The sequence below is a fragment of the Paenibacillus sp. FSL H7-0716 genome (assembly GCF_038002705.1).
Classification (GTDB): Bacteria; Bacillota; Bacilli; order Paenibacillales; family Paenibacillaceae; genus Paenibacillus_AQ; species Paenibacillus_AQ odorifer.
This window is the reverse complement of sequence record NZ_JBBODA010000002.1, coordinates 173015-230685: the sequence shown is the minus strand read 5'-3', so window position 1 is coordinate 230685 and position 57671 is coordinate 173015. Positions and strand designations below refer to the sequence as shown.

53 protein-coding genes (2 of these 53 running past the window's edge) are annotated in these 57671 nt (G+C 44.4%); 42 read left to right on the top strand and 11 right to left on the bottom strand.

Features of this window, described 5'->3' with window-relative positions:
• The 6 genes from MHH60_RS03915 to MHH60_RS03890 all read left to right on the top strand — a co-directional run.
• Nucleotides 1-429 carry the 3' portion of an ABC transporter ATP-binding protein gene (locus MHH60_RS03915; protein ID WP_076134489.1) on the top strand. 348 nt of this gene lie to the left of the window's left edge, so the window shows 429 of its 777 coding nt (coding positions 349-777); its start codon lies off the left edge, out of view; its stop codon occupies nt 427-429.
• A 43-nt stretch (nt 430-472) separates the two neighbouring features.
• Complete coding sequence (locus MHH60_RS03910) at nt 473-1483, top strand: aliphatic sulfonate ABC transporter substrate-binding protein (RefSeq protein ID WP_076134488.1); 1011 nt, start codon at nt 473-475, stop codon at nt 1481-1483.
• A 37-nt stretch (nt 1484-1520) separates the two neighbouring features.
• On the top strand, nt 1521-2372 hold the full coding sequence (locus MHH60_RS03905) for an ABC transporter permease (RefSeq protein ID WP_038572516.1): 852 nt from the start codon (nt 1521-1523) through the stop codon (nt 2370-2372).
• Nucleotides 2369-3181, top strand: a complete 813-nt coding sequence (locus tag MHH60_RS03900; protein ID WP_076129474.1) for an ABC transporter permease — start codon at nt 2369-2371, stop codon at nt 3179-3181. The genes MHH60_RS03905 and MHH60_RS03900 overlap by 4 nt, the downstream gene beginning before the upstream one ends.
• A gap of 31 nt (nt 3182-3212) precedes the next feature.
• Entirely contained in the window at nt 3213-4571 is a 1359-nt protein-coding gene (locus tag MHH60_RS03895) for an LLM class flavin-dependent oxidoreductase (RefSeq protein ID WP_076134487.1), read from the top strand.
• Nucleotides 4572-4828: 257 nt separating this feature from the next.
• Nucleotides 4829-5119 (top strand): MazG nucleotide pyrophosphohydrolase domain-containing protein, encoded by a 291-nt coding sequence (locus MHH60_RS03890; protein ID WP_076134486.1) that lies wholly within the window; start codon nt 4829-4831, stop codon nt 5117-5119.
• Between the two features lie 76 nt (nt 5120-5195).
• Here the strand turns inward: MHH60_RS03890 and MHH60_RS03885 are convergent, their stop codons facing one another.
• Nucleotides 5196-5945, bottom strand: coding sequence for an SDR family NAD(P)-dependent oxidoreductase (locus MHH60_RS03885; RefSeq protein ID WP_076129478.1), 750 nt, complete (start codon nt 5943-5945; stop codon nt 5196-5198).
• A 164-nt stretch (nt 5946-6109) separates the two neighbouring features.
• Between MHH60_RS03885 and MHH60_RS03880 the strand changes: the two genes are divergently transcribed.
• From MHH60_RS03880 to MHH60_RS03865, 4 genes are all read left to right on the top strand, one after another.
• Nucleotides 6110-7027, top strand: a complete 918-nt coding sequence (locus MHH60_RS03880) for a LysR family transcriptional regulator (RefSeq protein ID WP_076134485.1) — start codon at nt 6110-6112, stop codon at nt 7025-7027.
• A gap of 117 nt (nt 7028-7144) precedes the next feature.
• Nucleotides 7145-13582, top strand: a complete 6438-nt coding sequence (locus MHH60_RS03875) for a phosphodiester glycosidase family protein (protein WP_076134484.1) — start codon at nt 7145-7147, stop codon at nt 13580-13582.
• Nucleotides 13583-14530: 948 nt separating this feature from the next.
• Nucleotides 14531-15190, top strand: coding sequence for a helix-turn-helix domain-containing protein (locus MHH60_RS03870; protein WP_036676012.1), 660 nt, complete (start codon nt 14531-14533; stop codon nt 15188-15190).
• 122 nt (nt 15191-15312) lie between these two features.
• Nucleotides 15313-15621, top strand: coding sequence for a hypothetical protein (locus MHH60_RS03865; RefSeq protein ID WP_036676014.1), 309 nt, complete (start codon nt 15313-15315; stop codon nt 15619-15621).
• A 181-nt stretch (nt 15622-15802) separates the two neighbouring features.
• Here the strand turns inward: MHH60_RS03865 and sda are convergent, their stop codons facing one another.
• The 4 genes from sda to MHH60_RS03850 form a co-directional block, all read right to left on the bottom strand.
• Nucleotides 15803-15976 carry a sporulation histidine kinase inhibitor Sda gene (gene sda, locus MHH60_RS33210; RefSeq protein ID WP_080742544.1) on the bottom strand — a complete coding sequence of 58 codons (174 nt, stop codon included), beginning with the start codon at nt 15974-15976 and terminating at the stop codon, nt 15803-15805.
• A gap of 219 nt (nt 15977-16195) precedes the next feature.
• Nucleotides 16196-16531, bottom strand: coding sequence for a LytTR family DNA-binding domain-containing protein (locus tag MHH60_RS03860; protein ID WP_076134482.1), 336 nt, complete (start codon nt 16529-16531; stop codon nt 16196-16198).
• A gap of 137 nt (nt 16532-16668) precedes the next feature.
• Entirely contained in the window at nt 16669-17196 is a 528-nt protein-coding gene (locus tag MHH60_RS03855) for an accessory gene regulator ArgB-like protein (RefSeq protein WP_076134481.1), read from the bottom strand.
• Nucleotides 17177-17842: a hypothetical protein gene (locus MHH60_RS03850; protein WP_162636777.1), complete on the bottom strand. Its 666-nt coding sequence runs from the start codon at nt 17840-17842 to the stop codon at nt 17177-17179. The genes MHH60_RS03855 and MHH60_RS03850 overlap by 20 nt, the downstream gene beginning before the upstream one ends.
• 137 nt (nt 17843-17979) lie before the next feature.
• Between MHH60_RS03850 and MHH60_RS03845 the strand changes: the two genes are divergently transcribed.
• Nucleotides 17980-18498: a DinB family protein gene (locus MHH60_RS03845; RefSeq protein ID WP_076134479.1), complete on the top strand. Its 519-nt coding sequence runs from the start codon at nt 17980-17982 to the stop codon at nt 18496-18498.
• A 64-nt stretch (nt 18499-18562) separates the two neighbouring features.
• Here MHH60_RS03845 and MHH60_RS03840 read toward each other — a convergent pair whose 3' ends face one another.
• On the bottom strand, nt 18563-19132 hold the full coding sequence (locus MHH60_RS03840) for a thymidine kinase (RefSeq protein WP_042129772.1): 570 nt from the start codon (nt 19130-19132) through the stop codon (nt 18563-18565).
• A 135-nt stretch (nt 19133-19267) separates the two neighbouring features.
• Between MHH60_RS03840 and MHH60_RS03835 the strand changes: the two genes are divergently transcribed.
• Genes MHH60_RS03835 through MHH60_RS03825 form a run of 3 tightly spaced genes read left to right on the top strand, consistent with a single transcriptional unit; the run spans nt 19268 to nt 23089 of the window.
• Entirely contained in the window at nt 19268-19498 is a 231-nt protein-coding gene (locus MHH60_RS03835; protein ID WP_076134478.1) for a hypothetical protein, read from the top strand.
• A gap of 17 nt (nt 19499-19515) precedes the next feature.
• Nucleotides 19516-21249, top strand: coding sequence for an ABC transporter ATP-binding protein (locus tag MHH60_RS03830; protein WP_076134477.1), 1734 nt, complete (start codon nt 19516-19518; stop codon nt 21247-21249).
• The gene (locus MHH60_RS03825; RefSeq protein ID WP_076134476.1) at nt 21230-23089 is read left to right on the top strand and encodes an ABC transporter ATP-binding protein; all 1860 of its coding nucleotides are present in this window, start codon (nt 21230-21232) and stop codon (nt 23087-23089) included. Before MHH60_RS03830 ends, MHH60_RS03825 begins: the two co-directional genes overlap by 20 nt.
• A 241-nt stretch (nt 23090-23330) precedes the next feature.
• On the opposite strand, the gene MHH60_RS03820 is transcribed toward MHH60_RS03825, so the two are convergent.
• A complete protein-coding gene (locus MHH60_RS03820; protein ID WP_038572486.1) occupies nt 23331-23636 on the bottom strand; it encodes a DUF2627 domain-containing protein in 306 nt (101 codons plus the stop codon).
• A 167-nt stretch (nt 23637-23803) separates the two neighbouring features.
• On the opposite strand from MHH60_RS03820, the gene lpdA reads away from it, so the two are divergent.
• The 5 genes from lpdA to lipB all read left to right on the top strand — a co-directional run bounded on the left by lpdA (nt 23804) and on the right by lipB (nt 29679).
• Nucleotides 23804-25225 (top strand): dihydrolipoyl dehydrogenase, encoded by a 1422-nt coding sequence (gene lpdA / locus MHH60_RS03815; protein ID WP_076104400.1) that lies wholly within the window; start codon nt 23804-23806, stop codon nt 25223-25225.
• A gap of 141 nt (nt 25226-25366) precedes the next feature.
• Complete coding sequence (locus MHH60_RS03810; RefSeq protein WP_036676031.1) at nt 25367-26398, top strand: thiamine pyrophosphate-dependent dehydrogenase E1 component subunit alpha; 1032 nt, start codon at nt 25367-25369, stop codon at nt 26396-26398.
• 3 nt (nt 26399-26401) lie between these two features.
• Nucleotides 26402-27388 (top strand): alpha-ketoacid dehydrogenase subunit beta, encoded by a 987-nt coding sequence (locus MHH60_RS03805; protein ID WP_036676034.1) that lies wholly within the window; start codon nt 26402-26404, stop codon nt 27386-27388.
• 145 nt (nt 27389-27533) lie between these two features.
• Complete coding sequence (locus tag MHH60_RS03800) at nt 27534-28904, top strand: dihydrolipoamide acetyltransferase family protein (RefSeq protein WP_076134475.1); 1371 nt, start codon at nt 27534-27536, stop codon at nt 28902-28904.
• Nucleotides 28905-28959: 55 nt separating this feature from the next.
• Nucleotides 28960-29679: a lipoyl(octanoyl) transferase LipB gene (lipB, locus tag MHH60_RS03795; RefSeq protein ID WP_076134474.1), complete on the top strand. Its 720-nt coding sequence runs from the start codon at nt 28960-28962 to the stop codon at nt 29677-29679.
• 70 nt (nt 29680-29749) lie between these two features.
• On the opposite strand, the gene prli42 is transcribed toward lipB, so the two are convergent.
• Nucleotides 29750-29851 carry a stressosome-associated protein Prli42 gene (gene prli42 / locus MHH60_RS03790; protein ID WP_094872112.1) on the bottom strand — a complete coding sequence of 34 codons (102 nt, stop codon included), beginning with the start codon at nt 29849-29851 and terminating at the stop codon, nt 29750-29752.
• Nucleotides 29852-29945: 94 nt separating this feature from the next.
• Between prli42 and MHH60_RS03785 the strand changes: the two genes are divergently transcribed.
• On the top strand, nt 29946-31073 hold the full coding sequence (locus tag MHH60_RS03785) for a tripeptidase T (protein ID WP_076134473.1): 1128 nt from the start codon (nt 29946-29948) through the stop codon (nt 31071-31073).
• A gap of 860 nt (nt 31074-31933) precedes the next feature.
• Here MHH60_RS03785 and MHH60_RS03780 read toward each other — a convergent pair.
• Nucleotides 31934-32107, bottom strand: coding sequence for a hypothetical protein (locus tag MHH60_RS03780; RefSeq protein ID WP_162636775.1), 174 nt, complete (start codon nt 32105-32107; stop codon nt 31934-31936).
• A gap of 77 nt (nt 32108-32184) precedes the next feature.
• On the opposite strand from MHH60_RS03780, the gene MHH60_RS03775 reads away from it, so the two are divergent.
• The 9 genes from MHH60_RS03775 to MHH60_RS03735 all read left to right on the top strand — a co-directional run bounded on the left by MHH60_RS03775 (nt 32185) and on the right by MHH60_RS03735 (nt 40466).
• The gene (locus MHH60_RS03775) at nt 32185-32757 is read left to right on the top strand and encodes an NUDIX hydrolase (RefSeq protein ID WP_036676048.1); all 573 of its coding nucleotides are present in this window, start codon (nt 32185-32187) and stop codon (nt 32755-32757) included.
• Nucleotides 32748-33947 (top strand): endonuclease Q family protein, encoded by a 1200-nt coding sequence (locus MHH60_RS03770; protein ID WP_076134752.1) that lies wholly within the window; start codon nt 32748-32750, stop codon nt 33945-33947. Before MHH60_RS03775 ends, MHH60_RS03770 begins: the two co-directional genes overlap by 10 nt.
• Nucleotides 33948-34029: 82 nt before the next feature.
• Complete coding sequence (spoIIM, locus tag MHH60_RS03765; protein WP_036676050.1) at nt 34030-34680, top strand: stage II sporulation protein M; 651 nt, start codon at nt 34030-34032, stop codon at nt 34678-34680.
• A 90-nt stretch (nt 34681-34770) separates the two neighbouring features.
• The gene (fur, locus tag MHH60_RS03760; protein ID WP_036676051.1) at nt 34771-35235 is read left to right on the top strand and encodes a ferric iron uptake transcriptional regulator; all 465 of its coding nucleotides are present in this window, start codon (nt 34771-34773) and stop codon (nt 35233-35235) included.
• A 162-nt stretch (nt 35236-35397) separates the two neighbouring features.
• Nucleotides 35398-35631, top strand: coding sequence for a DUF4227 family protein (locus tag MHH60_RS03755; protein WP_036676052.1), 234 nt, complete (start codon nt 35398-35400; stop codon nt 35629-35631).
• A gap of 159 nt (nt 35632-35790) precedes the next feature.
• A complete protein-coding gene (xerD, locus tag MHH60_RS03750; protein ID WP_076134751.1) occupies nt 35791-36684 on the top strand; it encodes a site-specific tyrosine recombinase XerD in 894 nt (297 codons plus the stop codon).
• Between the two features lie 242 nt (nt 36685-36926).
• Entirely contained in the window at nt 36927-38105 is a 1179-nt protein-coding gene (gene deoB / locus MHH60_RS03745; RefSeq protein WP_076134750.1) for a phosphopentomutase, read from the top strand.
• Between the two features lie 49 nt (nt 38106-38154).
• Nucleotides 38155-38973 (top strand): purine-nucleoside phosphorylase, encoded by an 819-nt coding sequence (locus MHH60_RS03740; RefSeq protein WP_076134749.1) that lies wholly within the window; start codon nt 38155-38157, stop codon nt 38971-38973.
• Nucleotides 38974-39134: 161 nt separating this feature from the next.
• On the top strand, nt 39135-40466 hold the full coding sequence (locus tag MHH60_RS03735) for a pyrimidine-nucleoside phosphorylase (protein WP_036676056.1): 1332 nt from the start codon (nt 39135-39137) through the stop codon (nt 40464-40466).
• 117 nt (nt 40467-40583) lie between these two features.
• Here MHH60_RS03735 and MHH60_RS03730 read toward each other — a convergent pair whose 3' ends face one another.
• Nucleotides 40584-41591 carry a serine hydrolase domain-containing protein gene (locus MHH60_RS03730; RefSeq protein ID WP_076134748.1) on the bottom strand — a complete coding sequence of 336 codons (1008 nt, stop codon included), beginning with the start codon at nt 41589-41591 and terminating at the stop codon, nt 40584-40586.
• 313 nt (nt 41592-41904) lie between these two features.
• Between MHH60_RS03730 and MHH60_RS03725 the strand changes: the two genes are divergently transcribed.
• The 13 genes from MHH60_RS03725 (at nt 41905) to MHH60_RS03665 (ending at nt 57447) form a co-directional block, all read left to right on the top strand.
• Entirely contained in the window at nt 41905-43101 is a 1197-nt protein-coding gene (locus tag MHH60_RS03725; RefSeq protein ID WP_370511489.1) for a D-alanyl-D-alanine carboxypeptidase family protein, read from the top strand.
• 175 nt (nt 43102-43276) lie between these two features.
• Complete coding sequence (gene spoIIAA / locus MHH60_RS03720; protein WP_036676057.1) at nt 43277-43630, top strand: anti-sigma F factor antagonist; 354 nt, start codon at nt 43277-43279, stop codon at nt 43628-43630.
• Nucleotides 43627-44082, top strand: coding sequence for an anti-sigma F factor (gene spoIIAB, locus MHH60_RS03715; protein WP_036676058.1), 456 nt, complete (start codon nt 43627-43629; stop codon nt 44080-44082). The genes spoIIAA and spoIIAB overlap by 4 nt, the downstream gene beginning before the upstream one ends.
• Before the next feature lie 11 nt (nt 44083-44093).
• Nucleotides 44094-44849, top strand: coding sequence for an RNA polymerase sporulation sigma factor SigF (gene sigF, locus MHH60_RS03710; protein WP_036676059.1), 756 nt, complete (start codon nt 44094-44096; stop codon nt 44847-44849).
• A 96-nt stretch (nt 44850-44945) separates the two neighbouring features.
• A complete protein-coding gene (locus MHH60_RS03705) occupies nt 44946-47876 on the top strand; it encodes a sensor histidine kinase (protein WP_076134747.1) in 2931 nt (976 codons plus the stop codon).
• Nucleotides 47877-47913: 37 nt separating this feature from the next.
• A complete protein-coding gene (locus MHH60_RS03700; RefSeq protein ID WP_076134746.1) occupies nt 47914-48576 on the top strand; it encodes a response regulator transcription factor in 663 nt (220 codons plus the stop codon).
• Nucleotides 48577-48784: 208 nt separating this feature from the next.
• Nucleotides 48785-50383 carry a methyl-accepting chemotaxis protein gene (locus MHH60_RS03695; RefSeq protein WP_076134745.1) on the top strand — a complete coding sequence of 533 codons (1599 nt, stop codon included), beginning with the start codon at nt 48785-48787 and terminating at the stop codon, nt 50381-50383.
• Between the two features lie 41 nt (nt 50384-50424).
• Complete coding sequence (gene cheB, locus MHH60_RS03690; RefSeq protein ID WP_076134744.1) at nt 50425-51528, top strand: chemotaxis-specific protein-glutamate methyltransferase CheB; 1104 nt, start codon at nt 50425-50427, stop codon at nt 51526-51528.
• A gap of 165 nt (nt 51529-51693) precedes the next feature.
• Entirely contained in the window at nt 51694-52710 is a 1017-nt protein-coding gene (locus MHH60_RS03685; protein ID WP_076134743.1) for a helix-turn-helix transcriptional regulator, read from the top strand.
• A gap of 187 nt (nt 52711-52897) precedes the next feature.
• On the top strand, nt 52898-54310 hold the full coding sequence (locus MHH60_RS03680) for an MFS transporter (RefSeq protein ID WP_076134742.1): 1413 nt from the start codon (nt 52898-52900) through the stop codon (nt 54308-54310).
• Between the two features lie 134 nt (nt 54311-54444).
• Nucleotides 54445-55212 carry an ABC transporter ATP-binding protein gene (locus tag MHH60_RS03675; protein WP_076134741.1) on the top strand — a complete coding sequence of 256 codons (768 nt, stop codon included), beginning with the start codon at nt 54445-54447 and terminating at the stop codon, nt 55210-55212.
• Nucleotides 55213-55216: 4 nt separating this feature from the next.
• The gene (locus MHH60_RS03670; RefSeq protein ID WP_179088890.1) at nt 55217-57166 is read left to right on the top strand and encodes an FtsX-like permease family protein; all 1950 of its coding nucleotides are present in this window, start codon (nt 55217-55219) and stop codon (nt 57164-57166) included.
• A 59-nt stretch (nt 57167-57225) separates the two neighbouring features.
• On the top strand, nt 57226-57447 hold the full coding sequence (locus MHH60_RS03665) for a hypothetical protein (RefSeq protein WP_042190339.1): 222 nt from the start codon (nt 57226-57228) through the stop codon (nt 57445-57447).
• Nucleotides 57448-57535: 88 nt separating this feature from the next.
• Here the strand turns inward: MHH60_RS03665 and MHH60_RS03660 are convergent, their stop codons facing one another.
• Nucleotides 57536-57671 carry the 3' portion of an ABC transporter substrate-binding protein gene (locus tag MHH60_RS03660; RefSeq protein ID WP_076134739.1) on the bottom strand. The gene runs 881 nt beyond the window's last position, so the window shows 136 of its 1017 coding nt (coding positions 882-1017); its start codon lies off the right edge, out of view; its stop codon occupies nt 57536-57538.

Genomic DNA, 57671 nt, shown 5'->3' with positions numbered 1-57671 from the left:
TTGATTGAACTTGTACGATTAAAGGGTTTTGAGAAATCCTATCCACGTGAGCTGTCAGGCGGGATGGCCCAACGAGTATCTATTGCTAGGGCGTTGCTCCGTAATCCGGATGTATTATTGCTCGATGAACCTTTTGGCGCACTAGACGCTTTTACTAGATCACATCTGCAAGAGGTACTTCTTGATATTTGGCAGAGCAATAAGACGACTATGTTATTTGTGACTCATGATCTGGATGAAGCTGTATTCCTGGGTGAGCGGGTAGTCATTATGAATCCCCGACCTGGGCATATTCGCAATATTCTTCCCATCGATTTACCGTTTCCGCGAAAAAGATCCAGTACTTCATTCCAAGAGCTACGTCGACTGGTTCTGAGTGAGTTTGAGAAGGTTGAAGAACCGGCAATCGATGTTGGAGCTGGTATCTAGATAAAGAGAGTCCATTTTTTTATAAAAAGGGGAGAAATGATCCATGAAATTATTTCGTAATTCACTACTTCTTATGCTTGTTTTGACTGTATTTGCAACGGGCTGCGCTTCGAATGAAAAGAGTGCGGGAAAGAACGGCGCCAACAAATATGAAGGTGTGACCATTAAGATTGGCGTGCAGGGCAGCGGGGGGATGTTTGGTAAAGCCCGTGAGGAAAAATGGTATGAGCAAGAATTTGATAAGCTGGGCGTAAAAGTAGAATGGACGGAATTTCAAAGTGGACCCCCAATGACAGAGGCGATCGCTTCTAATAAGTTGGACATAGCGACTCTTGGTAACATGCCGGTGATTGCAGCCCAAGCTGCGGGTATTCCTATTAAGATTATCTCACAAGTATTAGAAGGTACGAATAACGTTGCTCTTCTTGTACCTGGTAGTAGTACTGCTCAGAAACTGGAGGATCTGAAAGGCAAGAAGATAGCTGTTACAAAAGGCAGCAATGCTTACAACTTCCTTTATCGCGGTATTGAGGAATCAGGTCTTAAAGAAGCAGATTTTGAGATTATCCAGCTACAGCCCGATGAAGCACAACCTGCATTTGAATCCGGTGGCGTTGATGCATGGGCTACATGGGATCCGTATATTACTCTAAACGCATTGACCGGTAAAGGGAAGGTTTTGACGGATGGTGAGCAATTGGGTGTCTTATCTCCTTCTTTTGTGATCTCCCGTTCAGCGTTCGCAGAGAAATATCCAGAACTAGTTACGCTTTATTTAAAAGTGACCAACAAAGCTATAGCTTGGGAGACAGATAATCGCGCTGAAGCGACTGAAAGATATGCAGCTGAGCGGAACATTCCGGCAGCGGTAATCGAGGGTACGTTTGAACGTTCCCAGATGATCAACATTCCAATTAGTGATGCTGTTGTTGAAGAATTGCAGAAGACAGCCGATTTTCAATTTAATATTAAGAACATCCGTAAAGAGATTGAAGTTTCTAAAATAACAGACAATCAATATATTGAAGCAGCACTGAAGGAACCTTTGAAGTAACGGATGAAACCACAGATGTAGAAAAGAGGTTGTTTACATGCAATTCAGTGCTGAAAAAGCTGTGATCTCGCCACTAATCCATAAAAAGAATCCAGTAAAGAAACGTGGACTTTCCATCCAAACGACGAATATATTGCTTGGACTTATCTTACCAATTGCTTTACTCCTGATTTGGGAGATAGCCGGAGCGATGGGAAAGTTAAATCCTATATTGCTGCCAAGGCCAAGTGAAATATGGCGGGAACTGGTTAGCTTGACCGCGTCCGGTGAGCTGGCGAAACATTTAGGCATATCTGCTTGGCGGGCACTGCTTGGTTTCTTAATTGGGGGAGGGCTTGGCTTAGCGGCGGGTTTGTGGGTAGGCTTCTCATACAAAACAGAACGTTTGCTGGATCCGTCGCTGCAAATGCTGCGCACGCTGCCTCATTTAGCAATCGCTCCACTATTTATTTTGTGGTTCGGATTCGGTGAAACCTCAAAAATATTGTTGATTGCCAAAGGTTCATTTTTCCCGTTATACGTGAACACATTTCTAGGAATCCGTTCGGTGGACAACAAGTTGTTTGATGTTGGGAGAGTACTGCAATTCAGTAAATGGCAGATGGTGAGTAAGTTAATTATTCCAGCCTCACTGCCCAACATCTTTTTAGGTATCCGCTTGTCTGTGGGCATAGCTTGGCTTGGACTTGTCGTAGCGGAGATGATGGGTTCTAGCTCAGGTGTTGGCTATCTAATCAATGACGCGCGATCGTTTTCTTTGACCACAGTGGTATTTGTTGGGATCATCGTGTTTGCCGTAGTAGGAAAGCTGTCAGACTCATTAGTAAAGTTGTTGGAATCGAGATTGCTAAGATGGCAAGACAGTTATAGAGGAGATAAAGGATCATGAGCAATCACCTATCCAGTAATAAAATAGAGCGTCACGACGATGGTTTAAGCTGGATTCCAAAAAAACTGCATGGCTGGATTGTACCTCTAGCTCTAGTGGTGATTTGGGAAGTGGCAGCTGCGCTCCATTTAGTCTCTGCGACGACATTGCCTGCTCCATCTACCATTATTGCGCAGTTCTTTTCTTTAATAGCTAGCGGTGAGCTGTTTCGACATCTGGGGATTAGCGCCTATCGGGCAGGGCTTGGCTTTTTATTGGGATCTGCTACTGGACTGCTGCTTGGCTTATCTACAGGACTTGGGAAATTAGTAGAGCGTACACTGGATCCATCTTTACAGATGCTTCGAACGATTCCATTACTTGCCCTTATTCCGTTATTCATTTTGTGGTTTGGCGTGGGTGAATTTTCTAAAATACTAATGATTTCATTAGGTGCTTTTTTTCCAGTTTATCTGAACACTTTTCTAGGAATTCGTAATGTTGATATCAAGCTTGTTGAAGTATCCCGTATTTTCCAATACACAAGATGGCAGCTGCTTAGCAAAATGATTATTCCGGCTGCTATGCCTAATATTCTACTTGGTATTCGCTTATCACTTGGTGCATCGTGGCTTGTACTCGTCGTAGCGGAGATGATGGGAACAAGTGCGGGGATAGGCTATATGATTCAGGATGCCAGAGCTTATTCGCAAACAGATATAGTATTCGTTGGAATTTCAATCTTTGCAGTGATAGGAAAACTTTCGGATTCCGCAATTCGATTGCTGGAGAGAAGATGGCTGCATTGGCGTGATACATTCAAAGGTTAACGAACTCTAGAATTCGAAAGGCAGGGTCATTATGGGAACCAGAAAAGATCAGCTACATTTAGGTGCATTTATTTATTATTCAGGACATCATCATTATGGCTGGCGGCATCCGGAATCAGGAGCGGATAAGATCTTCAATTATAAATTTTATCGCGAATTGGCAAAAACCGCCGAGCGTGGGAAGTTCGATATGATGTTTTTGGCGGATTTGTTGTACGTGATGGGTGCGGATCAAGCTGCTTCGGGTATGTTGGACCCATTGACGTTGTTGTCAGCCCTTTCGACAGAAACAGAAAAACTCGGATTAACGGCTACCGTATCGACCACGTATAACGAACCTTATAATGTGGCTCGCAAATTTGCTTCTTTAGATCATATTAGTGAAGGCCGAGCGGGTTGGAATATTGTCACCTCCCAGCTCGATGTGGAAGCTTATAACTATGGGAAGCCGGAGCATCCGGAGCACGGACTTCGGTATAAAATGGCACGTGAATTTGTTGAGGTGGCAACGCTTCTCTGGGACAGCTGGGAGGATGACTCTTTAATCGTCAACCGCGAAGAGGGACAATTTGCTGACGCGAAGAAGATCAAAGAAGTGGAATACAAAGGGGAGTGGTATTCTACAAAAGGAACCCTCAATGTTCCTCGCTCACCTCAAGGATATCCTGTACTTATTCAAGCCGGATCTTCTGGTCCAGGACAAGATTTTGCAGCTAGTTTTGGAGAGGTGATCTTTACGGCACAGCAGTCGCTTGAAGCGGCTAAGGCCTTCTATGAAAGCGTCAATTCCAAATTAGCAGATTATGGCCGTGAACGTGGCAGCTTAAAAATTATGCCGGGCTTGTCTCCGATCATTGGAGCAACCGAAGAGGAAGCCCAAAGTAAATATAAAGAACTGCAGGAGTTGATTCCTCCTGCCGCTGTTGTTGGTATGTTGTCTGGCATGTTGAGGTTTGACCTGTCCGAATACCCAGTAGATGGACAGCTGCCTGAGATTCCTGATCCAGTAGAAGCATCAAATGGAATGAAAAGCAGGGTTCAGCTGATTATGGATATGGCTCGTAAGGACAAATTATCGATATTAGAATTAGGCCGCCGTTTGCTTGGTGCACGAGGACATATGCAGTTTGTTGGAACCTATGAACAATTGGCAGATTTAATGCAATTGTGGTTCGAAGAGTACGGCTGCGACGGATTTAATATTATGCCACCAGTACTGCCGGGCAACCTGGATGAATTCGTGGATCATGTTGTGCCCATCTTGCAAGCACGCGGCTTGTTCCGTACTGAGTATACGGGGAGTACCCTTCGTGAACATTTAGGATTGGAGCGTCCAGGTATCCGTCATTTTCAGAATCGTAGAGTGGCTGAAGTAGGGGCTGGTAAATAAGGTGATCATCGGAGTGAATTTATTCAGATTGTACCGAGTTGGCTATTGAGGTATCACTATAGTGAGCAAAATGCAAAGAAGCGATTCTTCGATAAATGAGGAATCGCTTCTTTTTTATCGCATTGTCAGAGCGTTCTTGTCTAATAAACGCAAAGTCTTGGAGCGTTTGTATTCTTAGATCAAAAGGATGATAATTGGTAAATACGCAGGAATAATTACTTTACATAACTTTATACCAAAAAGCGAGGCGTAAGGAAATGAATGCAGCAGAGTTTCAACGGTATGTTAAGGAGTTCAGTGAAATCAAAGGGTTTGATACCAGTACTATTGAGCAGAGAATGCTGTATTTAATGACTGAGGTTGGGGAGTTGTCCAAAGAGGTTTTGTCGGTATCGTTTCATCCAGATGCGGAGCGGAAAGAAAACTTGGGATACGAGATGTACGATGTGGTGTGGAATATTTTTGATCTGGCCAATAAACTTGGCATTGATCTGGAGCAGGCTTTTAAACGTAAGCTGGAGATTAATGAACAGAGGACTTGGGAGTAAGGTGTATCTATTGAATACTTTAAAAAAATCCAAGGACCTCCCCCGAGGGAAGCCTTGGATTTTTTTACCCTAAATTTTATTTAAATGAAGCATAACCTTCATCAGCCATTACAACACTACCGTTAATTGCACTAGCTTCTGGTAAGGAGAGCAAGTATACAGTGTCTGCAACTTGTTCAGGCAATGTTAATTTGTTACCCATTACTTTACTCTTCATTTGGTCGACCATTCCTTGATCTTTATATCCTTGGATAATTGGCGTATCTACAGCGCCGGGAGCAACGGCAAGCACGCGGATGCCATGAACCGAAAGTTCAAGTGCTGCGGATTTAGTCATCATAATGACCGCACCTTTGGAAGCATGATATGCGAATGTACCTGGGGAAGCTAGGAATCCAAATACAGAAGCTGTATTGATAATCACACCTTTGATGCCGAGCTCACGCATTTTTTTACCAGCAGCGATAATCCCATGGGCTACACCATGCTGATTGACATTAATGACACTGTGATAATCCTTAAGGTCTTGGTCTAGTACAGGAGTGACGCGGCCGATTCCGGCATTGTTGAACATAACGTCAATTCTTCCATAAGTATCTACAGTTTTCTGAACCAGTGCTTCGACATCTTCATATTTGGAAACATCTGTTTTGACGAAAATAGCTTCGCCACCCTCTTTAATAATTTGTGCTACCGTTTCTTCACCTAATTGTTGATTGAAATCGGCAACGACAACTTGATCACCTTTACTTGCGAATTTAATGGCGGTTTGTTTCCCGATTCCACTGGCTCCACCTGTTATTACGGCTACTCTTTTGTCTGTCATTTGAGTTTCCTCCTCAAGAAATATAGTTATACTAGAAATGAAAGTTGATATAGTAAAATTGGTTACTTACTAACTTATTTACATTGTAACACTTGTCTAAATTAATTAAAATTTAAGTAAATTTAATAGTTATTAAGTAAAGATTAACTTAAGGGGTGATTCAAATGAATTTGGAGCAATGCGAGAATATCGTAGAAGTCGCAAAGATTGGTTCTTTAACCAAAGCAGCTCAGAATCGTCATATCACTCTATCCGCAATGAGTCAGTCTATTACCATGCTGGAGGCTGAGCTGGGAGTTACTTTGTTCATCCGTTCGCGGGGGCAAAAGGCGGTTCCCACAGCAGAAGGAAATGCCATTATTAGCAAAGCAAATGAAGTCCTGATGAAAGTAAATGAATTAAAAGAAGAAGCACAGATTTACAGCGATACGTTAAGTGGTCATTTGAAAATTGCTACGATACCTGGACCCATGCATCTGATGGTGAAGGTAATCTCTAGTTTTAAGGCAGATTTTCCAAATGTGAAAATAGAGATTTTTGAAAAGGGGCCTAAAGAAATTCTGGATAATGTACTTCAGGATGAAATGGACATTGGACTTATGGTCTCACCGGAGGGAATGCCTGACACATATAAGGGGGTTAAGTTTGAACGGTTAATGGAGGGAAAGATTGTAGTTGGTGTACACCCACACTCACCGCTAGCCCTGAATTCAATCCTTACACCGGATCAGTTAGTGGGGCAGACGTTAGTTTTATACGATGATCCTTACATTAAGGACTATGTAGAGCGATATTTATCTGGCTATGGGCCGATCAATTTGCTTTTTGTAAGTAACAACACACGGGCGATTGAGAATGCAGTTGCAGAAGGATTGGCCATCACAATTGGTCTGGATTATTCGTTTCTAAAAATATCAGAGATGACTTCTGCCTTCATGAAAACTATCGAGTTACGATCACCAGATACCCGTGCGAAATATTCAGGAGCTATTGTCTCTGCTTCAAAACAGACCTCCCAAACCGCCCGAAGATTTATCAACAGGCTAAAGCATGAATTTGATGAAATGATTAGACGAAGTTAACAGTATGCCTTGGTAAATTTTATCTAACCTTTACGCTTCCTAGTTAATATTAACCCTATGATGTTGTCCAAGCTCAGATCGATATTAGGACAGCCAAGTGGGGAGGATGTCAACACAGTGAGAAGGTATCTAAGGCAAATTAATGTTGTTATTATCTTTGTTTTGTTGATTTCGTTGTTACAACCGGGGGCAAATGTTCGCGCTTCCATTTCTGATTTACCAGCAACAGACTACGGAACCGTTATTGATGTTCGCCAAACAGAGCTTGCAACTGGGGCGATGTATACCTGGATGGATCTCCAGAATGAACGTGGTTTACAAAAGATACATGCAGTGGAGTTCAACCCGCAACAAGGAAATTTGGAGCTGCGGGCAGGCACGAAGGATGGAAAGGTATACGGTATGAAGGGCGTTACAGAAATGGCCACGTATGCGGATTCACCTGGAAACCGAGTGATCGCAGGAATAAATGGTGATTTCTATGAAATCTCCGGTTTTGCTACGGGTGTCCCTAATGGACTTTTTATGGATGAGGGTGTGATCCTGAACAGCTCGATCTCAGCTTTTACATTCGGTTTAAAAGAAGACGGCAGCTCCATTTATGGTGTGCCGAAGCTGACCAAAAACGTGACGATTAATGGAAAAACAACCAATCTGACCAGCATCAACCGATACCGAAATATGAATGAGCTGGTTCTTTATACGGAAGATTATAATACAACTACAAAGTCGACCAATGAGGGTGACGAGGTTGTTCTAGATATAGTCGAGGGAGAAGTGAAAAGCGGCCAGGCCTTGAAGCTGAAGGTATCTGAGATTCGCAACAATCAAGGCAATACGCCGCTTACCAAAGGAAAAGTAGTTTTGTCTGCTAACGGAACGTCTCGTGCTGTTCTGCAGGGGCTATCGGTTGGCGATAACGTTACTGCGACCTTTGCGCTTAGCGGAGAATGGAATGATGTGAAGGTAGCTATTGGCGGCGAGGGGCCGCTGGTAAAAGACGGAGTAGTTCAACAAGGTATTGGGCCTTTAGGAATTCATCCACGTACAGCCATTGGGACAAAAGCGGACGGAAGTCTCGTTTTATTCGAAGTGGATGGAAGATCTCCAGGTTTTAGTGAAGGTGTAGATACGGATGAGCTTGGCTACATTCTGAAGGATATGGGCGTAGTGAACGCCATGAATCTGGATGGTGGCGGTTCTTCTACTTTTGTGGCCAGAATGCCGGGTGCATCTGGTGTCAAAATGATGAATCAGGGCTCTGATGGCTATGAACGTAAAACCGGCAACGGTTTGCTGGTCGTCAACACAGCCCCAGAGCAATCTACAGCTTCTAAGCTGGTTGTGCAGCCGAATACGGAACGTATTTTGCAAGGCTCCAGCTTTATGTTCAAAGCGGCAGGAGTGGACGAGAACGGCCATCCGGCGCCTTATTCGGGTACTTTGAATTGGCAGGTGGACGCTAACCTTGGTACTGTCGATGCGAACGGAGTCTTCACCGCAGGAACCACTGCCGGCACGGGGACGGTAAATGTAGAGGCTGAGGCAGTCAAAGGCAGTGCTGAAATTGAGGTTGTAGATAAGCTTACAGAGCTTAGGTTTCCTGATGAGATTAAAACTTATTCTTCAGGTGCTGCTGCACAATTAACTGTGAAGGCGCTGCGTAATGGACAGGTAATTCAAGCCGACAACCATTCCTTCGAATGGCGGGTTGAGGGCGAGATCGGAACCGTGGACGAAAAGGGTCTGTTTCAGGCGACGAGTGAGAACGGGAAAAACGGAAAGATTTATGCTAAGTACGGGGACGTTGAGACTTCTTTTGAAGTAAATGTGGGGTTGCCGCCTGTAGTGCTGGAGGATTTTGAGAATGGCATTGATAAATATATAGCCTCTAGTGCAGCAGCTAACAGTGTGGCGATTCGGGAAGTGACGGATCAGGATTTTGTCCGCAACGGGGATAAAGCCTTGAAGCTGGAATATGATTTTGTTAACAAAACAGGCACATCCGGTGCTTATTTAGCCGCAAGCTCAACCGCCAATCGGATTCAGATTCCGGGGTATCCTGAAAAGATCAGTATGTGGATCTACGGAGATGGCAAAAAGCACTGGCTGCGGGGACAGATTCGGGATGGCAATAATGCGGCAGTGCCCGTGGATTTTACCGATCAGGTAAATGGTGTGAACTGGACGGGGTGGAAATACGTCGAAGTATCCGTTCCTAAGGGAAAAACCACGCCCTTAACGATGGATATGCCTGTCCGCTATATGGAGACAAGCAATCTTAACAAGAGTGCGGGAGCTATTTACGTTGATGATATTCGTGCCATTTATGGCCCGCTAGAGGAGGACAGAACACCTCCTATTCTTAAAGATGCATATCCCGGCGTGAACGAAATTGTCAAAACAGCTACACCGACCCTTTCCGTCAATGGTGAGGATGATGGTTATGATCCAGTGGTGCATCCGGGAACGACCTTAATCGATCCTGACAAAACACGAGTATATGTGGACGATCAATTAGTGGAGCATGGCTTTTATCCTCCAAAGGGTCAGATTACTTATAAACCAAAGGTTCCACTTACAGAAGGCCGTCATAAAGTGAAAGTTGCCATCCGCGATTTAAGCGGTAACCAGACGATAAAAGAATGGTATTTTACAGTAAATTTGGGCTCTCCGTTCTATGTGTACAAAACACCAGAAGTAGTATATGCCGGCAACACTTACACTTTGGACGTAACGGCAGAGAAAGCGAGCAAGCTGAAGGAAGGAAATCTTACGTTTGCTTTTAATCCAGCTGCAGTTAAAGATTTGCAGGTAATTCGGGGGAATAAGTTATCAGAAACACAAGTGGAGTCCATCATTGATCCGGTATTGGGCACTGTGCGTCTTAACTTAACGAATATCAATTCCTCCAATCTGGGAGATACGGATCTCATCGGGCAAATTCAATATACAGTTCGTAATGATTTTGTGGGTCCCCACACTCAGGAGCAGTTGGCTGGAGATATTAGCAAAGCTTTTGTAATCGAAAATACATCCGGATCGGTAACTTCTACAGAGGGTACTGGGGTTCCTATTTCTTTTATTGGAGCAGCTGTTGAATCTGTTGTGAAGACACAGTTGATGCTCACTTGGAACCATTATGATCTTGCGAAGGGCTTTGATGCATCTTTTGCGGTAAAAGATCTGAATGGAAGTGTCGTTGAAGGAGCAAAGCTGCTGTTCGATGGAGTGGAGGTACAAGGTGTTGCTTCAGGGGCAAGTGGAACACTTACTACTGACTCTGTCACTTCAGCAGAAGGAACTTTTAAATTGCAGGCGGTAAAAGGAAATACCTATAGTCCTGTGATGACGTTCAAGGTTGCTCAGTATGACGCTACTGCAGCTCCGCGTAATGTTAATGTTACGATGGGCCAAGATGCAGCAACTTCTCGCCAGTTCACTTGGCAGACAGAACCGTTGACCATGGATACTGTAGTAGAACTTGTGAAAAAAGCGGAGTTTACAAGCTTTCAAGCTGCGAATGTAATAAAAATTACCGGCAGCAGTTCAATTTACAACACCAACAATGACGGAACGATGCGAGTTCATAAAGCGGAGGCCACTGCGCTTACCCCCGGAACGGAATATGTATATCGTGTGGGTGATGGCGAGTCAAATGTAAGTCTGCAAGGAGCTTTTGTTACAAGTGGTGTTGAGGACACTTCTACAAAATTCCTGTTTATCGGAGATTCCCAAGCAGATTCTAAGGCTGGTTTTGGTCTTTGGGGAAATACGATTGAAGCGGCTTGCGCGTATATGCCAGATGCGGAAATGCTGGTTCACACTGGAGATATGGTGGATAAAGGCTTTGAACAAGAGCAGTGGAACTGGTGGTTTGATGCAGCCCAAAAGCAGCTGATGAATACCACACTTGTTCCGATTATCGGGAACCATGAAGTGATGGGAACCAATGGAGATGGGGATTATCTGGCGCAATTCAATAACCCGCAAAACGGTGCGGCGAGCGTAAAAGGTACGAATTATTCTTTTGATATTAAGGATACGCACTTTGTGGTTATGAATACAGAGCATTCAGGTAGTCCGTTCACTGAACAGGCGGAGTGGTTGGATCAGGATCTTTCGGCTACAGATAAAAAGTGGAAGGTGATTTTTTTCCATCAAGGACCGTACGGCAGCATCTATTCGAATGAGCAGGTGCAAGCGAAGTGGGTTCCGGTATTTGATAAGCACAACGTTGATTTGGTGATGAACGGTCATGACCATATCTATTTGCGAACTTTTCCGATGAAGGATGGTAAACAGGTTGCAGAAGGCGAAGGCACTCGTTATGTTATCGGCGGTTCCTCAGGTCCTAAGTTTTATGCGCTGACACCACGTTTTTGGCAGGAGAAAATATATGACGAAGATGAGCAAATCTATACGGCTGTTGAGATTGAGAAGAACGAGATTACGGTTACCGCAAGAACAGTAGACGGGGTTGAGATTGACCGTTTAGTGATCGGCAAATTCGTTCCGGAATCCATTACTCTGGATCAAACTGCTGTAGAGCTTGAGCCTGGGGCTAGCCTGCAATTGCAAGCTAAGGTGGGGCCGGATGAGGCTAATCATCTGACAAAGCTTTGGTCCATCGTTCCTGATCCGGCAGAATCAGTAGTTACTGTAAATGAAAATGGCTTGGTTACTGCATTGAAGCCAGGGACAGCTAAGATAAGAGTCACAGTGGCAGGTTACCCGAATATTTTTGCCGAAAGTACGATAACTGTAGATGCGCTGCAGGCAATTAAGCTTCAGGGAAAGAGACAGCTTAAACCGGAAGAAGTTGACCAATCTGTAACAGAAGCTGTCTATGCATCTGGTAAACGTATCGCTATATTAGATGGACTTCATTATTCCAGCTTGAATGAGAATGTTGCTACGATCAATGAACAGGGTTTGGTTCAGGCTCATGAGGAAGGCTCCACTGTGATTTCAGTAACCTATAGGGAGTTCGCCTCGGAGTATAACCTTGTCGTAACAAATGATGAGGCACCTATTCTTACAGAAATAACGATGGATGGGCCGGATTCGCTGGAACAAGGAAGTAAAGGCTCCGTTGTTGTTCAGGCGGTATACAGTGACGGCAGCAAGCAAGAATTGTTCGAGGGAGTAATCTTTGATACATCCGATCATTCCATTGCAATGATTAGTGAAGCTGGAGAACTTCATGCTCTGAGTGCTGGTACAACAAAAGTCAGCGCTGTTTATAACGGTTTGAGCACTGAATATATTCTGACAGTGACTGAGGGCTCGCCGGGTACGACACCAAGCCCAGAGCCAACGCCGACGCCGACACCAAGTCCAGAGCCAACATCAACGCCGGGTGCTTGGGAGCCGGGACCTGCGGTGACACCAACGCCAACCACTACACCAACTCCGTCGGCATCAGCAAAAACGGGCGTAGTCACCATCACTGCTACTCAACTTTCAGAGAGCAAGAATGCTCAAGGTGAAGTTGTGGTTTCTGTTGATGGAGCGGTTACGGAATTACTTTTGCCAGGCAACGCAGCAGAGCTGCTTGGACGCGCACCGCTTAGAGTGGTTATGCAGGATTTATCCGTTACGCTTCCTGCTACAGTACTGGCAGAACTAAGTAAGCTAATCTCAGCTGAGGCTCTTGCCAAGAGTACGATTTCGCTACGACTGAAACCTGTAGCTAATAATACAGCAGTGGATCTGTTGGCTCGTGCAAGTACACTTGCGGGTGCACACTTGCGGGCGAAAAGTGATCTACGGGAATGGTCGCTTAGCATATTCAAACAAAATGACCAGTCCTTCTCGTTAAGACAGTTTGCAGAGCCGATTATGATTTCATATAAGGTTGGTGCGGATGTAGATCGAAGCTTGTTAGGTATTTATTTTATCGAAGATGTGGGTAAATTAGAGTATATGAGCAGTACATGGACGAATGGTTATCTATCTGCTGCCGTCAGCCATTTTAGTAAATACGTTGTTTTAGAAGTTGATAAAACATTCAAAGATTTGAAGTCCGATCACTGGGCTTACCTTACTGTGAAGCAGCTTGCTGCAAAACAACTTGTACTAGGTGTTGCTGCGGACCGATTTGATCCGAACCGTGCGGTTACACGGGCGGAGTTCACAGCGATGTTAGTTCGTGCGCTTGGTTTGAACGGTCAAGCAGAAGCTGGTTTCGCTGATGTACCTACAGATCAATGGTATGCAGAAGCAGTAGGGTTAGCCCAACAAGCAGGAGTGATTAACGGCCAGACTGCTTCACAGTTTGAACCGGAGGCAAAGATCTCCCGCCAGGAGATGGCTGCAATGCTGGCTCGTGCATATGCTTACGCCAAGAGTAATGTATCTGTAGCTAGCCGTAACATTTCGGCATTCAACGATATTGGTTATGCTCCACAGTGGGCTCAAGAGGCAATCAGCGAAGTGTACAGACTTGGTTTGATGCAAGGACGGGCTGAAGGACAATTTTCACCGAACCAAAACGGAACACGTGCTGAAAGTGCACAGATGATCCTCAACCTGCTGAGGGTTATGGAGTAATGATTGTGGCCAGTCTCAGGTTGATGGGGACTGGCTGTTCTTTTGATAATTGGATTAGTTGGATATGTGCAGGGTACGCACGCATGAACACACAAGAGGGGAAAAGCGGAGTAAAAGTAAAAACAGGTGGTGAGACACAAAAGGTTGGAGAACGGAAAGTTAAGGCAGGCTCGCTGAGGTGTGCTAATGCTAAGACACGCACGCTGAGGTACGCACGCTGAGGTACGGCTAAAGCTAAGACACACTCGCTGAGGTGTGCTAATGCTAAAGTACGCCAACAGCGATGCACACTTGGTAAGTTCGGCTCGGACGAGGTCCGTTTATCAAGTAAAGTTTGTTTTTAACAGATAGCCTCGATGGTTTGGGATCGTAACGGACTGTATTGCCGCTATTTTAACTTTTTGGTCCATTTTTCCAACTTTTCGGACTCCATAGCTCTTATTGTCATACTTTTGCCCGGAATCGTAATATATTTTAATGAATAGGTGCATCTGAGTCCGATAGATGAGCAGAATGGCTGAAATCAGCTTAATAAGGTCTCCTCGGTCCGATGAGGTAGAATTGAGTGAGTCAGGTGAGCCAAGTGGAGCTAGGTAAGCCAGGTAAGCCAGGTGAGCCAGGTGAGCTAGGTGAGTCAGGTGAGTATAGTGAGTGAGGCGTGCAAGTTGAGTTAGGTAAGTAAAGTGAGTAAAGTGAGCAGAAAGCGGAAGGTAAGACCAAGAAGATGAATGGGGCTTAAGCAGAACGTAAAACTGAGGTGAGTAACGAGTATATTCCAAATCCTTACAGACGGGCGCTGAGTATTTTTCCTGTATTTTGTGAAGATAGGGTTATATTGGGCGTGGAATACTGGGAATTACTCTTCAGAGGCAAGTAAAAACAAGGAATAATTGTTATTAGCCAACACAAATTGTTATGTTGTGTTATGATAGTAGGGAGGTGACTCCCATGAATGATTTTGAGAACTATCCCGATGAGCTGGGTAATTTCATTCGGCACATCAGAAAGACGAGAGGGTTAACCTTAAGAGGACTGGAAGAAAAGAGCGGTATAAGTTACTCACAGCTTAGCAAAATCGAACGTGGAGAGAGCATTCCGCTTAAAGACAATCTGGACAAGATCATTGAAGCGCTTGGAACGGATCTGAAGAATCGGATGTACCATTTGGCAGATTATATGCCAGATATTGAATATATCAAGACCTTGAAGCAAGGATATGAGCTGCCACAGCTCAAACAGTCTCAAGATTACATCTACGAGACAGCCTTTAACAAGCTTAAGGAATTCAGAGCGAAGGAAGGGAAAGAAACATCGTACGTTTCCTTTGATTCGAATGAAGTTATAGTTTACGAAACGGAATATGGGGCAGGAATGGTAATAGAGAAGATTGAGAAATACAATCTGACCGATGTCCTGAACGATAAGTTTGAGGGTAACCTCGACTCCTTAAGAAAGAGCCCCCGTAAAGGGCGTCAAGCCTTTCTATTTGGCGAGTGGCTACGGGAGTGCGTTTATGAACTGAAGGAAGAGGAACAGGATCAGGTCATACAAGCACTTAAAGAATTTACTCAGTTTAAAGTACAACAAATAAAGGGTGCTTATAAATAATGTATGCCTTTTGCTAATGATCTCAAAAATGAATGAATGTTGCCCTTTCTTGCAGCCATCTATTCATCTTGATCCATAAACTAACAACTAAAAATGGTTTGACAGAAAAGGGGATATTAATAATGAAAATTAACATGAAGTTTACCAGCAAGGGCAAAGTCGCTATAGAGAATTTTAATAACGAGGAATTGCTGGAGATCTTCGCACGTTACATCAAGACATTATCCAAAAAGTATGACATCGAAGTTGATGTTCCTCTTGAAGCGAATCAAAACATTGTTGGTGATGGTGCGGTAATCGCAACTGCAAAAAATGTGAAATGTGATGTTGAAACTTTCTTTAAAGAATTGGGCAGAGATATTAAAGTTCCCTTGAAGAAAAGACTCGGCGGCAAATTGGAGAATGTGTTCAAAACAGAAATTACAGAATAGAGCATTATTTTTATCTGAGATTACCCATCATATGTGCATATAAAAAAGGTAGGGCCGCGGAGGCTCTACCTTTTTTATGTTTATGTACTTGACTTAAGGCGACCTAAGGAGCTTATTGGTGGTTGAAGCTGGAGAAAAATGTGTACCATGCGTCAGTGTGAATTTAATGGGGAAGGGGATATTATATATTTTCAGAATCTATGAGGTTTCTACTTCTCATGATATCTTTAATAATTTCAATGAAATCCGGTAACGCATGGGCATCAACCGCTAGCTCATAGATTCTTAGTAAATCCTCGTCAGATATAGATTCCAGAGATGAGGGCCGTGGAGAGGGATGAAAATAGTAATTCATTATGATCCTCCATCATTAATTGTTTTTATTATAGGTTTATCTATATGGTATCATTTGGAATAGGATCCGTCTCCTGTCATTCATCCTACGAATTTATCTTTACATTTGAGGATTATTATGGCATAATATGAGATTTTGAGGAAAATACTAAAAAGTTTCAATTTTTAATAAAATAATCCCGGCATGTGTGAACATGCCGGGATTATTAAAAACTGAATTTTATTCTGACGGTTTTTTCTTTTGTGAAGTAAGATACTTCTTAAGGCGAGGTTCATTGGATTCCGAAACAGTAGTGAACTGCGTACCTTGATTAAAGCATACAATCTTCCGCCCGGGATCATAGCCTTCTATGTTGTTGATATTGACGACATTGCTGCGGTCAAGGCGTTCGAATCCCTTACCCTCATACGCTACGGAAAGATCGGAAAGCGTGGTGGGGAGAATAAATTCGCCTTCTTTCGTATGGACGAATATTGTATTCTTATAATTGGAGAAATACAATATATCTTCCTCTAGAATATCACTAGAGGAACCGTCTTTCTGTAAGACACGCATCTTTTCCCCATCCTTGTTTGATTACTTGCGCAGTTCTTTTGGAATCTCAGGGCTGTTAGCAAGTGGTTTCAGAATTGTTGCAAAAACTATAGCAGAAGTACCTAAGATGTTAGAAGCATAACGAGCTAAATTTTTCTTCATTTGATTGACCTCCTTTGTAATGGAATTATAACTGTAAAGGATTGAACTAAAAATGCCAATCCAATGACAAACGAATGGATCCAAAAATTCAAAGAAACCAGAATTATGGAAATGATCTTTAAACCCAAATACCATTCTTTGGGGATTTGCGCATTAGCATCAGGATTTGGAGCACATAAGATCATTACAAGCAAAGAAAAAAGATTAATCCAAATCAAATGGTTATGTATTAAATAAGTGATATGAGGGATCAGTGAACAGATAAAGATAGATACAATATTGCAGGACCTTGCGGATTTTAAATGCACTCCACCAGAAGACATTCTTAGGAGCATGAAGCTAAATAAGGCTAAGAATGTTTCCTTTAGCTGTCCAGTGAGCCCGCCGATGCATAACGAAGCTATAATAATGAATAAAGTATTTAAAATAATGCTAAGGGCATAATGCATGATTTCAATGGAATGCGTTTGCTCTGGATTACTTTTCTTAATGACCTCAACAATTTTAAAAGTTAAATGACTCATAGTTATTTCTATCCTTTTTGTGTGAGAAATATAGATATCCCCATAATAGTACTCCATAAAAAATTGGGATGAAGAAAAAGAAAAAAGATTCAAAAAAGTAGGTGAGTAAAGTAACGACAATTACTGTAGGAAGATTAAGAGCAAATAATAATTTTTCGCTAGTCGTTGGTTTAATTCTTACATCGGGTTTGTCAGGTACAAAGTCAAATCCAATACGTTTATGACCCACATACATACCAATGAGAACCGCGGCTAATGCTGATAATATCTGCATTATCATTATGTTTTTTGTAATCGGTTCCGAAGTATTTAGAGGCATGTTGATTACAGAGTCTAATAGATACATAATTATGGTTTGAATCACCGAGTAAGCTTGATAAGCCATTCCGGTTAATATGGAAGCGTAGAAGGGATGAATCCGGAATAACATCCACATAAAACAAAACATTAGTGCATATTGTGAGAAAGTATCTAATGAAGCTATCCCATAGTTGATTCTAAGGGTATAAGAAAAAAAGCCCATAATAAAACTAGCAAACAACATCTCTTTATGATATAAGTCAATTTTGAAAATTTTGAAAGCCAGAAAGAACATTGCATAGGTCTCTAGTATTGAAAATATCATAAAAAGCATAAAATCTATCATGCCGACACTCCCGATGTCTTCTAGTATAACTAACCCTATTATTGCAAGTATCGTATAAAATGGACTAAAATACAACAACTACAGTATAATTTTCCTCCTATTTTTTCGAAAAAATTCAAAATGAGAGGGGTTTAGACATGGGGCGACGTCCAGAAAGCAGTGAGTATCTCGAAGAATTATCAAAATATGTCGATTTAGTGCCAGCTGAAGGAGACATCATTACTATTTTTAGAGAGCAGACGGATGAGATTTGCACTTTTATTTCGAATCTTACGGAAGAACAAGGGGGCTATCGTTACGCTCCGGAGAAATGGAGTATCAAGGAAATGGTCGGACATCTGGCTGATACCGGAAGAATCATGTCCTACCGTTTATTGTGCATCGCCAGAGGGGATACGACTCCACTGCCGGGTTTTGAAGAGAAAGACTACGTACTTACCGCCAATTTCGAAGCGCACACTTTAAAAGCATTGCTGGCCCATTACAAGCTTGTTCGAGAATCGACATTACTCCTAATGGAAACTCTGCCGGAGGAAGCATGGATCCGGAAGGGAATAGTTAACGAGGCTACTCTTTCTGCGAGAGCTCAGGCCTGCATTATGATTGGACATGACCATCATCATTTGAATATTCTTAAAGAAAGATATTTAGGGTAATATCTTCTTAATCAAAAAAGCATTCCAATAGCCCTTATGGCTTTGGGATGCTTTTTATACACGGCTATAGCGGTGGATTCTTGTGGCATTTGCGGCATACCGGATAGTAAGCTTCATTACCACCAATCTGGATTTGCTTGCCGCTGTATACAGGCTTACCATTTTCTACTCTTAGAGCCATCGTTGCTTTGCGCTCGCAGAACCAGCAAATGGTCTTCATTTCCTCGATTTTATCAGCGTAAATCAGCATGTATTTGCTGCCTTCAAATAGCTGGTTCTGGAAATCATTTTTAAGTCCAAATGCCATAACGGGAATGCCTAGTTCATCCACAATCCGTACTAGCTGAAGAATGCAGTCCTTGCTTAGAAATTGACATTCATCAATTAGTACACAGTGGGGTTTGGGCTGGTTACTGCTGACGATATTATAAATATCGGTATTCTCGTCGACGGGTATGGCCTGTTTCCGCAGCCCAATACGGGAGGAGATAAAACCAACTTCGTCCCGATCGTCTATGGATGGAGTGAAAATGAGCACCGATTTCCCTTGCTCTTCATAATTATGCGCAACCTTGAGTATCTCAATAGATTTCCCACTGTTCATTGCTCCGTATTTGAAAAACAATTGTGCCACTTCCATCTATCCTTTCGTAAAAACAATGATTATATCTAAAAAATGCGACCTTATTAGAGTATCATATTCGGATCGGATGTATCCAGTGAAAACATTGCAATTGATTGATTGTGGTATGATAAGAGGTAATAAGAGATGGGAAAGGAAGTAATAAGTGTGACTGAAAGATTAGATGAATATAAGGAACGGTTAGCTCTTTTGCAGCAGAATGGAGATTTATCCAGTGACACAGGAAGCTTGCTGGAAGAAATGATGGCGGATTTGGTGGAATTGAACCGGAGTAATAAAGCACTGCGTCGAGCAATACTGAAAACTGGACAGGCTTCCACGATGTCAACTCGGTTAAGGGATGCACTGTACGAATAGAAAAAGAGGGTATGCGAATGGCTTTGATTTTCTCTTTTCTCAAAAAATATAAGGTAGCTGCAATAGCTGCCCTTGTAATGATGCTCATTGAATTGACGGTAGAATTATCACAGCCTTTGATCATTTCCAAAATCATTGACTTAGGGATCCGAGAAAAAGATACCTCTGTAGTATGGCTGTGGGGCAGTATATTGATCGGCAGCGCGGTAGTTGCGTTTACAGCCGGGGTACTCAGTTCTTTTTTTGCTGCCCATGCAAGTCAGAGCTTTGCGTTCGATCTTAGGGACAAATTGTACGAAAAGGTACAGTCTTTTACGTATGAAGTATTCAATCGTTTTGCTACCTCGTCACTGATTACCCGTCTGACTGGTGATGTATCACAGCTGCAGGATACTATTTTTATGAGCTTGCGCTTTATGACACGGGTGCCACTTGTTGTGGTAGGCAGTGTGATTATGGCGTTAGTTGTTCATGTGAAGCTGGGATTACTGCTGACGGTGGCGTTACCTTTGTTGATTTTTTTCCTCTACTGGATTATGAGAAAAGCTTCCTTGTTATTTCGTACGGTCCAGCAGCGTTTAGACGGAGTTAATGGCGTGATTCAGGAGAATCTTACGGGTATTCGCTTGATCCGCGTATTTGTGCGTATGGGGTATGAGATTGAACGTTTCACGGTATTTAGCGGGAATTTGATGAGATCAACGGTGTCTGCCTTGCGTTTGACTGAGACGACGATGCCTTTTGTTATGCTTATTGTGAATGCGGCGATTTTGGCGATTTTATGGTTTGGACGGATAGCCATTTCCAATGGGGATGCTACTTTGGGTCAGACTGTTGCTGTTATTAATTACTCCTTGCGAACGATTGGAGCACTATCAGCGATATCTGGTCTTGTTGTAACGTTTTCCCGCGCTCGGGCCTCCTCTCAGCGTGTTTCAGAAGTTATGGAAGCGGGAGCTGGAGTTCATGAAGGCGGGACTTTGCAAGGCGAGCCGATTCAGGGCCACGTTAAATTTGAAGGCGTTTGCTTTAAGTATCCTAATAGTGATATCTCTGTCCTGGAGGACATTCATTTTGAAGTAGCTGCTGGTGAGCGAGTAGCGATTATGGGGGCGACCGGATCAGGAAAATCCTCACTCGTAAGTCTGATTCCGCGCTTGTATGAAGAGACAGACGGGATCATTTGGATTGACGGTGATAAAAGTGCCGATATCGATATTTCCAGACTGCGGAGATCGATAGGTTATGTGCCTCAGGAATTGCAGCTTTTCAGCGGATCAATTCGCGATAATATTGCTTGGGGAAATGAACACGCCACACTAGAACAAATCCAACAAGCAGCGGCGGCTGCACAAATTCACGAGACGGTAAAAGGGTTGCCCGATGGCTATGACACGATGCTTGGTCAACGTGGGGTTAATCTCTCCGGCGGACAAAGGCAGCGGTTAACGATTGCCCGTGCACTTGTTAGGAAACCGGCTATGTTGATCCTTGATGACAGCACCAGTGCCCTTGATGCGGTTACGGAAGGGCTTTTGCTGGAGGCGCTAAAGGATATCTCCTGTACAACCTTTTTGATTACTCAGAAAATCAGTTCAACGGCATCAGCCGATTTGATCCTGTTGCTGGATGAGGGACGATTAATTGGCAAAGGCTCGCATAAGGAGCTTATGGCAAGCTCCGAGCTGTACCGCAAGATTTATGAATCACAGGTAGAGGAGGCGAAGCAGCATGTTCAAAGCATTAATTGAACCTTTTCGTCATCCTAAACCGAACTTTGAACTTGGCGTGGGACGAAGTCTAGGGACAGCATCTGGCGGCAAACCTAAAGCAAAGGCGAAGGATTGGTCAGGGACGCTGATCCGGATCTGGAGTTATCTAGCTGAGCGTAAAGCCAAGCTTATTCTTGTACTGATCATGGTTGTCTTCAGCTCAGCGCTAGCGCTGCTGGGGCCATACATGATTGGCAGAGCGGTGGATAATTATCTGGAAGGTACCGGCGGGCGCTCATGGGTTGTTTTTCTGACAAGCCTTGCATGTGTGTACATTTTTTATTCTCTGACTTCTTGGCTGCAAAACATATGGATGATCGAAATTGCTCAAGAAACTGTCTTACGGATGCGTACGGAGCTATTCTCCCATTTACACCGTCTGCCCATTTCCTTTTTTAATCGGAGACAGCAGGGAGAAATTATGAGCCGTCTTACCAATGATATCGAGAACGTCAGCTCTACGTTAAATAGCTCGGCTATTCAGATATTTTCAAGTGTTTTAACCTTGTTAGGAACCGTAGGGGTTATGCTGTGGCTTAGTCCCTTGCTGACGCTGCTCACATTCCTTGTCGTGCCTTTGATGTTGTTAGGCATGCGCTGGATTACACGCCGTACAGGCCCATTATTTAAAGAACGTCAGCGCAATGTAGGGGAGCTTAACGGTTATATTGAGGAGACCTTATCCGGACAACGGATTATCAAGGCTTTTTCACAAGAGGAACGGGTCATCTCTGGTTTTCATGAACGCAACAAGCGAATTATGCTGTCAGGCTACTGGGCGCAGTCCATTTCTGGTTTCATCCCCAAGCTTATGAATGGTCTTAATAATCTTAGCTTCGCCATTGTTGCAGGAATTGGTGGTCTGCTTGCGATCCGTGGGTCGATTACAGTGGGTGTGATCATTGTATTCGTTGAATATACCCGCCAGTTTACTCGTCCGCTTAATGATTTAGCAAATCAGTGGAATACCTTGCTCTCAGCGGTGGCAGGGGCTGAGCGGGTGTTTGAAGTGCTGGACGAAGAGACCGAGGCTAAAGATGAAGGTGCAGCCATATCACTTGAAACTGTACAGGGTGCGGTGAAGTTTGAAAATGTAGCTTTTTCTTATGATGGAGGTTCTAACACGCTGCAGGATATCAGCTTTGAAGCGAAGCCTGGCGAGATGATCGCTTTAGTTGGACCAACCGGTGCAGGTAAAACAACGCTAATAGGGCTGTTATCCCGTTTCTATGATCCTAATCAGGGGGAAATCACGCTGGATGGCTTAGATATCACTTCGATTCGGCGGGAAAGCTTGAGAAGTCATATGGCCTTTGTATTGCAGGATTCCTTTTTGTTCAAAGGGAGTATCCGCGATAACATCCGATACGGGAGGCTGGATGCGTCCGATGAAGAGGTTGAAGAGGCGGCTAAGCTGGCCAATGCCCATTCTTTTATTATGCGAATGCCTGAAGGTTATGAACGGATGCTCTCGGCGGATGGCAGCGGTATAAGCCAAGGGCAGAAGCAGCTGCTCTCCATTGCGAGAGCGATTCTTGCTAACCCCTCTATGCTTGTGCTTGATGAAGCAACCAGCAGTATTGATACAGTGACCGAGATCAAGATTCAGGAAGGGCTGCAGGCGCTGATGAAAGGGCGAACGAGCTTCGTCATCGCTCATAGACTTGGCACGATTCGTGCGGCTGATCGAATTCTTGTGCTTCAGGGCGGCAGATTATTGCAGCAAGGCTCTCATGAAGAGCTGCTGAAGCAAGGCGGACTGTACAGTGAGTTGGTACAGGGGCGGCGGAAAGAGGCGCTTGATAAGGCGGGGATTTAAGAAAAAGGCGAGAATTTTCAGGGAGCGCAGATTGCGTCCATGAAGTTCTCGCCTTTATGTTATTTGCGATAGATAACGAGCACCAGTTCGGGTGAGCTGGGAGGTTTTGATTGTGGGGAAATCTATTGTACAAATTACAATCAGCAGGGAATAAGGCTTGATTGTGTGCGATTCGAGATTCATATGATCAGATGAACAAATGATGAGATGAAAATGCTGATTCTAAGTTTAGTATAGCATCTTAAGAGATCGTTTCCTGCGTTCCGGCTTGTTTCGCCTTTTGCTTCTCCTTGAACCTTGGACCTACGTAATTCTTCTTACGGTCCCTAGCCAGAATCCAGCCACCAAGGAAAGTCATGCCAGCTGCGAAGAGCAGCAATCCACCACCGAAATGCAGCCAAGCAAAGTGGGGCACAACGGTATCATCACCATGCATGGATATGTAATCAAAAATATCATCCTTCATCATGAGGAAGCCCTTCATTGCTATTAAGCCCGGAAACACAAGAATAAGGATGGCAATGAAGCGTGAAATTAACAGTTTCATAAGTGTCTCCTACCCCTCTTAGCCCTTTAGATTCACCCATATGATAACGTTTTAGCAAGAAAAAGTCCATTTGCATATGACGTTTATAAGTTTTGTAATAGAGCAAAAAGAGAGTACAATATACTAAGTAAAATGAACTTACGTGTAATGACTGGAGGATACATATCATGACAATTTCATGTGACGTGGCCATACTTGGCGGAGGTACTGGAGGGTATGTGGCGGCTATTCGCGCTGCACAGCTTGGAAAGTCCGTTGTCGTCATCGAAATGGACAAACTGGGAGGAACCTGTCTGCATCGGGGCTGCATTCCTAGTAAATCACTGCTCCGTAGTGCAGAGGTATATGCTGAAATCAATGAGAGTGAGAGCTATGGCATTGAGACAAGCGGTGTACAGCTGGTATTCCCAAAGGTACAGAAACGCAAAGAAGCTGTAGTTGAGCAACTTCATCAAGGCGTACAATATTTGATGCGCAAAAATAAAATACAAGTTGTCAAAGGTAAAGGGCGCGTAACGGGTCCTTCTATTTTTTCTCCGCGCAGCGGTGCTGTAGCTGTGGAACTGGAAGATGGGGAGATGGAAACAGTAGTTTCCAGCCATCTTATTATCGCTACGGGCTCACGCCCACGAGTATTGCCTGGTCTCGAACCGGACGGGAAAGTGATTCTTAGCAGTGATGAAGCGCTCACGCTCGAAGAGCTGCCATCTTCTATCATTATTGTGGGCGGCGGTGTAATTGGTGTCGAATGGGCTTCAATGCTGGCTGATTTTGGAGTGCAGGTGACTGTGGTTGAAGCGGCAGGTCAGTTACTGCCTCAAGAGGATGAAGAGATAGCTAGGGAACTACAACGGTTGTTGAAAAAGCGTGGTGTTAAGGTACTGACTGAAACTACAGTGGATGCTGCAACCTGCCAGGTAACGGAGGATGGAATTTCGATCGAAGCCCGTAAGGGAGAGCAAAGTCAAAGCCTATCCGCAGAAAAATTGCTTGTATCCGTAGGCAGAGTGGCCAACATCGAGAATATTGGTCTTGAAAACACAGATATTCGCTTTGACAAAGGGATTATTGCTGTAAACGCTAGTATGCAGACGGCAGAGCCGCATATTTATGCGATTGGTGACTGCATCGGCGGGCTTCAATTGGCTCATGCAGCCAGTCATGAAGGGATTATGGCGGTTAACCATCTATCTGGTGAGAAGCTACATCCTTACCATACACATTTAGTACCACGTTGTGTCTATACTCGGCCTGAGGTAGCAAGTGTGGGCTACACCGAGAAGGAAGCTAAAGAGCTTGGACATGATGTAGTGATTGGCAAGTTCCCATTTTCGGCCATTGGCAAGGCAATTGTATATGGCCAGAAGGACGGATTTGTCAAAGTTGTTGCCGATCGTAGCAGTGGAGATATTCTTGGTGTGCAGATGATTGGTCCTCATGTGACGGATCTAATTGGAGAAGCGGCCTTGGCACAGCTTCTGGATGCAACACCTTGGGAGATTGGTGAAGCTATACATGCTCACCCTACCCTTTCGGAGATTATCGGAGAAGCAATGTTAGCTGTGGATGGAAGATCTATTGGATTTTAGTTTTTCTTAGCTTTTCTTTTTGGGTAGAAAGGGATTATAATATACTCAAGTCAAGTCTTAGTACCAGGTTTTAAGATCAGGGCACAATTGGTCTTAATTCCTGTAAGACTTCAGGCTTTATGAATAAGGAGGTATCTCTTTATGGAATCCCAAGGTACTGTAGAAACGATTAACAGACATAAGCAGCTTGGACTTAGTGACGGCCAGGTCATCGATATGTACAGATATATGTCGCTCGCTCGTAAATACGATGAGCGCAGTCTGCTGCTTCAGCGCGCTGGCAAGATCAACTTTCATGTCTCCGGCATAGGCCAGGAGGCGGGTCAGGTGGCGGCGGCGTTCGCGCTGGACCGGCAAAATGATTATTTTTTACCTTATTACCGCGATTATGCTTTCGTGCTCTCAGTGGGTATGACTACACGCGAACTTATGTTGTCCGTATTCGCTAAGGCAGAAGATCCAAACAGTGGTGGGCGGCAAATGCCGGGTCACTTTGGCAGCAAACGTCTGCGTATTGTGACAGGGTCAAGCCCTGTAACCACGCAGGTCCCTCATGCGGTTGGCTTTGCTCTGGCGGCCAAAATGCAGAAGAAGAAATTCGTCTCCTTTGTAACCTTCGGTGAAGGTTCCAGCAATCAGGGGGATTTTCATGAAGCTTGTAACTTTGCCGGAGTGAATAAGCTGCCGGTTATTATCATGTGCCAGAACAATCAGTACGCAATCTCTGTTCCTGTTCATAAACAGTTAGGCGGCAAGGTTAGCGACCGTGCGCTGGGTTATGGATTTCCTGGTGTGCGTGTAGACGGAAACGATCCGCTTGAGGTTTATCGTGTCGTTAAGGAAGCGCGGGAAAGAGCCCTCGCGGGTGAAGGTCCTACGCTGATTGAAGCGATGATGTACCGTTTGTCTCCACACTCCACCTCAGATAATGATCTGGCTTACCGGACCAAAGAAGAGGTTGATGAGAACTGGAAGAAGGACGGCGTAGCAGGATTCCGTAATTATTTGATCGGTCTGGGATTGTGGAGTGACGAGCAAGAACAAGATCTTGCTGCTGAATGCAATCTTGAGCTTAAAGCGGCTATCGAGTATGCCGATAATGCTCCGTTCCCGAAACCGGAAGACACACTGCTGCATGTATACAGTGATTCCGACCTCAAAGGAGGGGCATAAACCATGGCTATAATGGAATATATCGATGCCATCAGGCTCGCGATGAAGGAAGAAATGGAGCGCGATGATTCCGTGTTCGTGCTTGGTGAGGACGTTGGTCTCAAAGGCGGCGTATTTACCACAACCAAAGGTCTACAGGAACAGTTTGGCGAAGAGCGGGTTATGGATACACCCCTCGCTGAATCAGCGATTGCTGGTGTAGCCATCGGAGCAGCTATGTACGGAATGAAACCAATTGCTGAAATGCAATACTCCGACTTTATGCTTCCGGCGACGAATCAAATTATCAGTGAAGCGGCTAAAATCCGCTATCGTTCAAATAACGATTGGAGTTGCCCGGTTGTCATTCGTGCCCCTATTGGCGGCGGGGTGTTCGGTGGATTGTATCATTCACAGTGTCCGGAATCGATTTTCTTTGGTACACCTGGATTGAAGATTGTAGCGCCTTACTCCGCTTATGATGCTAAAGGGTTGCTGAAGGCAGCCGTACGTGATCCTGATCCGGTGCTTTTCTTTGAGAACAAAAAGTGTTACAAGCTGATCAAGGAAGAAGTGCCAGAAGGGGATTACACCGTTCCAATTGGCGAAGCTAATCTGCTGCGTGAGGGAACGGATATTACGGTGATTGGCTATAGTCTTCCGCTGCATTTTGCTATGCAGGCTGCGGAAGAATTGGAACGCGAGGAAGGAATTACAGCACATATTCTTGATCTGCGTACCTTGCAACCGCTGGATCGTGATGCGATTATTGCTGCTGCCCGTCAAACCGGTAAGGTATTGATTGTGCATGAAGATAATAAAACAGGCGGAATTGGCGGCGAAGTGGCAGCCATTATCGCAGAGCATTGTCTGTTCGAGCTCGATGCACCAATCTTCCGTCTTTGTGGTCCCGATGTTCCGGCGATGCCAATCAGCCCACCAATGGAGAAGTTCTTCATGCTTAGCAAAGAAAAAGTGAAGGCGGAAATGCTTCGACTGGCGCAATATTAAATAGCTGAGTGAATGCGAAGCTTCGTAAAACTCAGGTGATGCTTACGAAGCTTCGTAAAACTTTAAGAATATGCTTACGAAGCAAGTTTTACTATGTAGTCTTTCTAAGAGTCAATGCTTCGTAAAACTTTTAAGGAGTGAAAAGATGTCTGACAACCAAAAGTTGACTGACGTGATCATGCCGCAGCTGGCGGAATCGCTAGTATCGGCGACGATCGGCAAATGGCTGAAGAAACCGGGCGATCCGGTAGAGCAATACGAACCAATATGTGAGCTTATTACAGATAAAGTAAATGCTGAATTACCTTCAACGATCGATGGAGTTATGGGTGAACTATTGGCGGAAGAAGGCCAGGTTGTCAATGTCGGCGAAGTCATTTGTCGTATAGCCGTGCCTGTGACTGCATCTGCTGCTGCAAACGTGACTAACACTAACACAGTTGCAGCTAATTCCTCTAATAATGTTGCAGGACAAAGTGCGACTTCAACTGCTGGCGATACGATGCGTGCACGCTATTCTCCTGCGGTACAGACTTTGGCTGCTGAACATAACATCGATCTGACTTTAGTTGCTGGTACTGGTATGGGTGGTCGGATTACCCGTAAGGATGTGCTGACCTTCCTCGAAAGCGGCGGAGCTAGATCTGCAGCTTCGATTTCTGCTAGCCAGCCTGCCCCAATGGCGTCACAACCGCCTGCTCCACAGTTCGTTCAAGCCCAAGAGAAGAAGGCAGAAGAGCCACTTCGCCATTCGGGTCTACACTTGAGCGAATCTCCTCGTATTCCAACAATTGAAGTTGAGGGTGGCAGAGGCAGCAGTTCTGAATACCTGATTGATGTAACGCCAATCCGGAATACAATTGCTACAAGAATGCGTCAAAGTGTCTCTGAGATTCCGCATGCTTGGACAATGATTGAGGTAGACGTGACTAATCTGGTCGCACTGCGCAATAAACATAAGGATGAGTTCAAGCGTAAAGAAGGTATCAATCTAACCTATCTGGCTTTCATGATGAAGGCTGTTGTGAGTGCGATTAAGGATTACCCGATTATGAACTCTGTCTGGGCTGTAGACAAAATTATTGTCAAACGTGATATCAATATCTCGTTAGCGGTAGGTACAGAAGATTCGGTTATCACTCCTGTGATTAAGAAGGCTGATCAGAAAAATGTCGCTGGGTTGGCTCGTGAGATTGATGAATTGGCTCAAAAAACACGCGAAGGCAAACTGAGCCTGGAAGATTTGCAGGGAGGGACTTTCACTGTAAATAATACAGGCTCGTTTGGCTCCATTCTTTCTTATCCAATCATTAACTATCCACAGGCAGCGATTTTAACATTTGAATCGATTGTAAAAAGACCTGTGGTTATTAACGATATGATAGGTGTGCGATCAATGGCTAATATTTGTCTGTCGCTCGATCATCGGATTCTGGACGGAGTCATTTGCGGTCGTTTCTTGCAACGCGTCAAGGATAATATTGAAGGATATACCCCGGATACGAAACTTTACTAAAATAATAACGAGCCAAACTGTGCAGGCATGAGACTGAAAAAGGGGACCTGACGGTATGAATAATTCAGATATTCGTAAGCTGCAGATTTCATATGACCCTATTATGGAGTATGGGACGGCCTGGGAGCTGCAAAAAGAAAGTGTGCATGCCATTGATTCTGGCGAGCAGCCGGAGAGACTTATTCTTTTACAGCATCCGCCTACCTATACTATCGGTTCACAAAATCATCCTGAACATCTTCTCTTGGATCATGAGCAGCTCGAAGAAAAAGGAATCGCGCTGTTTGAAATCGATCGCGGAGGAGATATTACATATCACGGACCCGGTCAGCTTGTAGGTTATCCGATTCTTAAGCTCGGAGAAGATGGCAAAGTGGATTTGCATGGGTACTTGCGCAGTCTGGAGGCTGTTATTATTGATTATTTGGCATCCTACGGAATTGTCGGAGATCGTAAACCGGAGTACACCGGAGTATGGGTTGGCGATGAGAAGATCTGTGCTATTGGTGTGAAGTTTAATAAGAGTAAATTCCGAAGAGGTTTTATTACCAGTCATGGTTTTGCTTTTAACATTTCTGAGGGGATTGCGGCGCGCGGGTTTCAAGGGATTATTCCATGCGGGATCACCGATTTTGGAATAACTTCTCTAGAGGAATGTGCAGGTCGTCGATTTGAGCTTCATGAGGTGGCTGAAGAGCTGGTCCCATATTTCTTGAAACATTTTCCATATGAAGAGCTGATGGACACTTTCTGTGATATGGCAAAGGCTGATTAGGAACAGACGTGCAGGCCAAATAGCGGCAAGGAGTTCCTAGCCGCTATTATTAATGCTTCCTGAGCAATGTTTAACCTGCAAGGAAAGGCTCGATAACCATAAAGAGCGTAGAGGCAATCATGGCAAACAACATGACGTAGATGAAGATCTTGAACCATTTATTACGTTGCATGGGTAACTCCTTTAGATTTAGTTTAAGTTATTAACATGAAGATGGTAATGTCGTACAACCATTGTACCGTATTCACGAAAGAGAGGGAAGTCCAGTGATTTCACAAGACCGATTGATTCAGGAGTTTATGGAACTTGTCCAAGTTGATAGCGAAACAAGAAATGAACGGCAGATTGCCGATGTCCTTAAGAGTAAGTTTAACGAACTGGGTTTAGAAGTGCTCGAAGACGATTCACAGGAAAGAACCGGACATGGAGCAGGTAATCTATTCATTACCTGGCCAGCTGAGAATGGAGGAGCTGCTCCAAAGCTTCTGTTCACTTGCCATATGGATACGGTTGTTCCAGGACAAAATATCAAGCCTACACTTGGTTCAGATGGATGGATTACAAGTGATGGTACTACGATTCTTGGAGCTGATGATAAAGCAGGACTTGCTGCATTGTTCGAAGCCATTCGCGTGATCCAAGAGCAAAAGCTTCCGCATGGTCAGATTCAATTCGTGATTACAGCGGGTGAAGAATCTGGATTGCTGGGCGCACGTTCGATGGATCCAAGTAACTTGGATGCAGACTTCGGCTTTGCACTAGATTCCAATGGTGAAGTTGGAGCGATTGCGGTCGCAGCACCGACACAGGCAAAAATCACGATGCAAATCTTTGGGAAATCAGCTCATGCTGGCGTGAACCCAGAGGACGGCATCAGCGCAATTCAAGTTGCTAGCAAAGCGATTGCAGCCATGAAGCTGGGTCGTATTGATAACGAAACCACAGCGAATATTGGGAAGTTCGCTGGCGGCGGCCCAACGAATGTAGTGTGCGATCACGTCCAGCTGGATGCAGAAGCACGTAGTATTGTGCAGGAGAAGGTTGGCGTTCAAATCGCTTCGATGCGCGAAGCACTCGAGACAACTGTTCGGGAATACGGCGCAGAATGCGAATTCCGCAGTGAAATTATCTACCCTGCTTTTAGCTTTAATGAGCATGATCCGGTAGTGCAGCTTGCACAGCGGGCCATTACTTCTATGGGGCTTACTCCACGCCTGTTCCACTCTGGCGGAGGTAGTGATGCTAATGTATTCAACGGTCTAGATGTTCCGACTGTTAACCTTGCAGTGGGTTATGAACATATCCATACTACCAAGGAACGGATTAAAGCCGAAGATATCGTAAAAGTGGCTGAACTCGTTGTGAATATTGTAAAAGAGAGCGTAAAGGGCTAACAGCCTTATAAAACAGCAGAGCAGTGATTCTTTCGTAACGGAGGATCGCTGCTCTGCTGTTTTTTTATGGTGAGTTTAGTGTAGCAATATTTAGAGCATTCCAAAAAATCCATGCGGCCTCTAATGCCGCTTTTGGCGAGTCTCCAAGTAGGGATTTTCGGAATCCCCGGATGTACCCCTCTCTTGAGGCTAAAGGACCCAGATGACGCTAAAAGCAAAATTATCGCCATTTTGGGCAAAGTTTCGGACACGAGCGCAGCTATTCCTTATGAAGAGGAGTATATAGTGTGTTTTTTGTGCTGATAGCTGCAATGGGGACCGATAGCCTAGCAAAAGTGGGGAAAAGGTGTGTTTAAGGGCAGCTGTGTCCGATAGCGTCAAGTCCACCCCTCTCTTGGGGCTAAAGGACTCAGATGACGCTAAAAGCAAATTTATCACCATTTGAGCAGAGTTTCGGACACCAGCGCAGCTATTCCTTAGGAAGAGGAGCATATAGTGTGTTTTTTGTGCTGATAGCTGCAATGGGGACCGATAGCCTAGCAAAAGTGGGGAAAAGGTGTGTTTAAGGGCAGCTGAGTCCAACAGCGTACAAAGGTAGGCGCAATAGCGACCTAATCAAACAACTTGTGCTAGATATCAGCATCGTGAGCGATCAACAAGTTATGTCTGATATGAGCATCGTAAGCGCATAGTCGCTTAATCAAACAACCTGTGCCCATTATCAGCATCGTAAGCACAATACCCCATAATTGGGGGCGACGCAAAAAGACTGGGGTGCCCCAGCAGCCATTTCATGGCTTTTGAGACACCCCTATAGTTGTGTGAACATGTATGGCTAAGTCCCAAAGGATAGGATGAGTTCATCCTGCCTTGGACGGAAGGATTGCGGATTGATCATGCAGGGAAAGAATGTATGCCAAGGGCATATCGCGCCCATACTGCTGGATCCATCCAGCCAAGATGGCCTTTATTTCCTCCGGCTTACCTACCATCATAACTGCGGATGAGCTTGTACGGCTGAAGATTTCGTTCATCTGAAATTCCTTCTTTCCCTTTAAGTTTGCTATAATACACCGTATGCACAATAGAGAAAAAGGAGACCAGAAACTTTATGGGAGAACAACATTTGCACAGCAAACCCGAGCTTGATGAAGTGACATTGTCTACACAGCCTGTTTTTGATGGGAAGATTATATCTTTGCAGGTGGATACAGTGAGACTGCCTGATGGAAATACTGCGACACGTGAAGTTGTGAAGCATCCCGGTGCTGTAGCGGTGCTTGCTTTAAACAACAACAAAATGCTTGTTGTAGAGCAATACCGTCAGCCCATGCAACGCACTGAGGTGGAAATTCCTGCTGGGAAGCTGGATAAAGGTGAAGATCCATTAGTTGCGGCTGGTCGTGAACTTCAGGAAGAGACTGGATTTCACAGTGGAGATCTGAAATTGCTTAAATCCTTCTATACTTCTCCCGGCTTCGCCGATGAGATTATTCATTTGTATGTGACTACTAACGCTCAACCAGGGGACATGTCACTGGACGAGGATGAATTTCTAGAGGTTTCGGAGCTTACCTTGGAGGAAGCGTATCAATATATGGCTGACGGGCGCATCGCGGATGCAAAAACGATGATGGCAGTGTACGCTTGGCATTTATACACGCTGACAGGCCAATGGAATTAACAAATGAACTGAAGAGTTTCTATTGCGATTTGCATGTTCATATTGGGCGAACGTCGGAAGGTCAGGCTGTCAAAATTAGCGGCAGCCGCGAGCTTACCTTTGCGGGCATTGCCAAAGAAGCTGCAGAGCGCAAGGGACTAGAAATGATCGGTATTATAGATAGTCATTCACCTGGCGTCCTGCGGGATATTCAGCGCTCTTTGGAATCTGGAGAGATGACATTAGCTGAAGGTGGAGGCATTGCTTACCGAGGGACTACAATCATTCTGGGAACAGAAATTGAAATCCGCGAGCCTGGGCGAAAAGAGTGCCATGTGCTCGCCTACATGCCGGACGTGGAACGCATGACCGACTTTAGTGCGTGGATGAGCCGCTATATGCGGAACGTGAATCTAAGTTCCCAGCGCCTGTATGCTCCGGCTAGGGAGCTTCAGGATGAGATTTACGGGCGGGGAGGCATTCTTATCCCTGCACATATTTTCACGCCTCACAAGGGCTTGTATGGCTGTGCTGCCGAGCGTATGGCGGACATCTTTGATCTGGAACGCATAGCTGCGGTTGAACTTGGGCTGAGTGCAGATTCCGAAATGGCTGGATATCTCTCTGAACTGGATGATTTCACGTTTCTAACCAACTCAGATGCGCATTCACTGGGTAAGTTAGGGCGTGAGTATAACGTGATGGAGCTGGCACAGCCTTCGTTTGCTGAACTGCGGCTTGCACTGGAACGTAAAAATGGGCGGAAGGTAAGTGCTAATTTCGGACTTAATCCGCGGCTTGGCAAATACCACCGGAGCTATTGCGGGGGCTGCGGCAGTATTATTGATGAGGCTTATGTCAACTCGGATCGTTGCCAATATTGCGGCAGTCTTAAGCTGGTTAGAGGTGTCTTCGACCGGATCCTAGATATTGCGGACCGCAAGACGCCGTTAGTGCCTGCTGACCGTCCACCCTATCATTATCAGGTTCCGCTTGAATTTATCCCGGGGTTAGGGAAGGCGAAGATGAACGCGTTACTGCAAGCGTTTGGAACTGAGATGAACATTTTACATGGTTGTGGTGAAGCGGAAATTGCCAGCGTTGTAGGTGCGGATCTGGCGTCGATGATCGTCCAGGCCCGCTCTGGAATTTTGGAGCTATCAGCAGGCGGTGGAGGGACGTACGGTAAAGTGGTTCAGCCCAGAAAGTAGAGTCATTACCTGAAGGACAAGTCATATCGCGGGACGTTTTCTCATATGGTGTAACATGTAACCGGAAAGGGGAACGTCCCAAATGCGTAATTTACGGCTGATGATGAAGGAACAGACGCCTCTGTATATTTTTGTCGGCGTATTATTTCTGGTAGGTGTTGTATTTGGAGCTCTTATCGTTAGTGCGCTTACGATGGATCAGCAGCAGGAGCTGGGGGATTATCTGGGGAATTTCTTTGTTACGGTTGATCAGCAAGGTCTGCCAGCCGCACCTGATTCGTACTGGAGTATAGCAGCCTTGAATCTGAAATGGATCGGACTGATCTGGATTCTTGGGTTGTCGGTCATTGGGCTGCCGGGAATTTTGATTCTTGATTTTTTAAAAGGGGTACTGATCGGTTTTACGGTTGGCTGTCTGGTCAGTCAATATTCTTGGCATGGGATGTTGTTCGCATTAGTCTCTGTGGCTCCACATAATCTGGTGCTGATCCCTGTGCTGCTGGTTAGCAGTGCAGCTGCGATAGCTTTTTCCTTGCAGATGATCCGCAGCCGGGTGATGGGACAACGACGGACGCCAGTGACTCGTCCTTTTACCATGTACACTATATTGTCATTTGTGATGGCGCTTTTGATCCTGGGTATTTCATGTTTTGAGACCTGGGTTACACCAACCATGATGCGTTGGGTCACGCCTTCACTTGTACAAGCGGTGACGACCTTGACTGTGCAGTAAAAGCGTTTGACTTCTGAAAGCGACACCCCCTATAATGGAAGAAGTGGTTTGAAGACCGGTGCGGTTATTATCCAAGGGGGAGGGAGACAGGTGGAAGCACGGATAGACAAGATTAAGCAACAGTTACAATCCCAAGGATACAAGCTTACACCCCAACGGGAAGCGACCTTAAGAGTGCTGCTGGAGAATGAGGAAGATCATCTTAGCGCGGAAGACGTATTTATGCTCGTGAAGGAGAAAGCTCCCGAGATCGGTCTTGCGACTGTGTATCGTACCCTCGAACTTCTCAGTGAGCTACATGTCGTAGAAAAGATCAATTTCGGCGACGGTGTAGCCCGGTATGATTTGCGAACAGATACTGCGAAGCATCATCATCATCACTTAATTTGTGTGCAATGCGGCAGTATGGATGAGATTCGCGAGGATTGGCTCGGTCCGCTGGAAGAGCGACTGGAGAAAGAGTTTAATTTCACAGTGCTTGATCATAGACTTGATTTCCATGGGATTTGCTACCGCTGTACTGATAAGAACAATACAGACGGAAATCCATCCTAAAGTTATCTTATATTAAGAATTAACTTCACAAGTCCTCCCCGGTTTTATACCGGAGGGGGCTTTTTAAATGATTAGTCTATTAGAGCCATACATATCAGCCTTTTTTGGAGCATAAAATGAAGGACGAGCAGAATTCATTTATATGTAATAGGAGGCGTCCTTATGATTGTTTCTGTGCCCAAAACAGTGCGTAAGCTGTATTTTATGATCATGTTTGTGGCTCTAAGCTATTTACTCTACTATGCTATGAGCTGGCTAGGGGAATGGCTCAGTCCGATAGAGAACTATGGAATTCCTGAAGGCACCGCTGTTCGGGCATTTGATCACGCCGAGGTTGGTGATGATGGTCTGGATGCACGGCAGCGCTTGCGTTTCTATTATTGGTTCGGAGAATGAAAGCTCCACTGGAAGCAGGAACAAGCGAGAAGAATGTCGAAGAAAGCTAGGGTGGATTTATGCAGAGTAAGAGTTGTGTACACATCTGCTGAAGCCTCATGCTGAATGTGCTGCAGGAAGACACTAAGAGTAGCTGCGCCAGGACAGGAGCGTGAAATAATGAAGTCACACTTGCAGCCTTTTTTACATTATTTGTCCGGAGATAAAGGCTTGTCCCCGAATACACTGGAATCTTACGGTAGGGATGTATCGCAGTTTCTAGAGTTTGCTGAAGAGCGGGGGGTTGAACAGCCTGAAGAATTCCGAAGATCTCATGTGATGTTATATCTTAGCTCCTTACGCGGAGCGGGAAGAGCCACTGCAACGCTCAACAGAAACGCGGTGTCCCTGCGGGCCTTTTTTCATTATTTGCTGAAGGAACGTTTAATTGAGCAGGATCCAACACTGGACATGGAAACCATGAAGCCCGATAAGAAGCCACCTATGGTGCTTGCGGTTTCGGAGGTTGAGCGGCTGTTGGCTGCTCCAGATGTGAGTACAGCACAAGGGATGCGCGATAAGGCTATGCTGGAATTGCTCTACGCAACGGGAATAAAGGTTTCTGAATTAATTTCTCTTAACGTAGACGATGTGCATACGGACATGAAGTTTGCGCGCTGTACAGGGACTTCAGGCAAGGAACGAGTGGTACCCATTGGAACCATTGCTGCGGAGAGTGTAGCAGCTTACACTTCTATTATGCGGGACAAGCTGCTTCGTGATCATCAGGAGGAGCCGGCCATGTTCCTGAATAGCCTGGGTGGGCGATTAACCCGCCAGGGGTTCTGGAAAATCATAAAAAAATACGCACGGGAAGCAAACATTGAGCAGGATATTACACCGCATACGCTAAGGCATTCCTTCGCCGCCCATTTACTGGAAGGTGGAGCGGATTTGCGTTCCGTACAACAAATGCTGGGTCATGCTGATATTTCAACGACTCAGATTTATAACGGTATCGCCCGTAAGAATATGAAGGAAGTATATGAGAGCCATCATCCCAGAGCTCGCTGATCATGCTTCAAAGATGCTTTTTGTGAGTAAGATAGTTATGATGGAATCATACTTATAGGATAGACTGGGGAATGGGTAATTTTCCACAGGTTATCCTTTGGCAGAAACGGATACCTGACAGGCGATACATTGTATCGCTAGCTACGGAAGCGTCTGACTTCCGGGAGAAGGTACAGCCGTTTCTTCTTGTTGGTGCAAACGAATGAACGAACGATCTATATTAAAAAAGGAGTGAAGACAATATGTCCTCATTTAAACGAATTGGTTTTATTGTTTTGGATAGTGTAGGTATCGGAGAAGCTCCAGATGCTGCGAATTTTGGTGATGCAGGGTCACATACGCTTGGCCATATTTTGAACCGTGTTCCCGGATTAAAACTGCCTAACCTTCAGCAGTTAGGATTAGCTAATATTGCTCCGCTGCCGCCGCTTGAACCTGTAGCTTCACCAACTGGATATTATGGCAAGATGCAGGAAGTATCTGTAGGTAAGGATACGATGACCGGGCACTGGGAGCTGATGGGGCTGAAAATAGAGGTTCCATTTAATACGTATCCGGACGGATTTCCGGCAGAATTGATTGAAAAATTCGAAGCAGCAACTGGCCGGAAAGTGATCGGTAATAAACCGGCTTCCGGTACGGAAATTCTAGTTGAATATGGCGAAGAGCAGATGAAGACCGGAGCTTGGATTGTGTACACCTCTGCGGACAGTGTATTCCAGCTTGCGGCACATGAAGATATCATTCCACTGGAAGAGCTATACAGCGCGTGTAAAATCGCCCGTGAGCTAACTATGGCTCCTGAATTCTCCGTAGGGCGCGTTATTGCTCGTCCTTATGTTGGCGAACCAGGAAAGTTCGTACGGACCTCAAATCGCCATGATTATGCCGTGAAACCACCGGAACCAACGGTAATGAATTCGCTGGCTGATATCGGAAAAGATGTTATCGCGGTAGGAAAGATCAACGATATTTTCACAGGTGAAGGGGTTACAGCTTCTTATCCTACGAAGAGCAATGAACATGGTATCGAAGTTACCATACAGCAGCTTCGCCAACCGTTCAATGGCTTGCTGTTCACGAATCTGGTGGATTTTGACTCTTTATATGGCCACCGTCGCGATCCGGAAGGATACGGCCATGCACTGGAAGTATTCGATCAGGCGCTGCCTGAAATTCTATCCACGCTTGGTGAAGATGACCTGTTGATTATTTCTGCAGATCATGGGAATGATCCAATCCATAGTGGAACAGATCATACTCGTGAATATGTGCCGCTGCTTATTTACAGCCCACGCCTTAAGCATCCAGATAGCTTAGGTATTCGTGAGACCTTCTCGGATGTTGCCGCAACCATTGCTGATAACTTCGGTGCGAAGGCGCCGCAGTATGGGACAAGCTTTTTAGCGAAACTGCAATAAAAGGATGTGGGTTGCGCCACAACATTCATTAAGGAGGATCATCCATAGCATGTTAACTCAAAAAGAAATTCAAGAAGCAGCTATTTATATAAAAGACCAATGTCCGGTGGCTCCGGAAATTGGATTGATCCTTGGTTCAGGACTCGGTGTGCTGGCAGACCTGATCACCGATGGAATCAGCATTCCATATGATGAAATTCCTCACTTCCCTGTGTCCACTGTAGAGGGGCATGAGGGAGAACTGCTGATCGGTATGATTGAAGGACGCCGTGTCGTGATGATGAAGGGCCGCTTTCATATGTATGAAGGTTATGGACCGGAGGTTACGGCATTCCCTGTACGGGTTATGAAAGAACTTGGTATAGCCAGCCTACTTGTAACTAATGCTGCTGGTGGAGTGAACACAGATTTCACGCCGGGCGATCTTATGCTCCTTACGGATCATCTGAACATGACGGGACGGAACCCGTTAATAGGACCTAATGATCCTGCACTGGGCGTGCGCTTCCCGGATATGTCAACCGCTTATAGTCGCCGCTTGATAAAGGTAGCGAAGGAAACGGCAGCGCAGCAGAATTTCGAATTCAAAGAAGGCGTATATGCAGGTCTGCTGGGACCTTGCTATGAAACACCTGCTGAAATCGTAATGCTTCGTCATCTAGGGGCTGACGCTGTGGGCATGTCTACTGTGTCGGAAACCATTGTTGCCCGGCATGCAGGTATCGAGGTATTAGGTATCTCCTGTATTACTAACATGGCTGCGGGAATCCTGGATCAACCTCTCAACCATGAAGAGGTTATGGAAACTGCAGATCGTGTGCGTGAGCGTTTCCTGAAGCTGGTGTTGGGCTTTATTCCGAAAATGTAATTTCGGGTACTGCATTTTGAATTTTTGGGAGGTCCAATCTATGACACAAGTGAATGAGCTTGAGCCATTGACGTTTGAACAGATAATGAAGGTAACTAATTTGACTAGACCAAAATTTATCGGACTTGCTCGCGCAATTGTCCGTGAAGTGCAGGTGTAATATGAGAGCTGTCGATATTATTCAGAAAAAAAGAGATGGTGGAGAGCTGAGTCGTGAGGAAATTTCTTTTTTAATTCAAGGCTACAGTAAAGGTGAAGTGCCTGATTATCAGCTCTCTGCATGGGCAATGGCTGTTTATTTTCAAGGCATGAACGCGCGGGAGACCGGCGATTTAACGATGGAAATGGCGATGTCCGGCGATCAAGTAGATCTTAGCCCAATCGCAGGTATTAAGGTCGATAAACACTCCACAGGCGGAGTGGGTGATAAAACAACTGTAGTACTGGCACCCTTGGTAGCTTCTGCTGGAGTACCGGTAGCGAAGATGTCCGGCCGCGGACTTGGGCACACTGGAGGCACGCTCGATAAGCTGGAGTCCATCAGTGGTTTCTCTATCGAGATGGCTCGAGAGCGTTTCTTTGACCAAGTAGGGGAGATCGGGGCTGCCGTGATCGGCCAGTCGGGCAACATTACACCCGCAGACAAAAAGCTGTATGCCCTTCGGGATGTAACAGCAACAGTTGAATCCATCCCCCTTATTGCAAGCTCTGTGATGAGCAAGAAGATTGCAGCAGGTGCGGATGCGATCGTGCTGGATGTCAAAACAGGCAGCGGTGCTTTTATGAAGACGCTGGATGATTCTATAGCACTCGCTCAGGCGATGGTTGACATTGGAACGCATCTGGGTCGGAATACCGTTGCGATTATCAGTGATATGGACCAACCGCTTGGTTACGGGATCGGAAATGCGTTGGAAATTAAGGAAGGAATCGAGACCTTGAAGGGTCACGGTCCGAAGGATCTGCAGGAGGTCTGTCTTATTCTGGGCAGCCAGATGCTTGTTCTTGGCGGCAAAGCCAAGGATGAAGCGGAGGCACGTTCGATTCTTATGACGCATATTGAAGATGGCAGTGCGCTAGAGAAGTTCAAACAAATCGTGAAGGCACAAGGTGGAGATGTATCGCAAATTGATTCTCCGGAGAAGCTCCCTACTGCTAAGCGATTCATTGAAGTGAAAGCAAAAACCAAAGGATTCATAGAAGGGATTCAGGCCGAGGAAATTGGCGTTGCGGCTATGCTGCTTGGAGCTGGACGTGAAACTAAGGAATCCGTAATCGATCTGGCCGTGGGGATTCAACTTTCCAAAAAGGTTGGAGATGCTGTAGAGATCGGCGAGACGCTTGCAGTCTTGCATATCAATGATGCCAGTGAGAAGAAAGTAGAGGAAGCTGAAGGTAAGGTGTTAGAAGCCTACCGTATCACTTCTGAACCTGTTCCTGCCCAACCTTTGGTATTTGCACTTGTTACTAAAGATGGGGTAACACGGTACTAGTCAAGGCAACATAAACATTGTCATGGCTATGGCCGTAAACAGACAACAAAGCAGCGATCCTCCTATATCGGGAAGGTCGCTGCTTTGCGTTTTGCTTAAATGGTGCAATATTTATAACTAATTATTGATCTTATTGAAAATTTGCGAAGCCGCGCTGCTTGTATTACATAATACGACTACAGTCTCGCCACTAGCTGGATAGATAGCCGACCGGAAGGAAACACCGGGATCATAGCCCATAATGTGAAATTTGAACACTTTTTCTTCGCGGAGAGTAATCCATACACCATAACCATAATAGCCTTCGCCATCCACATGTACATGGGGAGTAAGCAATAATGAAGTGAGTACTGGACTCAATAATGTATGGTTCATTAACCCGCTCCAGAATAGCTGCATGTCGGGGGCAGTGACGAAAGCTCCACCGTCAGCGCCTCCTTTTACCGGGATTGAGTAGATGTTGGTTCTCCAGTTTCCGTTCTCTTCCTCTATGTATCCTAGTGCACAGTTGGCAGGTAAGGCATCTAACGTAAAGTAACCGGATTGCTCCATTCCGCAAGGCTTAAAGATGTGATGCTCTACATAATCGGAAAAAGTCATTCCACTCAGTTCCTCCACCAGAAGGCCTAGCACGATATAGCCGGCATTGTTGTAGTGGAAACGTTCGCCAGGGGCCCACATCATGGGAAGGGTTCGGAACATCGGCACAAAATCCTCAAGCTGTCGCAAGGTGTACATAGGCTGTGCCTTCCACAGGTCCTCGAAATCATTCATAATTGTTTCATCAAAATAATCCGGAATACCAGAGCTATGCGTTAGCAGCTGATGAATGGTGATGTCGGGACTAAAGAGAGGAAAATCTACTTTTTTAAGATAATCTATTAGTCTACTTTCAAAAGAAATCAATCCCTGATCGACCAGCTGGCAGACAGCGATCGCGGTGAATATTTTACACCCGGAAGCAATGCCGAACCGGGTATGAATATTGTTTTCGCGCTTATCCGACTTATTGGCATAACCGTAACAACTGCTGATGACTTCTTTATCAGGTTGTTGTACCCGCACTACACCAGAGAAATTGTTTTGTTTAGCTTCTGCTTCAATATAATCTGCAAGGTGGTTCATCTGTATATTCACTCCTCTATAAGCAGTTAAGTTCTTAAATACCATTCGTTAAAATCTTCCATTTTCCTTTAAAGTGGATCAAATGAATACGAAAAAATTGGAAATACTTAAAATTTGAAATAATTTTTGATCTCCCCTATAATAAAAATGCTCTGCAACTGCTGCTGGGCTTTTTTTAATTGACAACAACATTACTTCTTGGGATAAATTATTATAGTTATTTACTTAGAAATGGAATAATTTCCACCCTTTCTGACGAAACTGGAACACAGTACCTGTGATATGAAGGTTAACGTTCAGGAGGGGAACCATTGTGAGAAAAATGCGTTTTGCTGTGCTTGTGCTCTGTATCGTTGTGTCGGTTCTAGGACCGGTGTCAGGTGCTTACGCTGAGGAAAAAAGCAAGGATTCTGGCAGTAATGCTGCCGCTGTAGATCTTGCGCCTGGTGCGCGTTCTGCGATTTTGATGGATGCAGGCACCGGCACTATTATTTATGAAAAGAACAGCCATGATAAGCTGCCTCCCGCAAGTATTACGAAGATTATGACGATGCTGCTTACGGTGGAAGCACTGGATGAAGGAAGGCTGCAACTGACGGATAAGGTGCGCACGAGTGAATATGCTGCATCGATGGGCGGATCGCAAATTTTTCTGGAGCCTGGTGAAGAAATGTCGGTGGATGAGATGCTCAAAGGCATCGCTATGGCCTCCGGTAATGATGCATCTGTGGCGATGGCAGAGAAAATAGCGGGTTCGGAGAGCGCTTTTGTCGATCTGATGAATAAAAGAGCGGAAGAGCTGGGTCTGAAAGATACCCACTTTGCCAATTGCAACGGTCTTCCAGCTGCTAATCACTATTCTTCAGCCTACGATATTGCAGTAATTAGCCGGGAGCTTTTAAAGCATGATAGAATTATCAAATATACCGGTTCCTATCAGGATTATCTGCGTAAGGATTCCACCAAACCATTCTGGTTGGTAAACACGAACAAGCTTGTACGTTTCTATACAGGCGCTGATGGACTGAAAACAGGGTATACCGCTGAAGCAAAATTCTGCTTATCCGCTACGGCTGCAAGAGACGGTCTGCGTGCTGTTGCTGTTGTGCTGGGTGAGCCGAACACGAAGACACGTAACAGTGAAGTGTCGGGCATGTTTGACTATCTCTTTTCGCAATATAAGATCCACACTATTCACAAAGAAGGGGACGCTATCGGTACCCTTAAGATTGAGAAGGGTGTGAAGTCCGAGCTGCCGATTACGGCGAAAGAGACGTATAGTGTTCTTTTGAAAAAAGGTGTGACGCAAGAAGGCATTCGTCACGAACTAGTACTTCCAGAAAGCGTGAAGGCACCAGTGGCTGAAGGCCAGTCCATAGGCAAGCTGGTTGTCTACCAAGGAACCCAAGTGATTAAAGAGTATGAACTTAAAGCAGGGGAAGCTGTGGCAAAAGCAGGCTGGTGGAAGCTTTTTAAACGTACAACAGGCTCGATGTTCGGCATGGATTAAAAAGAGCTTTTTTGTAGATTGCGCCCATGTGCTTTGTAGATTCATAGGGGTTTTCTTCTAGTTTTGTCGTGAGGCAGGATTCCTGATTTGCCACGTAGAAACCTTGTCCTTGAAGAGAATGGGTACTGTCTCTTAAGGCCAAGTTTTCAAAGCAACGAAGAGGAGAGTGGCAAGCATGAATTCTAATGTGGAAATGGAGCATCACAGGGGTGTGCTGATTGTCCGTTTATCTGGGGAACTCGATCATCATGCCGCCGATTTTGTAAGAATGGATATGGATGAAGCGATTATGCGGGGTCAGGTATCGCATTTGATCCTTAGTCTTAAGCATCTGCAGTTTATGGACAGTTCGGGTCTCGGCGTTATTCTGGGAAGGTATAAACTGATCCATAGTAAAGGCGGCAAAATGGTGGTGTGTGATGCAACGGCACCTGTGAAGCGACTTCTGGAAATGTCAGGCCTGTTCAAGATCATGCCCCTATATGACGACGAGAGCACTGCACTCTCGGATTTGGAGGTTGCGTTATGACAAATGGTAAGGCTGGTAACTTCATGAACGTGCAGTTCGCTGCACTCTCGGAGAACGAATCATTCGCACGTGTAGTTGTAGCGGCGTTCGTTTCTAGGCTTGATCCTACAATGGACGAGCTGAATGATCTGAAGACAGTCGTGTCGGAGGCGGTCACCAATTGTATTATTCATGGGTATGATAGTGATCCGGAAGGTATTGTGACTATTTCAGCTTCGCTGGACAACGAAACGGTACATTTAACCATTGAGGATCAGGGACGGGGCATTGAGGATTTGGAGCTGGCACAACAGCCGTTATATACCTCAAAGCCAGAGCTGGAGCGGTCGGGCATGGGCTTTACCATTATGGAGAATTTCATGGATGAATTTGAAGTCACTAGTGAACCGGGACACGGCACTTCGATCTCAATGAAGAAAACCATCGTTTCGAAAAAAGCTTTATACAATTAGGGGTTGGAGCCATGGATGCAGAGTCAAAAAAAGCTCCGCCGACCTATTTGGACGATGCGGAGGTCAAACGTCTTATCGCGCTCAGTCAGGCCGGAGATAATCTTGCCCGAGACACACTAGTTAGCTGCAATATCCGGTTGGTCTGGTCGGTAGTGCAGCGGTTTATGAACCGCGGGTATGAACCTGACGATTTGTTCCAGATCGGTTGCATCGGGCTCTTGAAGTCCGTTGATAAGTTCGACCTCAGCTATGAGGTCAAATTCTCCACTTATGCCGTGCCGATGATCATTGGCGAGATTCAGCGTTTCCTTCGCGACGATGGAACCTTGAAAGTTAGCCGTTCGCTTAAGGAGATGGCTAATAAGGTCCGCAAGATGAAGGATGAAATGTCTAAGACGCTGGACCGTCTGCCTACCATCGGTGAAGTTGCTGAGGCACTGGGAGTTACCCCTGAAGAAGTGGTATTTGCTCAGGAAGCTAACAAGCCACCGACCTCGATTCATGAGACGGTGTTCGAGAATGATGGCGACCCGATCACACTGATTGATCAAATCGCTGATGAATCACAGGAACGCTGGTTTGATAAGCTGGCACTGAATGAGGCTATCGGAGGTCTCAGTGAGCGTGAACGGCTGATTGTTTATCTTCGATATTACCGTGACCAAACGCAGTCAGAGGTTGCCAGTCGCCTTGGGATTTCTCAAGTACAGGTATCCCGGCTGGAGAAGAAAATATTGCAGAATATCCGCGAGCAGATTGCTCAGTAGATAATGGCTAAAATGTAAAGACGCTTGTGAAATAGCGAATAGGAAGAAAAAGCCGCCCCGAAAAGGGGGGGCTTTTTATGTGGAGGGAATCTCAATATGCATTCACTTGGTGACAAGGATATGACCTCATGGTCTATTGACATGGAAGCGAATTTGCTGACAATGTCGAATGTTTTGGAGAAATGGGTGGACTGTTCAGATCATGCTTTACCGCATAACCCCAATTTTTTACGTGAATATGTGTACAGTGAGGATCTTGAACGGTTTGATGCGTATATAGATAAATTATACTCTGGTCACCTATGTAATCTTGAGTATCGTATGCAGTTACCTGCAAAAGCGCTGAAGTGGGTTCAAAGTATAGGCACGCCCGTTTTTAATCAAGAGCATAAGGTTTGTCGAATAGATGGCGTCATCATAGATATCACGGAACAAAAAAATGCTCAAGCCCAGTTAGAGAGTAGCTTTTCTCTATATCAGCAGATGTTTGCTACGATCGATGTGGCGATTTGGTCATACGACTACGTATCACGGAAAATATTATTCATATCGGATGCCATTTTCAATATCACGGGATATTCACCAGAACAGGCGAAGGAAGATGACTTTTGGCTAAGAATTGCTCCTAAAGAAGAGCAGCCTTTAATTCAAGAGATTATAACTACAGTGGGGCAAGGAATAAGCAATCTCAGTGAATATCGGATCATCCATGCCAGCGGTGAACTCCGATGGGTCCAAGTCAGGATCATTCCCAGTATGGATGAGACAGGGGCAGTGGTACGGCTCAATGGGATCTTAATCGATCATACGGAAAAAAAGCAGATGCAAGAGGTTCTATTAAAAAGCGAGCAGCGGTATAAATCCCTGTTTGAACATAACCCAGATATCGTGTGTGAATTGGATCTGCAGGGCAGCATTGTCGCTATCAATCCAGCGGCAGAGCAAATTACTGGAGAAGCTTTTAATAGATTCGGAGAAAACTTATCCATTGTGAATTTATTTGGTGCAGAGAATTCGCATATGATGTCTGATTATTTTGAGAAAACGGTTGGCGGAGTTCTGCAGCATTACACGGTTACTTCTGTCCGCGAGAATGGATTAGTTAACCATTGGTCGATGAAAAACATCCCTGTACATGAAAACAATCAAATTGTGGGTACCTTTGTTATCGCAAGAGATATCACTGCATCTGTGGAGGTAGAAAAGCGGCTGGCTCAGCGGGAGGCGGAGTACAGGCTTATTACAGAGAATATGGAGGATATGATTGGGGTTCTGGATCAGCAAGGGAACTTCATTATTGCTTCGTCCTCTTGTGAGAAAATTATTGGTCTTCCTGTAGGTTCAATAAAGAACACAACCATTTTGGAGTATATACATCCTGATGAACAAGAAGTGTTGCGGGAACAGATCTTGGATATTTTTCGGACAAAAGTATGTAAGATGTTTTACAATCGGTTTATTCACATCAAAGGTCACATTATAGATCTGGAATGCTTGGGTACACCTGTTCTTGGTGAGGATGGAGAAGTAGTTAGTATTGTGATTGTAGCGAGAGACATTACAAAAAGGGTCCAGATGGAGAGTGAACTTAGAGAAAGCGAGGAACTCAATCGGCTGCTTATTGATATGTCACCTGAAGCGGTAGTACTCCATAGTGAATATAAATTCCTTTATGTGAATTTTTCCTGTTTAGGATTGTTTGGAGTTTGCAGTGAGGATCAATTGATTGGCACCTCTATTTTTAATTGGGCCCACCCGGACTATATAACGCTGGCTAGAGATCGGATGCGTGAAATCTATTATGGACCCAATCGGATATTAGCTCCTATTGAACAAAAGGTCGTGCGGTCAGATGGATCTATTATCGATGTAGAAGTAACAGCTAGCTCAATTCTATATAGGGGTAAGGTTGCATGTATCTCTATCTTTAGGGATATCAGTGATCGGAAAAAAATTGAGGTGGAAAGACAGCTCACAGAGCAGATCATTCGGAACAGCGAGGAAAGGTATTTCAACTTACAGATGAGTCTTGATCAATTCTCGCAAGATTTGTTTGGTGCGATGAAGATCAGTCACATGGAACAACGATTACTGAAAGAAGTTAGAGAGGTCTTACGGGTTACCAATATTTGTATGGTTGAAGTTGAAGATAACCATGATAAAATATGCGAGATTATTGAGACCGAGCGGGGCTATTCACTTAAGATCGGAGAGTTCCGAAGAAAAAGCTATATTCTATCCATTAATGAGAAGTCTATTTTATTAGAAATAAGTTCTGTTCGAGTGTGGCTGAAGACGATTACCCGTTATGTTAGTGTGTTATTTGATAATTTTTTGCTCATAGAAGATCTAACTAAGGACCTTGAATTAGCGGCTTCCGAGCAAGCTCCGACATGGTTGCTGCGCTTTATGTTTAATTTATCCGAGAATGAACGCAAACGTCTTGCTCAAGATTTACATGATTCAGCACTTCAAGAACAGATCATCTGGTATCGTAAGCTTGATAATTTTTTAAGTGATAAATCCGTTACAGGGGAACTAAAGGAACAGCTAGAACAGATCACAGAAGGTTTACTCGATGTTATCTATGAACTGCGGATTATCTGCAATGAGCTTAGGCCACCAGCATTAATCAATGAGGGACTTGCTTCCTCACTTGAGACGTTGTTTGAATTTGCTCAGCTGCGGAACGACTATCAGATTTATTTTGAGTCAACAGCTTTCAAGCATAAGTTAAAAGACGAGATTCTAATAGGTCTGTACCGTATTGTGCAGGAACTTTTGGCTAACGCAGCTAAACATTCTTGTGCCACAGAAGTACGTATCTCCTTAGCTAGCGAAGGGCAGCAGGTGCTTTTGGATTATGAAGATAACGGAATTGGAATGAACCTTTTAGGAGAGGATTCTCTTAAGAGCATGGGGATTTATGGGATGAAAGAAAGGGTTCGCAGTATGGATGGGACCATACGATTTCTTTCGCCAGAGAATAAGGGATTAGCTGTCTTTATATCCATACCTGCAGATTAATCATGGGGCATAATAAGGGGATAGGGGTGTATTAGGCATGATTCAAATTTTGTTAGTGGACGACCATCCCTCTGTCATGGAAGGGACTAAGATGATACTGGAACAAGAGGGAGATATAAAGGTTACGCTGGCCAATTCAGCTCATGAGGCACTTAATTTGGTGGGTAGCCATACGTTTGACGTGATGTTGTTTGATCTTCATATCGCTGATGGGAATGGGATTGATTTGGCGAAGGAAGTCTTAAAAATAAACGCAGACGCGATTATCTTAATCTACACCGGATACGAAATTACAAACAAATTCAACTTGATGATCGAATCGGGTCTGTTTGGGTTTATTTCAAAAACGACCAATAGAGAGCAGTTGGTTGCAGCAGTGCGTTGTGCTTTAAGGGGAGATGTCATTTTGCCTCATACCCTAGTTAAACAGTTAAGAAAAGTATCACCTAAAGGAATGGAGATTAATATTGACCAAGCAAACCCGAAGATAAGCAAAAAAGAGCATGAAATGCTGACAGAGATTGCAAAAGGAAAAAGCAACAAGGAAATAGCAGAGATTGTACTTATGAGTCAACGATCGCTGGAATACAGTTTAACGAGTCTGTTCCAGAAGCTAAATGTGAAATCAAGAATTGAAGCGGCAATAAAAGCTAAACGACTGGGCATATTGAAGGAGTCCGATTTCAACAATTCACTATGAAAATTCGTAACAAACAAATAGATCAAAATCCCGTTCACGGTTCTGTGAGGCGGGATTTTTTGGTCTGCGCTTTTTTTGCGGGATGACGCAATATTTTTGCGTGGTCGCGCTATTTTTTTTCGGTTACCTTAATCTGCTTACCGTATATGATGAAATAGTTCCTAAGAATTACTAAAAAATGACTAACGCCAATGAGGGGCTGAGGAAAATGAAGTGGTTTTATAATTTAAGAACAGCAGTGAAGTTAATCTCCGCATTTCTGTTAGTATCCGCAATATTGTGCTTTGTAGGATTCTATGGAATTACGAATTTGAGTAAGATGGACCGCTCTATCGTGGACATGTACGAAAATCGCTTAACACCTATAGCTTATCTGGGAGAAGCGAATGAACTATTTTTAACAAATAGAATCAATATCCGTGATATAAACACGATGGCTAAAACAGCGGCAGAAAAGAAAGAATACGAAGATAAAATACATAAAAACGTTCAAAGTATTGAAGAGATCATGGGTAAATATAGCAAGACTGCGTTGAGAGCTGAAGAATTAGCCATAATGAAGGATTATCCTGAGATCTGGAAACGGTATATCACAAGCCTGGATGAGGCGATTGAATTGAATAAAACAAATATTAGTAATGAGAAATATACAAATTTTTTGCTTGTAAGTGATTTGCAAACAGCTACAACAGAGCTGACTGACTTTCTGCAAAATTTAATAGACATCAATATGAAGCAGGCTCAAGGTTCGATTGTTAATGCCAATGACCTTTATCAGTCCTCTCGTTTGATTACGTTTAGCGTTACTATTGTTGCGCTGCTCATCAGTATTGGTCTGGGTCTTTTAATATCGCAGATCATAGCACGGCCTCTAAATCAAGTAATGCGCCTGCTAGGTAAAGTGGCCAATGGTGATTTAAGCGAAACGTCGAACCTGGAATCTAAGGACGAGATTGGAATGTTAGCTTATTCTGTTAATGAAATGGTTCTGAACCTAAGACGCACTGTGAGCGGCATTTCGTCTTCTGCGGAAAGTGTCTCAGCTGCTGCACAGCAAATCTCAGCAAGTACAGAGGAAGTAGCTAGTGGAAGTATGAGTCAAGCTAGTGCTGCACAAACAATGAATGAGTTGTTCAGAGAATTATCTGCGGCGATTAATTCAGTAGCCCAGAGTGCTGAACAGGCCTCTGAGCTTTCAGATCAAACGATGCGTATCGCTCAAGATGGAGGGATCGTGGTTAAGAACTCCGTACAAGGAATGGCAGTACTGGATACACAAATGTCTAGACTTGCGGAAGACTCCGATAAGATTGGTGAGATTATCGCGGTGATTGAAGATATTGCCCAACAGACCAATCTGCTTGCCCTAAACGCAGCGATAGAAGCGGCCCGCGCAGGTGAACAAGGTCGGGGTTTTGCCGTTGTTGCGAATGAAGTAAGAAAGTTAGCTGAGCGGAGCAGTGGGGCTACGAAACAAATCACGGGCATTATCAAAGAAATGCAGAAGAATACGCAGCATAGTGTAAATGCCGTAGTAGAAGGAGTAGCTTTTTCACAAAAAAATGGAGAAGCCTTCGAACATATCCTTACGATGGTGAATGATACCGCTCATAAAGTAACGGAAATTGCGGCTGCCAGTGAAGAACAGGCTGCACAATCGTCTGAGGTGATGTTCTCGATTGAGAGCATATCCGCCGCAACTGAAGAAATGGCGGCAAGCAGCAGTGAAACGGCAACGACAGCCAATGCTTTGGCTCAGCTAGCAGAAGAGTTAAATAGTCTGGTATCTATTTTTAAAGTTAAATAAACAGTGTCAGGGGTATTATCATTGATAGGAGAGGAGAAGTAGTGCAAAAAATAAAGGTGCTCGTTGTAGCTGCTTCAGTAACCATGCGTAAACAGATCTCGAACCTAATTTCGGAGGATTCAACCCTCGAGGTCATTGGAGTAGCTCGAAATGCATCCGAAGCGATCAGCATGGTTCAAAAACTCAGGCCCGATGTCGTGGCTATAGATATAGAAATGCCGGAATTGAACGGTTTGGTAGCACTCACAAGCATCATGTCTCAGCGGCCAACACCTATACTTATCCTGAGCTCCGCTACAAAGGATGGAATAACAGCAACCATTACTGCTCTACAAAATGGTGCAGTGGATTTCATATCCAAGCCGGCTCAATCTTATGGACCTGGTCTATACAGCATAAAAGATGAGTTATTGTTCAAAATTAAGAAAGCCGCTGAAATCCCTTTAAGAACTCTTATTCTTAACAATATAAACATCTCCAAAGTGAAAGCTCGACAAGAGAAGCAAAACAACGTTAAGAGTGGATGTACAGAAGTTATTGAGCAGATCGTGGGAATTGGATGCGGAGTAGGGGGGCCGAAGGCATTAGAAATCTTAATTTCCTCGCTCCCGGCGAGCTTCCCGTATCCAATGCTGGTTGTTCAACATATGCCGCCCAAGTACACAAAAGCATTGGCGGAACGACTGAATCGGTTCTCAAGTGTACGGGTGGTGGAAGCCAAGGACAAGCAATGGGTACTCGGGGGAACCGTCTATATCGCTCCAGGTAATTCTCATATGACCATTACTCAGGAGGGGCAGGATCTCAGAATAAAACTTATGAAAAAGCCTGCAGTGAATGGACACTGTCCTTCGGTCGATGTCCTGTTTGATTCTATATCTGCACTCACTGGTCTACAGCAGCATTTAATCCTAATGACCGGAATGGGAAATGATGGCGCTAAAGGGATGCTGGCTGCCAAACACGCTGGCGCCCAATCAACGCTAGTAGAATCGCAAGAAACTTCTATTGAAAGTGAAATGCCTGAAGCAGCTGCGAAGCTGGATTGTGTGGATTACGAGCTGCCCTCGCATTTGTTAGCCTCGAAGATTATGGAGGTTACGGGGGAGCTGAGATACCGGAGGGACGCATTTCCATCGGTTTGAACGGTCTTATTTTACTTCTGAAAAAGCGTTGGCAGGATAAAATCCGCCAATGCTTTTTTGTATTTCAGGTTGACACTTTCAAGTGATAACAATTATCATTTACGGAGCTAGAGTAGAGATTATGTAACTCATCGTATACAAGGAGCGAAGAAGGAGAGGTTTGCGATGACTTTAAATATATTGAATATGGAAATTCATGATCTTTTTGATCAATTTACAGAACGGATAGAGGGGCATGTTGAACATAACCAATGGGAACAACGGCTTACTATTCCTTCACATATTGGTAAGGGAACTGTCACCCGTACACGGATTCGTCCAGGTATGGAGATTATGTATACGGACATAACTTACGAACAAGATATGAAGCTCTACATTCAAGAAGCTTGTCCGTTGTTTGAACTAAGCTATAATCTAAGCGGAGAAATTTATTGCGAATGGAACGGCAAGGAAAGTTACACGGATAAACAAATGGGCAATGTCCTTTTTCTAGAGGATGTTCAGGTGTATGAAGAGAAAAAAGCAGGTGTCCCCAATCAATTGCTGGAAATACGGTTAGCTCCTAGTGAACTGCTGAATTACGCCGGAGATTTATCGGAGACACAGCAAATGGAAACCTGGCTTAGACATCATCGTGGAAATATTGATCGTTATCCAGATACTGCGGCAATCCGAAAATGTGTCTCCGAAATGATCCACTGTACCTATCATGGAACATTGAGACGTTTATATATGGAGAGCAAAGCCCTAGAATTTATTGCTTTGTTTGGTGAGTCTGATGGTTACGGTTCTATTAGTCAGAGTATGACGCTGCGGCACGATGATATTACCAATCTGAAGCGGGTACATGAATTGGTGCAAATCCATTTCGAACAACCGTTATCTATACGTGAGTTGGCTAAGCGGGTAGGTATCAACGAATTCAAGCTGAAAAAAGGCTTCCGCGAATTATTTGGCATGACAATCTTCGAGCTTGTACGTATAAAAAGGATGGAGAAAGCGCTCTGGTATATGGAGGTTGAAGGTTTGAATATAGGGAAAACAGCTGTTTCGGTTGGATATAGCAATGTCAGCAATTTCACGACGACCTTTCGTAAGCATTATGGCTGCAATCCAAGCGAATACTTAAAACGTATCGAACAACAGAGTTTGGAACGAAACAGGCTGTGGGAAGATTTGTAATTGCAGAAAGCTTAAAGCTTCAAGTGGTAGAACATAAAGTTCGAAATCGAACCTTATATTCTGCATGCTTGAGGTTTTTTTGTGTTTGCTCCCTTATCAAGGAGGGAACCTCCCTTAACAGGTAGAGAAAAAGACCACTCTAAATGATAATAATTTCATAGATTGCAGATATAAAGGTGGTCATACAATGGAACAGCTAGTAGATTCACGCCGGTGGTATGCGCTGGGGGTTATTTTACTGCCAACATTACTTATTTCATTAAATACTTATATGATTCAAGTTGCGCTTCCATCTATGCAAGATAGCTTGAACGCAAGCTTTTCGGAAGCACAGCTTATCGTTACCGGATTTTCGTTAGGATTAGCTGTGGCGTTGATTATTAGCGGAAAGCTTGGGGATATATACGGCAGAAAACGAATGTTGATGATCGGGGTGAGCGGGTTTACGGTCATGGCAGTGTTAGGCGGATTGACCTCAGATCCGGCACTTCTGATTGTTATTCGGATTGTGCAGGGATTGGCTGCGGCGCTTATTCAACCTCAGGTTCTGTCTACGCTGCAGGTCAGCTTTCTGCCAAAGGAAAAAGGTCTTGTTTTCGGCATTTACGGCGCTATGATTGGTTTTGGATTTGCATTCGGATTCATCCTCGGAGGCACTATTGTGAATTGGAATCCGTTCGATCTCGGTTGGCGGACAGTATTTTTTTTCAATGTGCCATTTGGACTTCTCGTCCTGCTGTTAATGCCGATTGTACCTGAAACACGGGCTGAGCAGGCGCATAGTATTGATTGGACTGGAAGCTTCCTTCTGCTGATCGGTTTGTTCCTGCTGATCTATCCGTTGTCAGAGGGACAAAAACAAGGGTGGCCGTTGTGGATTTTTGGCTGTCTAATGTTAGCTCTTCTCGTGTTAGTTACTTTTATCTGGGTTGAAAAGCGAAAGGGAAAGCAAGGGGCGTTACCGTTAATCGACCTGTCTATTTTCAGAGATCGAACATTTAGCGCAGGTCTGGCAACCGTTCTTGTCCTTTATCTAAGTATGTTCTCTTTCTTTTTTATTTTGAGCTATTATATGCAATTTGGTTTGCACTATAGTGTTCAAGATACAAGTATGGTTTTTTTGCCTATAGGGATAGGCTTTTTTCTAACTTCCCTAATCTCGTCTAGAATGGTCAAAAGATGGGGGATGAGTGTACTTAAGATAGGAGCGCTGATGATGGGGAGCTGTAGCCTGCTGCTTATGTTAGAGCTAAATGTGGACGTTACGCAGCTGCTGGACCCTCGTAATATCCTACTATTATTGATATATGGTTTCGGTCTCGGAATGGCTACTACGCCCCTAGTTAACGTCACGCTTAGTTCAGTACCCACAAAGATCGCGGGTACGGGTTCAGGCTTGATCACGACCTTTATGTATTTTGCGAATTCGTTAGGAGTGGCGTTAATCGGTATTTTATTCTCCGCTTCGCTAAAGCATTCTCTTTTGGAAGCAGATCTGGCGGATTATGTAAGGGCGTTTTCCTTCTCATTAGCAGCAATCGGAGGACTTGCTTTTACTGGTTTTCTTTGCCTTTGTTTTTTGCGGGAGCGGAAATTATAGAGGAGGTATCCTGCTTTTTTTGCGCTGTGAGCAATCTAACAAACGAACGCCCTTCTTAGCTTTATAGTAATACCGAGTGATTGAATTCCATTTAATGTAACTCACTCCAAACCTATCAATGAGAAGGTGCCAGGATGTCCATACTGCAAGTAGAGAATCTCTCGAAAGAATATAAAGGCAAAGGCAAAACGAATCGGTTTCGAGCGTTGAACGGGATTAGTCTTAGTGTGGATAGCGGCGAGTTTGTGGCGATTATGGGACCCTCGGGGAGCGGGAAAACGACACTTTTAAATATACTAAGCGGAATCGACACGGATTATAGTGGGGTTGTAAGAATTGCAGAGACTAGTATAAATGAGATGTCCAAGAACGAGCTTGCGCTTTTTCGCCGGCAGCGTATGGGATTCGTTTTTCAGGATTACAATCTGCTGGATAGTCTGACCCTACGGGAAAATATCATGGTGCCCATGGTGCTGGATGATCAAGAGGTAGAGGATATCAATGCCAAGACAGATGAGACGTTATCGCTATTTGATCTGGATGAGGTGAAGGACAAATATCCTTATATGGTTTCAGGGGGGCAACAGCAGCGGGCGGCGATCAGCAGGGCGATTATTAATCATCCAGATGTGATTTTTGCGGACGAGCCGACGGGGAATTTGGATTCCAAATCCTCGAGTACAGTGATGGCAACCTTTGCCAAGCTCAACGCTCTAAAAGGAGCAACGATAGTGATGGTCACACATGATCCTTTTGCGGCCAGCTATTGTAATCGCGTGCTTTTTATCAAAGATGGGAAGGCTCTACTAGAGATTGCTAGAGAGAATAAAGAGCGCAGAGCATTTTTTGATCTGATTCTGGAGAACCTGGCCTTTATTGGAGGGGGAGAAGATGACCTTTAGGAGAATGGCATTTCAGATATTTAAGGCGAATCTTAGAAGATATTTGTTATTTTTCCTATGCAGCAGCTTTACGGTCATGATCTTTTTTACATTTTATTCGCTGTACAGTAATCCTGATTTTAATGACCCTTATCAAGTGAATGGGATGGTGTCGGGTAATTTATATGCTCCTTTTTTGGTGATAAGAGTGTTTGCTGTTCTGTTTATTGTATATGCGCAAATGGCCTTTTTGAAATTTAGAAAAAGCGACTTCGGGCTATTAATGGTACTTGGAATGACAAGCCACAATATCCGCAAAATCATTTTGTTCGAGAATAGCATGATCGCTTTAGCCTCGATTCTCACTGGTCTAGGTGCAGGGACAGTGTTCTCCGGTATTTTTTTCTTTATGGTTTCGCTGTTTGTAAATATTGGGGACAGTGCTTTTATACTGACGCCGGATAGTTATCTGTATACCATTAAATTCTTCGCGGTGATTTACATAGTTGTGATTGCAATCAATTTGCTATTAACTTTGCGATACAGCATTTTACATCTTTTAAAAGAGTCCAGAACCGCAGAACGCAACCTGATTCATGGGAAAATCACCGGGGTCATCGGAGTTTTGTTCTTGGGAATCTCCGTTTATAATATGCTCACTCATTACAACCCTTCCGATGCTCGCATGATGTTAATAAATCTGGGAATTAGTATGCTGGGCGTTTATTTGCTGCTGTCAGGACTTGGGGACTGGATGAAACTTTTTATATCGCGATCAAGCAGAGCATATCACAAGCACCTGCTGTTTAGTTCCAATTTGATCTATACCCTTGGCCGCTCCAAAATAGTACTTTCTCTTATCACCTTCCTCGTCTTCATCACGATTTCTCTAAGCGGGATTATTTTTTATTTGACCTGGAATGCTGAGGAAATTCCGGTTGCAAGCAATCCATATGATATTGCCTATTCAGAAGTATTCGGAAAAAATAGCATCTCACCAAAAATACTAAGCGAGATCACGGATCATGGCGCTACGCCACTGCTTTCACACCAAAAGCTGGAGTATATCGACTTGTTTAATTTTAAAATATTTCTGGACCAGAATATAAATGCATTAATCGGCTCTGATTATCATGTGGAGAAAGATCACTTTCTAAATCTGGCCACAGTTGCACAAGGAGAAGAGTGGAAGAATCAAAGACCGGAAATGCCCACCTTTGACCTGACGCTTGCTTCCGGGAAGCATACGCTGTATTCACAAGGTATCCTATTTCACATGGTATTTAACCCTGTGCCGAATCTAATGAATGGTCTTCATGTCATTGTAAACGAAAAGGATTATATGGCGCTGAAAGCGGAAAATAAAAAAGCGATCGGTAACCTTCAGCTCCTGAATTTTAAGGATTGGAAAAAAACTGCGGATATAGATGCTAAGTTAAATGCCGCTTTAGCCAAATATAACAAAGACAATACAGAGTCCTGGTATGGCAATGAGCGGCAAGAGGCTCTTGTATTCTCTACGAAGTCTAGAATAAGTGACTATCTACAGTTACAGGAGTCTGGCCGATTTGGAATCTTCGTAATTTCATTTGTTGGTTTAATATTTTTCGGCGCCTCCGGGATAGTGCTGCATTTCAGTATTCAGACCGATTTAGAGCGTGAGAGGATCAAATTCAGGAAGCTGAACAAGATTGGAATTACTACTAAGGACGTGGCTCGCATTATAGGCGGCCCTTTAAAAGTGCTGTTTTTTCTCCCGTATGCATTAGGTATTGCATTGTCTTCTTTTTATGTTGTCAGTTCTTCCAGGGTTGAAATGTCTACAGCTCTGGAGCCGATGTGGTTTTGTTTGTTGGTAGGCGGAGCATATCTTTTATTTCAAGTCCTTTTTTATCGTATATACACCAAAATATACACTCGCAATATGCTGGCCCATATTCAGCTACTCGATATTCCCTATAATAGAACAAAATGAGATTTCAATTTAATCCCAAATATGATAATATTGGTGCACAAAACGTGGGGGGATTCCATTTGAAAAAGATTTTTTCCAGAATTGCAGTCGCATTAATGATCTTGACCCTTGTTGCGATAGTCACTTGCTTTTATATTGGTGAATTCACCTATGCGTATGGATTAATTTTGGTGCTGTTTTTCGTATTTGCGGGGATGGGGCAGCTCTACAAGCTTAAAAATGATGAGTATATGTACAAGAAATTAAATAACACCGATGAGTATAATGAATATACTAGATGATATAAATTTAACAGCAGCTTCTTATGTATAGCCAAACACCCCACTTTAGACAGTGCCTAAAGTGGGGTGTTTTTGTATGTGCCTATGTTTATTTCTTACCGTTGCGTTCAAGAATCATATCTACGAACAGATCAATCTGTGCGGTAATCGCAATCGGATCATAGCGGTAGTAGGTATCAAAATCATTGTAGAATAGATGATCGTTCTTCGCAGCATCAAGTCCG

Coding starts and splice junctions, on each gene's coding strand:
- MHH60_RS03865 (WP_036676014.1), top strand. CDS start 15,313: ATGAAAATTAACATGAAGTTTACCAGCAAGGGCAAAGTCGCTATAGAG.
- sda (WP_080742544.1), bottom strand. CDS start 15,976: ATGAATTACTATTTTCATCCCTCTCCACGGCCCTCATCTCTGGAATCT.
- MHH60_RS03775 (WP_036676048.1), top strand. CDS start 32,185: ATGGGAGAACAACATTTGCACAGCAAACCCGAGCTTGATGAAGTGACA.
- spoIIAA (WP_036676057.1), top strand. CDS start 43,277: ATGAATTCTAATGTGGAAATGGAGCATCACAGGGGTGTGCTGATTGTC.
- MHH60_RS03740 (WP_076134749.1), top strand. CDS start 38,155: ATGTTAACTCAAAAAGAAATTCAAGAAGCAGCTATTTATATAAAAGAC.
- MHH60_RS03705 (WP_076134747.1), top strand. CDS start 44,946: ATGCATTCACTTGGTGACAAGGATATGACCTCATGGTCTATTGACATG.
- MHH60_RS03755 (WP_036676052.1), top strand. CDS start 35,398: ATGATTGTTTCTGTGCCCAAAACAGTGCGTAAGCTGTATTTTATGATC.
- lipB (WP_076134474.1), top strand. CDS start 28,960: ATGAATAATTCAGATATTCGTAAGCTGCAGATTTCATATGACCCTATT.
- MHH60_RS03735 (WP_036676056.1), top strand. CDS start 39,135: ATGAGAGCTGTCGATATTATTCAGAAAAAAAGAGATGGTGGAGAGCTG.
- MHH60_RS03680 (WP_076134742.1), top strand. CDS start 52,898: ATGGAACAGCTAGTAGATTCACGCCGGTGGTATGCGCTGGGGGTTATT.
- MHH60_RS03800 (WP_076134475.1), top strand. CDS start 27,534: ATGTCTGACAACCAAAAGTTGACTGACGTGATCATGCCGCAGCTGGCG.
- MHH60_RS03900 (WP_076129474.1), top strand. CDS start 2,369: ATGAGCAATCACCTATCCAGTAATAAAATAGAGCGTCACGACGATGGT.
- MHH60_RS03910 (WP_076134488.1), top strand. CDS start 473: ATGAAATTATTTCGTAATTCACTACTTCTTATGCTTGTTTTGACTGTA.
- lpdA (WP_076104400.1), top strand. CDS start 23,804: ATGACAATTTCATGTGACGTGGCCATACTTGGCGGAGGTACTGGAGGG.
- deoB (WP_076134750.1), top strand. CDS start 36,927: ATGTCCTCATTTAAACGAATTGGTTTTATTGTTTTGGATAGTGTAGGT.
- prli42 (WP_094872112.1), bottom strand. CDS start 29,851: ATGCAACGTAATAAATGGTTCAAGATCTTCATCTACGTCATGTTGTTT.
- MHH60_RS03700 (WP_076134746.1), top strand. CDS start 47,914: ATGATTCAAATTTTGTTAGTGGACGACCATCCCTCTGTCATGGAAGGG.
- MHH60_RS03820 (WP_038572486.1), bottom strand. CDS start 23,636: ATGAAACTGTTAATTTCACGCTTCATTGCCATCCTTATTCTTGTGTTT.
- MHH60_RS03780 (WP_162636775.1), bottom strand. CDS start 32,107: ATGAACGAAATCTTCAGCCGTACAAGCTCATCCGCAGTTATGATGGTA.
- spoIIAB (WP_036676058.1), top strand. CDS start 43,627: ATGACAAATGGTAAGGCTGGTAACTTCATGAACGTGCAGTTCGCTGCA.
- MHH60_RS03880 (WP_076134485.1), top strand. CDS start 6,110: ATGAATTTGGAGCAATGCGAGAATATCGTAGAAGTCGCAAAGATTGGT.
- MHH60_RS03805 (WP_036676034.1), top strand. CDS start 26,402: ATGGCTATAATGGAATATATCGATGCCATCAGGCTCGCGATGAAGGAA.
- MHH60_RS03685 (WP_076134743.1), top strand. CDS start 51,694: ATGACTTTAAATATATTGAATATGGAAATTCATGATCTTTTTGATCAA.
- MHH60_RS03830 (WP_076134477.1), top strand. CDS start 19,516: ATGGCTTTGATTTTCTCTTTTCTCAAAAAATATAAGGTAGCTGCAATA.
- MHH60_RS03860 (WP_076134482.1), bottom strand. CDS start 16,531: ATGCGTGTCTTACAGAAAGACGGTTCCTCTAGTGATATTCTAGAGGAA.
- MHH60_RS03850 (WP_162636777.1), bottom strand. CDS start 17,842: ATGATAGATTTTATGCTTTTTATGATATTTTCAATACTAGAGACCTAT.
- MHH60_RS03885 (WP_076129478.1), bottom strand. CDS start 5,945: ATGACAGACAAAAGAGTAGCCGTAATAACAGGTGGAGCCAGTGGAATC.
- MHH60_RS03855 (WP_076134481.1), bottom strand. CDS start 17,196: ATGAGTCATTTAACTTTTAAAATTGTTGAGGTCATTAAGAAAAGTAAT.
- MHH60_RS03905 (WP_038572516.1), top strand. CDS start 1,521: ATGCAATTCAGTGCTGAAAAAGCTGTGATCTCGCCACTAATCCATAAA.
- MHH60_RS03870 (WP_036676012.1), top strand. CDS start 14,531: ATGAATGATTTTGAGAACTATCCCGATGAGCTGGGTAATTTCATTCGG.
- MHH60_RS03670 (WP_179088890.1), top strand. CDS start 55,217: ATGGCATTTCAGATATTTAAGGCGAATCTTAGAAGATATTTGTTATTT.
- MHH60_RS03825 (WP_076134476.1), top strand. CDS start 21,230: ATGTTCAAAGCATTAATTGAACCTTTTCGTCATCCTAAACCGAACTTT.
- MHH60_RS03770 (WP_076134752.1), top strand. CDS start 32,748: ATGGAATTAACAAATGAACTGAAGAGTTTCTATTGCGATTTGCATGTT.
- MHH60_RS03695 (WP_076134745.1), top strand. CDS start 48,785: ATGAAGTGGTTTTATAATTTAAGAACAGCAGTGAAGTTAATCTCCGCA.
- MHH60_RS03730 (WP_076134748.1), bottom strand. CDS start 41,591: ATGAACCACCTTGCAGATTATATTGAAGCAGAAGCTAAACAAAACAAT.
- MHH60_RS03895 (WP_076134487.1), top strand. CDS start 3,213: ATGGGAACCAGAAAAGATCAGCTACATTTAGGTGCATTTATTTATTAT.
- MHH60_RS03810 (WP_036676031.1), top strand. CDS start 25,367: ATGGAATCCCAAGGTACTGTAGAAACGATTAACAGACATAAGCAGCTT.
- sigF (WP_036676059.1), top strand. CDS start 44,094: ATGGATGCAGAGTCAAAAAAAGCTCCGCCGACCTATTTGGACGATGCG.
- MHH60_RS03675 (WP_076134741.1), top strand. CDS start 54,445: ATGTCCATACTGCAAGTAGAGAATCTCTCGAAAGAATATAAAGGCAAA.
- MHH60_RS03845 (WP_076134479.1), top strand. CDS start 17,980: ATGGGGCGACGTCCAGAAAGCAGTGAGTATCTCGAAGAATTATCAAAA.
- spoIIM (WP_036676050.1), top strand. CDS start 34,030: ATGCGTAATTTACGGCTGATGATGAAGGAACAGACGCCTCTGTATATT.
- MHH60_RS03890 (WP_076134486.1), top strand. CDS start 4,829: ATGAATGCAGCAGAGTTTCAACGGTATGTTAAGGAGTTCAGTGAAATC.
- xerD (WP_076134751.1), top strand. CDS start 35,791: ATGAAGTCACACTTGCAGCCTTTTTTACATTATTTGTCCGGAGATAAA.
- MHH60_RS03835 (WP_076134478.1), top strand. CDS start 19,268: ATGGGAAAGGAAGTAATAAGTGTGACTGAAAGATTAGATGAATATAAG.